This window comes from Micromonospora sp. RB23 (genome assembly GCF_053585025.1).
This window is the reverse complement of sequence record NZ_CM132111.1, coordinates 7,501-65,171: the sequence shown is the minus strand read 5'-3', so window position 1 is coordinate 65,171 and position 57,671 is coordinate 7,501. Positions and strand designations below refer to the sequence as shown.

The window sequence follows — 57,671 nt, the reverse complement described above, 5'->3', positions numbered from 1 at the left end:
GGGCCACCGCCGTAGACGGGTGACCTGTCGAAGTAGGGGCGGAACTCGTCGACCGCGTCCTGCGAGCGGGGACGGACGAAGACCTGACCGCCGAGGCCGACCACGGCCGGGCCCCGACCGTGTACGGCGCTCCGCTCCCGGTAGTACGCGATGAGCCGGCGGGTGTGCTCGGTCGGCCAGAAGATGTGGTTGGCGAAGAATCCGTCGCCGTACCGGGCCGCCTCCTCGGCGGTCTCCTCGCTGGTGACGGCCGCGTGCCACACGTACACAGGGGTGCCGTCGAGCGGTCGGGGCAGCGTGGTGTGCCCGTGCAGCGGCGTCCGGAAGCGACCGGACCAGTGCACGTCCCCGGTACGCCAGAGCCGGTGCAGCAGCGCGTAGTTCTCGGCGGCGAGCGCGTGCGAGTCGCCGATCTCCTTGCCGAACAGCGGATAGGCCGAGCGGGAGGCGCCCCGGCCCAGCATCACGTCGAGCCGCCCACCGGAGAGGTGCTGCACCGTCGCGTAGTCCTCGGCCAGCCGGACGGGGTCGTTCGTGGTGATCAGGGTGGTGGCCGTGGACAGCAGGAGCCGCGACGTCCGGGCCGCCACGTATCCGAGCAGCGCCACCGGCGACGAGGTCACGTACGCGCCGGAGTGGTGCTCGCCGACGGCGAACACGTCGAATCCGGCCGCCTCGGCGTGCTCGGCGATGACAGCGACGGCCCGCAGCCGATCGTGCTCGCTCACCGTCCGCCCCCGCACCGGGTCCGGGGTGAGGTCACCCACGCTGTACACGCCGAACTGCACCTGACCTCCCGCTGTACGCGCCGACGACCTCCACAGAACGGACCCCCGGGCCGCCCGGTTCACGGCCGCCTCGGTCGCGCGCAATTTCCTCCTGAACTCGTGAACCGGCGCGGTCGCCCACCCGTCTGGTGAACGGGAATCTTGGAGGTGACCGTGGCTGAGCCGTCCCGCGCCCCCACCGTGGTGATGCCCGAGCCGCAGGGTTCGGGGCCGGCAGCCGCGATCAGTTGGCGTCAGGAGTTCGTCCGCGCCTACGTGGAGCACGCCGGCGACCGCCCGGCCAGCGAGCGGCTCACCGTGCGCTGGCCCACGCTGGTCACCGTGTCCGCCCTGGTGTGCGTGGGCGCCCTGGTGGTCGGCATCTTCTGGAGCCTGGTCAAGCCGATGCCCGCCAAGCAGCCGGCCCAGGCCGCCCCACCCAACGGGGTGCTCGCCTCGGGCGCGCCCACCACCTGGAGCATGGTGGCCGGCTGGGACTGCGTCGCGGCGCAGGACCACGGATTCGAGGCGGCCGGACGCACCGCCGAGTGGCGCACGGTCGGCACCGGCGGCTGGAACGGCGACAACTGCCACGGCACGTACGCGACGGTGCCGCCCCCGGCCACGAAGCGCACGAAGGCCGGTGCCGAGTCGGTGACCTGGTGGTTCGCCCCGCCGAAGGGCATGAACACCTGCGCCGTCTCGGTGTACGTGCCCGGCGGCGACTACAACCCCGCGAACAGGGTCCGGTACGCCATGACGCCCGGCCGGGGTGGAACCCCGTACGCCAACTTCACCTTCGACCAGAAGGCGCACGCCGGCACGTGGGCGCCGGCCGGCACGTTTCCGGTGCACCAGAACAAGATCGCGATCGCTCTCGACCTGACCGGCAGCGCCGGGGCCAAGGGCAGCCGGATCGCGCTCGCTCAGATGAAGGTGGCCTGTGAGACCTGAGACCGAAGCCCTCGCCCCGATCATGGCGGCGGGCCGGGTGGAGCGCGTCTCCAACCGGGGTTGGGGTCGGCACCGCAGCATCGGGGCGGCGGTTCGTGCCGCCCGGGAGGACAGCGTCATCGTGGTGGCCCCGGGCGTCTACCGCGAACAGCTCGTCCTGGACCGACCGGTGACCATCCTCGTCGAGGAACAGGAGGGGACCGCCGAGCTGACGAGCACCGAGGGGCCGGCGCTCGTCGTCCGTGGCGGAGCGGCGACGGTACGCGGGCTGACCGTTTCCGGCACCCGTCCCGGCCAGGTCGCCGTCAGCGTGACCGGTGGTTCGCTGACCCTGGAGGCGGCCGTCGTCAGCGGCGGGACCGTCGAGGTGTCCGGTGGTGCGGCGGCGGTGCTCCGGCAGTGCGCGGTGCAGGACGTCGCCGTCGCGGGTGTCACGGCGGCGGACGGCGCGCGGCTCAACGCCGTCGACGTGCGGGTGGACCGGGTCGACGGCAACGGCGTCGTGCTGGCCGGGTCGGCGCGCGGCGAACTGGTGGACGTCCACCTCGACTCGGTCACCGGGGCCGGACTGGTCGTCGGGGGCAACGCCACTGCCGTACTCGATCGGTGTGAGCTGGGCCGGATCGGCGCCGTCGGCGTCGTGATCAGCGAGGAGGCCACGGCCCGGCTGACCGACTGTGTGGTGCAGGACGTCGCGGCCGACGGTGTGCGGGTGACCGGCAGCGCACCCTTCGACGCGGCTTGGTGGCCGGCGGTCAAACCCGGCATGCTGGCCGGCGCCCAGGTCGGTGATCCCGGCAACGGTGGGGTCACCCTCCAGCGGTGCCGGATCAGCCGCACCGAGGCGGCGGGACTGCTCCTCGAGGGCTCGCCCGAGGTCCGCGTCGACGACACCGACGTGGAGCGGGCCGGGTCGGCGGGCATCCTCGCGACCGGGCGGAGCCGGGTCGCGCTCCGCGACGTCCGCGTGGGCCACACCGGGCAGACCGCCCTCGCGGTCCGCGACGATGCCGAGGTACGCGGCTTCTCCGGCGCGCTCACGGATTCGGGCGCGAACGGCGTCTACGCGGCCGGCGGTCGGGTGCTGCTGCGCGACTGCGAGATCCGGGGCAGTGCTCTGACCGCGGTTCACCTGGTGGGCGCGACCGAGGCGACGCTCGTCGACTGCGTGGTGGCGGGTACGCCGGAGATCGGCGTCCGCGCCGGTGAGCGGGTTCTGCTGCACGTGCGGGGCGGGGTCGTCGAGGGCGCCGAGCACCACGCGGTGCACGTCGACGGCGCGGCCGACGCCGTGCTGCGCGACGTGACCGTCACCGGCGGCACGATCGGCGTGCACCTCGACACCCCGCACCGTCCGCTGGTGGAGGACTGCCGGATCAGCGCGGCCGTGCAGACCGGCATCGAGGTCGCCGCGGGCTGCGCCCCGACCCTGATGCGGACCAGGGTGGACGGTTGCGGCGCGGCCGGGGTGTTCCTCGGCGAGGAGTCCCGCGCGGTGCTGGAGGGCTGCGAGATCACCGAGGTCGGCGGCAGTGGGCTGGCCGTCTGGGCCGGGGCGGCACCCGTCGTCCGCGACCTGCGCCTGAGTCACTGCAAGAAGAACGGCCTCTACTTCGGGCCGGACGCGCACGGTCTCGTCGTCGACGCGGAGGTGTCGCACACCGCCTACCCGTCCGTGTACGTGGGCAGCGGCGCCGACCCGACGCTGCTGCGCTGCCACGTCCACGACGCCGACGAGGACGTGAGCCTGGCCGACGGCGCCCAGGCATCCTTCCAGGAGTGCTGGAGCACCGACGTCGGCAGCGCCACCTGGGGTTCCACCCCGGCCGAGCGGTCCGCCTCCGCCGTGCCGGCGTTGGCGACAGGTGGTCCGCGCCCGTCGGGCCCGAAAGCCAGCCCGGTCGCCTCGGAGGCGGACCTCGACGTACTGCTCGCCCAACTCGCGGCCCTGGTCGGTCTCACCGGCGTCAAGAAGGACGTCAAGACCATGGTCAAGCTGATGCAGATGGTCCAGCGGCGACGTGCGGCCGGGCTGTCGCCGCCGCCGATGTCCCGCCACCTGATCTTCGCCGGCAATCCGGGCACCGGAAAGACCACCGTCGCCCGCCTCTACGGCCAACTGCTGGCCGCCATGGGCATGCTCGCCAGCGGCCACCTCGTCGAGGTCGACCGCGGCCAACTGGTCGGCGAGTACGTCGGGCACACCGCGCCCAAGACGGAGGCCGCGTTCCGGCGCGCGTTCGGCGGCGTGCTCTTCATCGACGAGGCGTACGCGCTGGTGCCGGAGGGGCAGGGTTCCGACTTCGGCCAGGAGGCCATCTCCACGCTGGTCAAGCTCATGGAGGACCACCGCGCCGAGGTGGTGGTCATCGTGGCCGGCTACCCCGACCAGATGCGGCACTTCATCGCCGCCAACCCGGGTCTGTCGTCGCGGTTCTCGCGGACGTTGACGTTCGACGACTACAGCTCCGACGAACTGGTCGAGATCGTCGAGGCGCAGGCCGGCGAGCACGACTACCGGCTGTCACCGGATGCCCGGTCGGCGCTGCGGTCCTTCTTCGAGGCCACCGGGCGCGGTGAGGGCTTCGGCAACGGGCGGTTCGCCCGCAAGGTGTTCCAGCAGATGACCGAGCAGCACGCGGCCCGGGTGTTCGAGCTGATCAACCCGACCGACGAACACCTCAGCACCCTGGAGGCGGACGACCTTGCCGGCATCGACGTCGACTTCCGGGAGTGACCTGCGGTGACCAAGCTCGCCTTCCACCGCCCGGCGCGGGTCCTGCAACCCGAACTGCCGAACGACACCGTGGTCCTGCCCACCCCGCCCGAGCCGCCCACGGAGAACCCGTCCAACACAGCGTGGAGTCTCGTCCTGCCGTTGCTGTCCAGCGTCGGCATGGCCGCGTACATGGTCACGTTCGGGCGACCCGCGCTGATCATCATCGGCGTCCTCTTCTTCGTGACGTCCGTCGGCGCGGTCGTCGCCATGCGGATGCAGCAGCGCAGCGTTGCCGGTAAGACCACGCGACGACAGCGGCTGCGCTACCGCGGTCACCTCAAACTGTCGCGGGACCGGGCCCGGCAGGTGGCGGCCGCACAACGGACGGTGGCGGCGTTCGGCAATCCCGAGCCGGCCCGGCTGTGGTCGATCGCCACCACCCGGCAGCGGATCTGGGAACGCCGACAGCAGGATGACGACTTCCTGCGTACGCGACTCGGCTGCGGCTCGGTGCGGCTCGCCACGCCGTTGCAGATGGACGCCAAGATGGACCCGCTCGCCGACTACGACTGGGAGTCGGCGCAGGCCGCACGCACCCTCATCGACCAGATGGGCCGGGTGGAGCGCCAGCCGATGGTCGTCGACGTCGGCAACGCCGGGGTGATCAGCCTCGTCGGCGGCGCCGCCCGCACCGAACCACTGCTGCGCGCCCTGCTCTGCCAGGTGGCCGTGCTGCACGCTCCCGACGACGTCACCATCGCGGTCGAGACGTCCGGCTCCCCCCGGTGGGACTGGGCCAAGTGGCTGCCGCACACGTTCGAGCCGAAGGCCCGTGGTGAGGCGGGCACCGTCTCGCTTGTCGCGCCCGACCCGGAGCTGCTGGGTCCGTACCTGACCCAGGAGCTGGCCCAGCGGATCGAGGCGCAGACCGCGCGCCGGTCCCAACTGTCCATCGAACGCGCCAGCGCGCCCCGGCAGCGCCGGCTCGTGGTGGCGTTCACCGGATTCGCACCCGTCTCCGAGTGGGGACGCTCCGAGCTGATGAACGCGCTGCTGCTGGCGGCCGGGCCGGAGACCGGACTCACGCTCATCTTCCTGGCCGACCGGGACGCCGACGAGCCCGGTCGCGTCGACCTGCGGGTACGCGTCGACGACAACGGTCACCTGGCCGTCGAGGGTCGCACCGAGCTGGTCACCACGCCCGCGGTCGACTGTGTGCCGGACGCGGTGACCCCCGAGTTCGCCGAGCTGATCGCCCGCGCGCTGGCGCCGCTACGGCTGTCCGACGAGCGTGAACAGGTGCTGACCCGGGTCCGCTCGCTCACCGAGATGGTGCTCGGCGCCGACCCGGTGAGCGCGGACCTGACCGGCCGGTGGGTCGCCCCGGGGGATCCCCGGATGCTGCGGGCGCCGATCGGTACCGACGGCGACGGTCGGACCGTCGTGCTCGACATCAAGGAATCGGCACAGGGCGGATCGGGACCGCACGGCCTCATCGTGGGGGCGACCGGCTCCGGTAAGAGCGAGCTGCTGCGCACCCTGACCATGGGCCTGGCGCTGACCCACTCGCCGGAGCTGCTGAGCTTCGTACTCGTCGACTTCAAGGGCGGCGCCGCGTTCGCCCCGCTGGTCGGACTGCCACACGTCGCCGGCCTGATCACCAACCTGGCCGACGACGCCGCGATGATCGACCGGGTGCTCGCCGCGCTCATGGGCGAGCAGCAGCGACGTCAACGCATGCTGCGCGACGCGGGCAACGTGGACACCATCCGCGAGTACCAGATGCGCCGCGCCAGCGGTGTCACCGACCCGCAGGGCCGACCCCTGGAGCCCCTGCCCTACCTGCTCATCGTCGTGGACGAGTTCGGGGAACTGCTCGCCGGCCGCCCCGACTTCACCGAGCTGTTCGTCCAGATCGGCCGCGTCGGCCGGTCACTCGGCATGCATCTGCTGCTGGCCACCCAGCGACTGGAGGAGGGGCGGCTGCGCGGGCTCGACTCGCACCTGTCGTACCGGATCTGCCTGCGCACCTTCAGCGCCGCCGAGTCCCGGACGGTGATCGGGACGCCGGACGCGTACAAGCTGCCGCCGATCCCGGGCTCCGCGTACCTGAAGGTCGACGAGTCGATCTACCAGCGGCTGCGGGTGGCCCATGTCTCCTCGCCGTTCGTCAGCCCCGAGGAGCGGGACGCAGCCGCCGGCCGGAGCGGCCCGACGCTGACACCGTTCGGAATCCGTACGGCCTCCGAGGTCGTCGAGCGGGAACCCGACGAGAACCAGGTCAGCACCAGCGGCGGCCCCACCGAGTTGCAGATCATCGTCGAGCGGCTCAGTTCGCTGACCGCGCCCGCCCACCAGGTCTGGCTGCCGCCGCTGCCGCCCGCGCTCGCCCTCGACCACCTCGTCGGCCGTCCCGCCGACCAGCCGGACCGGGGATACAGCGCCCGCATGTGGCCGCTGACCGGCCAACTGTCGGTCGCGCTGGGCCTGCTCGACCTGCCGCTCAAGCAGGAACACGAGACCCTGCTCATGGACTTCGGCGGGGCACACGGTCACCTCGCCGTCGTCGGTGCCCCGCGCACCGGCCGGAGCACCCTGCTGCGCACGATCATGATGTCGACGATGCTCACCCACACCCCCGACGAGGCGCAGTTCTACTGCATCGACTTCGGCGGGGGCACCCTGCATCCGTTCGCGGCGGCACCGCACGTCGGTTCGGTCGCCGGACGCACCGACCTCGAACTGGTGAGCCGCACCCTCGCCGAGATGCGGTCGCTGATCGTCGAACGGGAGCGCCTGCTGCGCGAGCTGGGCGTCGACTCGATCGCGGACTTCCGGGAACGCCGCGCCGCCGGCGACCTCCCCGCCGGGGTGCGTGGGGCCGACATCTTCCTGCTCATCGACAACTGGGGCGCCCTGCGGACCGAGTTCGAAGGCGCCGAACAGATCGTCACCGAGATCGCCGCCCGCGGACTCGGCGCCGGCGTGCACCTCGTGCTCACCAGCGGTCGGTGGAACGACATCCGCCCGGCCCTGCGCGACAGCATCGGCACCCGCATCGAGCTGCGCCTCAACGATCCCACCGAATCCGAGGTCAACCGGCGGATGGCTGCCCGCGTGCCGTCCGGGACCGCCGGCCGGGGGCTGAGCGCTCCCGGGGCCTACTTCCAGATCGTGCTGCCGCGCGTCGACGGCCAGGACACCGCCGAGGGCCTACGTGAGGCCCAGGAGGAGACGATCGGGAAGATCACCGCCGGCTGGACCGGCCGGGTGGCGCCCCCGGTCAAGCTGTTGCCCCATCGTGTCGAGGTGCGCGAGCTGGCGACCGACCCCGCCACCGCCGCCGTCCCGATCGGCCTGGCCGAGGAGGATCTGGGTACGGTCACCCTCGACCTGCTGGGCGACAACCCTCACTTCCTCGTGTACGGCGACGCCGGGTCGGGCAAGACCACCCTGCTCAGGACGTGGCTCACCGGACTCACCGAGCGCTCCTCCCCGTACGACATGCGGGTGGTTCTCTTCGACTACCGGCACACCCTGCTCGACGTCGTACCCGAGGACTACCTCGGCGCGTACGCGGGCGACGCCACCACCGCCCAGGTGTACGTGCAGCAGGTGGTGGAGAAGCTCAAGGAGCGCGTACCCCCGCCGGGCATCAGCCAGGCCCAGCTCAAGGCCCGCGACTGGTGGGAGGGCACCGAGCTGTACGTCGTCGCCGACGACTACGACCTGCTCAGCGGCGCGTCCGGCCCGCTCAACCCGCTCGCCGCGTTCATACCGCAGGCCCGCGAGGTCGGCCTGCACATCGTGCTGGCCCGGCGGGTCGCCGGCATCTCCCGCACCATGGGCGACCCGCTCGCCGCCCGCATCCGCGACATGGGCACCGGCGGACTGATCCTCTCCGGCGACCACCGCGAAGGCGTGGTGCTCGGCGACGAACGGGCCGCCCAGCGTCCACCCGGCCGGGGCGTCCTGGTCGAGCGGGGCCGCCCCCGCCGGCTCATCCAGGTCGCCACGAGCGCCTGACAACCCGTACCCGAAAGGCGTTTTTGATGGCGAACGAGCAGAGCCGCATCACCGTCGTGGGACACCTGCGCCGGGTCGACATCGCGGTGCCGTCCACCGCTCCCATCGGGGAGTACGCGCCGCAGTTGGCCGAGCTGTGCGGGCAGGCCGAGCCGGACATGATGCCGGCGGCCTGGTCCCTGGCCGGCGTCGACGGGCAGGCGTACCCGCTCGACGCCAGCCTCCAGGACCTCGGCGTGGTCGACGGCCAGGTGCTGTACCTGCGCGACGTCACCCGGGAGCCCGGCGAGGCGCCCGTGGTCATGGACATCGACGAGGTCGTCGCCGACGAGGCGGCCGCCCAGCGCCGCACCCGGCCGAGCGGAGGCCCCGTGGTGCTCGCCTTCGGCCTCGCCTGGCTCGCCGCCGCCGCGGTCCTCATCGCTCGGGCAAGCGGACTGAGTGCCCCGTCCGTCACGGTCGTCGTCCTCGTCCTGGCCGCACTGACGCTGCTCGGGGTCGCGTGGGGGCTGCAACAGAAGCCCAGCACCATGCCCGAGAGGTTCGTGCACCTCGTGGTGCTCGGCGCCGTACCGTGCCTGGCCGTGGCCGGACTGCTCGTCGGTGGGGGCCTGGGCGGCACGGACTACCGCTGGATCGGGGCCATCGCCGGCGCGAACCTGGCCGCCCTGATGGGGCTGGCGCTCGTACCCGGCGTCGTCCTCGCCGCCGTCGAGGTCCAGCTGTTCGTGGCGGCCGTCGTCGCTCTGCTCCTCCTCGGCCTGGAGGCCGACCGTAACCAGGCCATGGCCCTCGTCGCCGCCGTGGCCGTGGCCATGCTCGCGGGCGGCCGTCGCACGTCGGCGATGCTCACGTCCTGGGGGGTACGCCGGCCCCGTGGACGCGACGCGGCTGCCGAGGCCACCACCCAGCTCGTACGGGAGTCGAACCGCTTCCTCGCCGTCGTGGTGGCCGGACCGACAGTCGCACTGGCTCTCGCCCTGCCTCCGCTCGCGGTCTCCGGCGAAGGGTTCGCCGTCGCCACGGCGATCGTCATCAGTGCGGCCCTGCTCGCCCGCGCCCGGCAGGCCGCTGTCACCAGTGAACTGCTCGCCACCGCCGGCGCGGGTCTCGTCGGGCTGTTCGCGTTGATCGTCGGCGTGAGTCGGGCCGGCGCTGCCGACGTACTCGTCGCGGGTCTGCTGCTCGTCGCCGGCCTGCTCGTCGTCGGTGTCGGGGTGGCCATGGCCTACCTGATTCCCCCGCAGGATGATCAGACCGGCGCGACGATGGTGCAGGCGCCGCGCAAACGCAGCCGCGCCGAGGTCGTCGGCGTCGTCACCGGGCTCGCCATCGCGCCCCTGACGCTTGGCGTACTGGGCGTGTTCGAGCACCTGGTAACGGTCGGCCGCTCGCTGTTCTGAGGTCAGGCCCTAAGCGGCGGGGTGGCGACGGGTACGGGTCAGGTGGCCCATCTCGATCGCCATCCGGGTCAGCTCGGCCTTGTTGCTCACGTTCAACTTGGCGCGGATCCGCTTCGCGTAGGTGTTGACCGTGGCCTGCGACAGGCCCATCCGGGTGGCGATCTGCGCGTGGGTGAAGCCCGACGCGATCCAGCGCAGCGTCTCCACCTCCCGCGGGGCAAGACCACTGCGATCCTCGTCGGTGCGGGTGTTCAGCTCCAGCTGAAACTGGCTGATCATGCGCGGGCACAGGTAGAAGCCCTGCTGTGCGGTCACCCGAATGGCCTCGCGCACGTCACGCTGCTCCGCCTGCCGACTGATGCAGCCGCGCGCTCCCGCCCGGATCGTCGCCAGCAGCGACGGGGAACCCTCCCACACGGAACTCACCAGCGGCGCCCCGATCGACGTCAGCTTGGCGACGTCGTCCAGCGTGGACGCGGTGATCTGCGGCAGGTCGAGCGCGACGACGTCGTACGACCCGCCCCGGTTGTACAGATCCCGCAGGGAGCCGACTGCCGCCGCCACCCGCAGCCCCGGGTCGTCCGAGGTCAGCTTCTCGATGCCGGCGCGGGCGATGGGTTGTGCGGCGACGATCGCGACTGAATACACGAGTACCTCCAGGCCTCAACCCGGGCGGACCGGGGTGAACGGCTCCTAGAACGTGTCGCCCAGGCCACCGGTTCACGGACGGTCGGATTTCCCGGGAGATCTCCCGCACGTCCCCGAACGGAGGATTTCGAGCGCTCCCATGCCCGCTCCTAGCCTCGGTGCGGACCGCCATCCGACGCCCCGACCAGGAGGCCGAGTGCTGACCGACAAGCTCTCCGACGGGTCGGTTGTCTCCTACGACGAGGACGGTCACGTCACCGCGCAGGAGCTGCCGGACGGCACGGTGTTCAGCGCGTTCACCGAGGACGGTCCGACGCACGTGGTGTTGCCCGACGGTGGTGGTGTCGCGTCGATCGCGTATGTCGGCGACGGCAGCACGTGGTCGTTCGACGACGGTTCGAGGGTGTCGTACGACGGTTCGGATCAGGTCGTCTCGCAGGTGTCGGCGGATGGCACGGTGTTCAGCGCCTTCACCGAGGACGGTCCGACGCACGTGGTGTTGCCCGACGGTGGTGTCGCGTCGATCGCCTATGCCGCCGATGGTGCCAGTACGTGGTCGTTCGCTGACGGTTCGAGGGTGTTGTACGACGGCTCGGACCATGTGACGTCGCAGGTGTCGGCCGATGGCACGGTGTTCAGCGCCTTCACCGACGACGGTCCGACGCACGTGGTGTTGTCTGATGGTGGTGTCGCGTCGATCAGTTATGGCGCGAAGGGCAGTGTCTGGTCGTTCGCCGACGGTTCGAGGGTGTTGTACGACGGCTCGGACCATGTGACGTCGCAGGTGTCGGCCGACGGCACGGTGTTCAGCGCGTTCACCGACGACGGTCCGACGCACGTGGTGTTGCCCGACGGTGGTGGTGTCGCGTCGATCGCGTATGTCGGCGACGGCAGCACGTGGTCGTTCGACGACGGTTCGAGGGTGTCGTACGACGGTTCGGATCAGGTCGTCTCGCAGGTGTCGGCGGATGGCACGGTGTTCAGCGCGTTCACCGACGACGGTCCGACGCACGTGGCGTTGCCAGATGGCGGTGTCGCATCGATTTCGTACGCCGCTGATGGTGGTAGCACGTGGTCGTACGCCGATGGCTCGAAGGTCGTGTACGACGCCGCGAATCATGTGATCTCGCAGGTGTCCGACGACGGCACGGTTTTCAGCGGCTTCGACGGTGAGGGGCGTCCGACGCACGCCACCGTGCCGCAGTCGGATGAGGTGACGATCACCTACGCCGCCGACGGTGGTAGTACGTGGTCGTTCGACGACGGTTCGAAGGTCGTGTACGACCGCTCGAGCCATGTGACGTCGCAGGTGTCGGTCGATGGCGCGGTGTTCGGTGCGTTCGACAGTCAGGGTCGGCCGACGCATGCGGATGTGCCGGGCTCGGGTGTCGCGTCGATCAGTTACGACGCCCGGGGCAGTGTCTGGTCGTACGCCGATGGCTCGAAGGTCGTGTACGACGCCGCGAATCATGTGATCTCGCAGGTGTCCGACGACGGCACGGTCTTCAGCGGCTTCGACGGTGAAGGGCGTCCGACGCACGCCACCGTGCCGCAGTCGGATGAGGTGACGATCACGTACGCCGCCGACGGTGGCAGTACGTGGTCGTTCGACGACGGCTCCAAGGTCGTGTACGACAGCTCGAACCATGTGATCTCACAGGTGTCGGTGGACGGCACCGTGTTGAGCGCCTTCACCGATGACGGTCCGACGCGTGCGGTGTTGCCTGATGGTGGTGCGGCGTCGATCAGTTATGGCGCGAACGGCGGCAGCGTCTGGTCGTACGCCGACGGTTCGAAGGTGTCGTACGACGTTTCGGATCAGGTCGTCTCGCAGGTGTCGGCCGATGGCACGGTGTTCAGCGCCTTCACCGACGAGGGTCCGACGCGTGCGGCGTTGCCTGATGGTGGCGCGGCGTCGATCAGTTATGGCGCGAAGGGCAGCAGTGTCTGGTCGTACGCCGACGGTTCGAAGGTGTCGTACGACGGCTCACACCGTGTGACCTCGCAGGTGTCGGCGGACGGCACGGTGTTCAGCGCCTTCACCGACGCCGGTCCGACGCATGCGGTGCTGCCCAGGGGCGGTGGTGTGGCGACGATCAGTTATGGCGCGAAGGGCAGCAGCGTCTGGTCATATGCCGACGGTTCGAAGGTGTCGTACAACAGTTCCGGTCACGTCACCTCGCAGGTGTCGGCCGACGGCACCGCGTTCAGCAGGTTCGACAGTCAGGGCCGTCCGACCCACGCCACCATGCCCGGCCCTGGTGACGTGACGATCAGTTACACCTCCAACGGTGCCAGCACCTGGTCGTACGCCGACGGAACCCGGGTCGAGCGGAACGCCGCGGGCGTGACGACCCGCGAGACCACGTCCGACGGCATCGTGTTCGACCGGTTCGACGCCGACGGTAGGGCGCTCCACGGCAGAGTGCCGGGGGCGGACGGCCAACCCCCACAGACGGTCACCATCGCCTACACGCCGAACGGCGACGCCACGTGGACGTACCACGATGCCGGTGGCGCAACGACGATGACGCTGACCCGGAGTGCCTCCGGTAAGCCGATCACCATGGTCCAGGACGGCTGGACGTTCCGGAGCTTCGACGGTGACGGCCGACCCACGGCGGGTCACGGGCCGGACGGGTCCGTCGCCATCAGGTACGGAGCGAACGGCACCAGCACCTGGACGTTCACCGACGCACACAACGGCCGCACCGTCATCGAGCGGAACGCCGCTGGTCAACCGACCACGATGATCTCCGACGGCTGGACGTACACCAGGTTCGACGGCGAAGGCCGTCCACTGGCCGGCCACAAGTCGGGCGAGAACGGGGGTGCCCGCGAGACGGTCACCATCACCTACGGCCACGACGACTCCAGCGTGTGGAAGTACGGTGACGGCACGGTCATCACGAGAGCCGGAAACGGCCAGGTGACCTCCCTGGTTGTCGACGGGTGGACGTACACCAAGTTCGACGATCAGGGCCGGCCGACCTACGGAACCAAGGACGGCAAGCACATCTCCATCTCGTACCAGGGTGACTGGACGGTGACGAGATACCCGGACGGCACGAAGATCGGAACGGACTCCCACGGTCGTCCGATCTACCAGATCAACCCGGACGGCAGCCGTTTCGAATACCGGGTGGAGATTCCGAAACTGCTCCAGGCGAAGAACACCGTGGCGGCCCAGGCCGGTCTCCTGGACGGACACCTTTCGAACCTGAAGACGCAGGCCGAAGGCATCTTCGAAGCGTGGCAGAGCCCCGCCGGTCGCCAGTACGAGGCGGTGGTCGGCCGGATCACCGCGATCAGCAACGACGTGCAGAGCGTCCTCCACGACTCGGTCGTCGCGCTCGGGCGTGCCTACGACCAGTACGTGGCTGCCGAGGGCGGCAATCTCAAGAACCTGACCCCGGTCAACTTCAACTCGGACGGGTCAGTCACACCCCGCTGAATACGAATACGGAAGGGCGGACAGAGTGCAAAGAGTTCAGGTAACCCCTCAGATGGTGACGGACGCGGCCGCCAGCTGCGATTCCACGAACTCCGAGATCGACGCGGAGCTTGCCTCGCTCAGGTCTTTCGTGGTCAATCTCCAGTCGCAGTGGCACGGGGTCGCCTCCGACCAGTTCAACGCGCTGATGACCGACTTCGACATCTACGGGAAGATGCTGCACAACGCATTGGCGGACATTGCCAGCGGCCTGCGCGGCAACGCCGTCAACTACGTCGACACGGAAATCTCCAACATCAACAGCTTGGTCGCCGTCAACGGCGACATCCCCGGTGCCCGGCTCTGACTCGACAGCTCTGACTCAACAGCAAGGAGTACGTCATGGGTGATCCCACGAGCAGCAGTCTCTGGGTGCCGTTGGAGTTGGAGACCGCCGGCGGGCAACTCAACGGCCGGGCGAACGAGATCGTCGGCCAGCTCGAAGCGCTCAAGAGCAAGCTGCTTCCGCTCTCGGAGACGTGGCAGGGCGACGCCAAGGAGTACTACGAGGGTCTTCAGGGCGAGTGGAACCTCGCCGCGGACGGGCTCTTCGGGCCGGAGGGAGTTCTCGGTCTCATCGCCTCCGCATTGAACCTCAGTTGGAACAACTACGCGGAGTGCGAGTGGACGAACCTCAGGACCTGGCGGCCGCAGGGCTGAGTGGGAACGGCGGGGTCGGGGCGGTGTCGGGAGATCCGCACCGCCCCGTCATCGCAGGTTCGGCCTCAGTCCGGGTCCGGGGCCCAGGAAGCACGGTCGGCTCCGGCGTACATCTGACCGGCGTCGTTGAGCTTGCCGATGAAGGTACCGACCAGATGGATGGCCGTTCCGCAGCCCTGGAGCAGTTGGTTCTGGGCATGCACGAGCTTCGCCGTCTCCTCCGGGTTGCCGTCCTTGGCGTCGGCGTAGGTGCCCTCCGGATACGAGAACACGTTGGTGTTGCTGTAGTCGCCCGCATTATCCTGATAGTTCTCGTGGTAGCGCGGAACCAGGTCCTCCGCGTTCTCGGCGAAGAAGATCCATGACTCCTGGCTGACCACCTCGTCGCGAAAAGCCTCGAACTGCGCGATCTGGTTCTGGGCCTCGTGCAGGAGCGTCTGCTCGGCGGAATGCACCGTGTCCAGGTGAACCGTGAAAGAGCCCATGAACGGCTGCCCGGGGTCGAGCGGGACACCCTTGTCGTCGACCAGGACGCCCTTGTCGTTTGTCGGACGACCGTACGTGTCCTTGAAGCCGCCGGCGCCGTCCGGAATGACAGCGGGCTGCGTCGGCGCGGCGCTCGCCGGGTCGGTGTAGTTGCCGTTGTCGCCGTTAATCGTCTTGGCGTCCGACCAGGTCTGGGTCAGATCGACGACATTCGCTCCCTCATTGGCCATACCCGACTCTTACGGGCGCATGACGAAACCGGCAACGTCCTCGTTGGGGTGACCCGTTGGTCCCAAACGGGGCCGTGCCGCTGGCCCACGCGGCTCACTAGCTTGGCTTCCAGTACCCGGAAAACCGAGGAGCAACGGTGACGGTCCCCTTCCCGTCGGACGCCCCGACGTCGTACGAGGACAGCGCCAAGGCGATCTACGTGCGGCCGGGCGTCATCTACCACACCGCACACGTCTCGATGAAGGCCGAGATCGCCGCGATCGTCGAGTGCTGGAACGTGATCGCCGATACGTGGAAGAACCTGAAGCTCAGTTGGGTCGGCGAATCGGCCGCCGCCGCGGACGCATTCAACGAGCGGCTCGACAGGGTGCAGGCCGAACTGTTCGGCGAGCCCGAGGGTGACGGCAAGGACGGCAAGCCGGGCATCTTCGGTCTGGTCCGGGTGGTGGCGGTGCAGGCGGCCAGCAACTACGACAACGCCGAGCACAGCGTCTTCCACATGTTCGACGCGCTGACCGAGGCACTGGAAACGACCGGCCAGGCGGACGACGGAAAGCGGCCGGAGAACTCGACGTACAACCCCATCCAGATCACGTACGGCGACGTCTGATCCGATCTCCGTGACCTACCCCGACATTCCTCCGAGTCATCCCGACCCCGAGAAGCTGCGTGCCCTCGCCCAGAAGTGGGACGAGCAGGCCGGACGCCTGGACAGCTACGGCGGGCTCGTGCGGTCCAGCGTGGACGGCATCCAGTGGGAGGGCCAGGCCCACAACGCCATGCGCCTGGCCGCCGACAAGGTGATCGAGCAGGTCGGCAAGGCCGCGCAGGGGGCCCGTGAGTGGGCGAACGCGCTCCGCGAGGTGGCCGGGAAGTGGGAGGAGTTTCTCCGGAAACAGAAGGTCGACGCGATCCTGCAGGCCCTGCTGGGCGTGTTCGGGGTCCTCCTGCTCGTGGTGTCGTTCGTCCTCGGCCCGATCCTCGCCGCGGTCGCCGACATCCTCATCGGGATGACGAGCCTGACCGGCCTGGCCCGGACGATCGCCACCCTCGTGCTCGACATCGCCCTGGGTGTCCTGACGTACGGCGGGCTGCAGCTCGGGTTCGACATGGCCGCCGGGGGAATCGCGCACGCCGCCGTGCCGGGAAGCGGACGTTTCAAGCCGGACGCCTGGGAGGCTCTCAGCGTCGGTCTGGCTGGCTTGATGGGTGGTCTCGGGTCCATCCGCGGCCTGCCGGGACTCGGGCGGGGTGGGCCCAAGGGCGGTGTGGGCAACGTCGTCGACGTGCCCGTCACGCCCTCGACCTCGAGAGGGGTCAGCAACGTCGGGGAGATCGGCGAGACCGCCAGACCGGGTGGCAGTTCGCCGCTGTCGGCGACACCGCACGTCGACGCTGCCGCCGGTGGCCCCAGGGCGGGAGTCCAGCGGGCAGCCGGTCCTCCGGAGGGAATCGCCGGTAACGGACCGCTGTCGAGCGCCCGGATCACCCCGGATGCGGGACGTTCGTTCGACGCGTCCGGTGGGGCGCTGGGTGCGCGGGGCAACGCCGCGTTCGAAAGAGTTCCCGGGGGCTCCGCGGATGGCGGCGTGCCGGGCGTTCCGCGCGCGCTGACCGGAGACGGCCCGGCGACAGTCGTCCGTAAGCCCCCGGCCGGGGATCAACCGGGACTCATGGGACCTCCCCGGGCCTCCCTGGACGGCCCTTCGGCGGTCGGGCCGATTGCGCCTCGGGGTGCTGTGGACGGTCCTCCGGCGGTGGGACAGGGCGGTCCCCGGGCGGCTGTGGATGGTCCTCCCACAGTGGGGTCGGGCGCGGCGCGGGTTGGTGTGGACGGGCCGGCGACGGCCAACCCCGGCAGCTTCCGGGCAGCGACGCCGGAGGCTTCATCGAGTGCCCGGATCGCCCCGGTCGCCGAGCGTCCGCTCGACGCGACGGGTGGCGCGTCGGGTGCGCGCGGCGGCGTCGTATCCGAGAGGACCCCGGGCGTCCCGCAGGCGACCGGAGAAGCGCCTACGACGGTGGTCCGCAATTCGGTGCGTCCTCCCTCGGGGGAGCAGGTCGCTCCGTCGGCGGGCCCTCGGGCTGTTCTAGACGGGCCGCCGACCGGTGGTTCAGGTGGTGCGCGGGTGGGTCAGATGGATGCCGCCGCCTCGCCACATGGGACTCAGCCAGGAGGTCCGGCACGGGAGGGTGCGGGGACGGCCAGGCAGGGAACGGGCAGGGTCGCCGAGCCGCCGCGTACGGCCGACGGAGAGGTGCCGACGTCCGTCGTCTCGTCGGGCGGTCGTACCCCGGGTCGATCTGGCGCGGCGGTGGATTCGCCGCCGCGCGACGCGGTCGTCGCCGGGCCGAGTGTCGGCGTCGGCCCGCACGCGGCCGGCGCGCCTCCCACGCTGCCGCGGGCGGCCTTGGGGCACGGCGAGCCACCCACCGCGATCACCGTCTCGGCGGCCGACGCGCTCAAGGTGCCGCGTGCCGATCCGTCGCTACCGGGCAAGTTGCCGGCGGTCTCGGCGCCGGTGCCCAAGCCGTCGCTTACCAGCGCGCGACCGGTGGGTTCCGAGTCGATCTCCGCTGCCGGTGTGGGTGCCCGCGAAACGCCCACGCCGTCCACGGCGGGCGGTGCCTCGCGGGCGGCGGATGGCGCGCCCGCGACCTCGGCCACGAGGTCGGCTACGCCGGGTGCCACCCCACGGTCGCCGGAGGCCGGCCGTCCGGTCGGTGCCGAGCCGGTCCGCAGCGCTGCGATCGATCGAGCCGAGGTCCGGTCCGACGCCGGTGGCGCCCGCCCGGCGCGCGGGGAGCTGGACACGGTCGCCCGCAACCTGTCCGACCGGCACGCGGACCTCGTCTCCGCCAAGGCCGTACGGGCCGAGCGGATACCCGATCCGAAGGAGGCCGCGGCGGCGCGGCGGATCACGACGGCGGCCGAAGCCCGCGCGCAGTTCTGGTCGTCGGTCCGTGAGGGCATGGCCGCGCAGTTCGGACCGCACGCCGGCCTACTGGCGGGCCAGAACACGCAGACACTGGAGCGCTTCGCCGCGTTCTTCGCGAGCGAAGCCGGTGTGGCCAAGGAACTGCCGGCGATCCGCACGATGATCGGCAGGGACTTCTCGGCGACGATCCAGGGTGAGATGGCCGGGGCGGTCAAGACGGTGGCCGCCGACATCGTCCGGCGCGCCGGCCTGCCCGCTTCCCGCTTCGACCCCCTGCTCGATCGCCTCGGCAGCACCAAGGGGGCGGAGTTCCGGCAGGCGATGGACGACTTCCGCAACGCCATCCGGGACCACCGGACCGAACAGGCGCGCGGTGGACGGTACGACGTCGCGAGCGACCGGCCGACGACTCTCGACCAGGCGCGGACGAAGTTCGACGCGGACGCGGCGGCGACCGCTGCCCGGGATGCCCGGGCCGCGGCCGGCGAGCGGAGCGATCCGCAGTTGACGCGTGCGGCGGACGACGCGGCCCAGGTCAGGCGGCAGGTCGAGACCGAGGCACGGAACTGGGCCGCCGACCGGGACAAGGAGTTCACCACCCTCAGCAAGAGCATCGGCAAACAGTTCGCCGATGAGCGGTACGCGACGGCCTACGTGCAGCGTGAGCACCGCGTCGAGTACCGGCCGGGCGACAACCCGACGAGGGCGCTCGACGACGCGGTCGGGCACATCAACCGGCGGTGGGAAGCGGCTGTCCGGAGCGCGTCCGCCGTCCAACGGTTCCGCCCGGACGCGGACGCGGCATTCAACGCCGAGGTCCAGGCCACGCGCAACATCGCGGGTCTGACCAAGGTGGCGGGGCCGCCCCGCCTCCGCTCCCTCGAGTCGCTGCCCGAGAAGGAGGCGGCCGAGTGGCGGGCGTCGTTCCGGAACGCGGTGGACGACGAGTTCGAGCGCGTCTGGCGGCCGGTCTACGAGGCGGGTCACGGGCCCGGCAGTGCCCGGTTCCAGGCCACCGAGAAGGTCTGGGAAGCTCGCTTCCGGGGTATGCGCGAGCAGTTGCGCGTCAACGGTTTCGCGTACCACGAGATCGAACGCCTGGCCGACGACATCGCCACGGCCAGGGCCGACCTCGTCATGCGCGGCGGCTCCCCCGACGATGTCATCCGAGCGCTTCAGAGGGTCCGCGAGAAGTACCACACCGAGATCGGTGAACTGGTGCGCGGGATCGACCGCCGAGGCCCGAACCTGGCCCGGTGGGACGACCTGACGGTCCAGATGCAGACCGAGGTACGCGAGGCTTTCCACCCCGGAGCGGTCCGCGACCGTCCACCTGCCGGATCCGAGCGGGTCGCCGGCGACGACCCGTTCACGGACCAACGGCCCGTGCCGGACGGCTCGCCGGCGTCCGCGCTGCACCCCGACCTCGTCGGCGTACGCGACCAGGCATTCCGGGACTTCGCCGGGCTGGACCCGCTGTCCCAGGCCAAGCTGCCGAAGAGCATGCTCGACCGGCTCGAGGCGACCTACGTCCACGAGCGGCTGACCGCGTACGACGCGATCATGCACACCGGTGAGACCCGCGTTCCCGCCCAGGTCCTGCATGATCTGCGGGTCGAGGCCCGGTCCACGGCCGGCGGACCGACACCGACGCGGCCCCGTAGCGCACCCGAGTCGTGGGCCGAGCATCGTCGGCAGATCAGCGAACTGCTGAACGGACGCGGACTGGCGGTCACCCCCACGTCGGGTGGTCTGGTCGTGCACGTCGACGCAGCCCAGGCCGTCGCGGACACCGCCGTCGTACGGGCCACCAGAGGGCTCGGTGAACTGCCCGACGGGCTCCGGATCGTGGCCGGTCCGGGCGTACGGCCCGAGGTGGACCTGGCCGGCCTGGGTCCACTGGCGCGGGACGGCGTGGTGCTGCACGCGCCGTTCCTCGACGACGCCGCGCTCGTGGGGGTGGCGCGGGACACCGGGTTGACGGTCGCCTTCCGGACCCGTCCGGCCCCCGGTGACGCGGTCGCGCATCCGGTGGACGGCACGGGTGTCGCCACGCTGCAACACCTCGCCGTCGAATGGCGTTCCGGGGTGCCGGCCGTGGACGCCCCGTTCGGGCTGACCCCCGGTGCCCGGCCCGGTGTGTACCGCCTCGACGAGGGTTGGACGCTCGAATCGCACGCGTGGGGCGTGTGGGCCCGGCCGCCGGAGGTGAGGGTCGGCGACGCGTTCGATATTCGGCTCGGCGAGGTCAGTGACGACGGGCGCGTGGTGGTGGGCGTGTCCGGAGTCGATGTCCCGGATGCGGTGATCGGGCAGATCCATCGCCTGGCGGAGCGGATGCCGGCGGGTGAAGGGTCCGGCATCACCTGGTTGAGTCGTCCCGGGGCCCGTGAGACCACAGCCCACCTGGTCGACGATCTTGCTGACTCGACCACGCTGGCCCGCACCCAGAAGTACGGGGACGCCTTCGATCTCGCCGAGACCCGACGGCTGGTGCGGGAGAAGGCCAACCGCGACTTCACGTCGGTCGAACCCACCGTGGACGGGTCCTCCTCCATAGCCGTGGACAAGCTGCGGCGGGCATACGAGGCGGACGCCGAGGCCCTCGTCACCAAGTACCTGGGCGGCCCGGACGGTTTGCACGGGCATGCCGACGTCGTGGGCTTCGCCCGCGGGTACGACGAACTCCGGTCGACGCTGCCGGCACGTTTCGACGCACAGGCGCGCTGGGAGGGACGGGCCGACGAGGTGCGCCGCTCCGTGGAGGAGGCGTTCCACCGTGACGCGCGGCTGGCTGACCGGGCCGAGCTGCTCAGGCGGAACACGAAGCCCACGCCCGACGGCGACGCGACCCCCACCGCGGAGGGGGCACCCGCAGGCGAGCACATCGAGGAGCTACCGGAACCCTCCTCCTCTCCGAAGGCCGGTCCGAGTCAGACGGGTGACCACATCACCGCGTTCTGGGAACGCTTCTCCCCGACGGCGGCCAAGGAGATCGACGACCTGGCCAAGGCTGCCCCGCAGGCGGATCGCGGTGCTGCCGTCGACGCCCGGATCACCGATCTGGCGCGGGATGCGCGCCGGTACGTCGACAACTATCTGACGGGCGACTCGACGTTGGCGAACGGGCTCTCGAAGAGCCGTGCGATCGGTGACGAGCTACGACCGGGTGGCAACGCCGTGGCGGACGAGGTCGTCGCCACCCTGTCCAGCCAGACCCGGCACGCCTTCGACCGGGTGTTCGGCCCGGACGGCGCGTTCGGCGTGGAGCGGTGGAAGCCGGGATCCACCTTCGCCGGGTCCACCGAGGCGCGGCAACTGGACGACATCTTCGCTCCGGAGCACGTGACGTCCGTCGAGAAGCGGGTGCGGAGCGCCTTCGAGTCGCTGCAACGCCACGATCCGAAAATCTTGACCTCGCCCGGCCTGTCCGTTCGCCTGACCGTCGCCCACCAGGCGTCGATACGGTTGGAGGAGGTCGCCGCCGCTCGGATGGAGGCGCGCACGGCCGCCGGGCTGCGGCCCGATCTGACCCCGGAGCAGTTGTCGCGGTTCCAGGACGACCTGATCGCCCGGGTCGACGACGGCCTGCACACCAGCGGGCCGCGCAGCGACGTCGACGTCGAGGGCGACGTCGAGGGTGCCGCGCCGCGCGGCGCGGCATCCGCCGAAGAGGCGAAGGCGCGGTTCGACGAGTTGACCGGCGACCGTCTCGCCACCGAGCTGGATCTGCTGGCCGAGCCGCACCTGGTGCGTTTCACCCGGGACTCCCTCAAGCTGCGTCTCGACGACGTGGCGGGCCCGCTCGACGGCGCGGGTCTCAACCGGATCGGCAGTCGGCTCGACGCCGACGTCCGGCGCGCGTACGACGAGGTCCATTCCCCGGGCCGCCCGCCGGAGGAGGCGAACGCGGCCTGGACGCGGAGGGTGGACGAGCTGCGCGCCGGCCTGCCGGACCGGGTGGCGGCCGAGCTCGACTCGTTGACCGTCCTCCGGAGCGCGGCGCAGGAGTTCCACGCCATCGAGAGTTCGGCGGCGCTCCGCTCCGCGAAACCTCTGGATCCCGACGTCGTCGCCGACCTCGCGACCGCGCATCGCGCCGAGTTCACGGCCGCCCGGGACAAGACCCTGCGGAGCACCTCGGAGCGGACGACCTGGCTCGCTGACGAACATGTCAACGGGGACCAGTACGGCAGCCACCTCACCAAACTGCGGCGGGACGCCTTCATCGCCGACCTGGAGTCGCGTCTCGACGCCGACCTGCGCGACGCGGTGGACAGCTTCGGCCTGCAGGGCGCCGATCGCGCCGCGCCCGAGGCTGTCGCCAAGGACATCCAACGCGCGTTCGCGAAGGAGATGCGCGACGCGCAACTCGCGGCGGCGCGTCGGCCGCCGGGCGTCGGCGACGACTTCACCAGTGTGTGGCAGCGGCGGTACGACAACCTCAGCGGTTCGGTCGACAGCCGAATGAAGGTCGCCATGATGGAGCGACGCGTCGAGGAGTTCGCGGACGAGTTCGTCAATTCATATGCCGGCGATCTGCCCAGGTCGGACGTGCGACGCCTCGGCGACGTGATCGCCGAGGACATCCGCTCGGCGCTGCAGGGCGGGACCCGGCACCTACCGGCCTCGCTCGGGGCAGCCGAACAGCGGGCGTTGGTGGAGGGGATCCGTCCGTCGGTGTTGGCCGTTGCCGAGCTGCGACTCAAGATCGACGGCGCCGGTGAGCCGCTCCACGAGCTGGCGCCGCAGATCGTGGAGTCGGTGACCACAAAGCTCCTGGGCCCGGAGGTGGTGCCAACCTCGGCGGAGACGATCTTCGCCAGGATGCGGGACCAGGCGACCGCGCGCGTCGACGACGCGATCGCGGAGGCGCTGGGTACACCGAACCCCTTCGTCACCGAGGTATCCCGGGCCGCAGCGGCCTCCGCGGTACGGGATCAGGTGCTCAGGAACCTGAACCAGGAGTACACGCTCGCCTTCGATCGGGCGCGCTTCGAGCGCCGTTTGGACGAGACGTTGCAGGGCATCGACCGGCGCATCGACGCACAGGCGTTGTATCAGGAGACCGAGCAACGGCTGCTCGTCGACCTCAAGCGAGATGTGCCGCAGGCGCTCGCCGGCCTGGACCGTAACGCGTCCAGCAAGGCGGCGTTGGCCGCGGCGGGAGAAGCCTTCACGAACGCGGTGACTGCCGAGTTCCACAAGTTGGCGGGCAGCGCCACGTTCAGCCCCAGCCAGGTCAAGCTCTGGAACGCGCAGTACGCCACGTCGATCGGGACGGCCAACAGCTGGGTGACCGCTCACCTCGTCGGTCAGCGACTCGAGCAGATCGTGCAACGGCACCTGAGGGGAGCGCCGGGCACGAACACCGAGGTCGAGGCGACCAGGCGGGGCAACATTCGGCAGCGGCTACAACAGGTGGTCACGGACGGTATCGCGCCGTACCTGAACCTGTCCGGGGACGTCCGCCCGCTGTCCGCCATGGGTGTCGAGGAACAGGCGATACTCGCCGACCAGATCGGCAGGCGGCTGGACGAGGTGGCCAGGTCCGAGAGTGTGTCCCCCCTTCGCGGCAGGGCCGTCAGGTCGCTGCGGGAGCATCCCGTGTCCGCCCGGTCCGGGGAGGGTCTGGCCGCTGAGCGTGTGGCGCTGAATCGTCAGATCGAGGAACGTCTGGACGATGTTTCGGCGGCGTACGAACCGGGTCCGGTGCTCGTCGAGGCCCGGCAGGCCCTCGCCGACCGGGCGCGGGGACACCTCGATGAGATGGCCAGCGCCGACCTGGCGTTCGACCGCGACCTGCTGGCCAAGCGGGTGGAGCAGACGCTGGCCGGGGCGAACGAGTTCGTGGCGTCGCGCTTGCGTCGTGCAGCGGTCCGGACCGAGCTTCCGTCCGTCGTGCGAAGCCGCGTCGAAGAGGCCCTCCGTGACCTCCCGCCTCAGTCGACAACTGCCGTCGACCAGTTCGTGGCGGAGGCCGAGCAGCAGTTCGACCGTGCTTATCCCGCGAACGGCCGGTACGGCGAAGCGGAAGCCGCGCAGTGGCAGAGCCATCTCGACGACATGTTCCGGCAGTTCGAATCCTGGTTGGTCGCCCACGCGGTCGCTGCCCGAGCCGTCGCGCGGGCCAGCACTCCCGAGCAGGCTGCTGCGGTGAGCCAGCGGCTGCGGCCGTACCTCGACCTGTCGTTGACGAGGCCGTTGCCGGTCTCGATGGGTCCCCGCGAACAGGAGATGCTCGGCCGGTCCCTGCTCGCCGACTCGACCGAGCAGGAGAGCGACGCGTTTGCCGAGGAGCTCCGCAGCACGCCGGTACCGACCCGACCGGGGAACGACTTCGCCACCCGCCGTGCCCAGCTCGAGAAGGGTCTGAACGAAGCGCTCACCGAGGCGCGGACCGCCATCAAGGAGCAGGCCCGACAAGGCGGTGGTGCGGCCCTTCCGATATTTCGGGAGGGTGGTCCGCTCGGCGTCAACCCGGGGCGTGCCGTTCGGCGGCACCTCGACAGTGCGATCGAGGCGCATCGGGAGGAGATCAAGCAGGTTCTGGCCGCCGTCGACGCCGAATTCCGGCGGAATTGGCGGGCCGAGCCGTCCTCCTCCGGTCAGGAGCACATCGCCGGGACGACGAGCGCGGTGACCTCCCGCGTGGCTCGGGCGTACGCGGTGGCCGAGTTGCAGCGCGATCTCGAGACGGACGTCGTCGGCCCTGCCGCCGCCGCGTTCCGCACCGCCGTACTCCAACAGGTCACCGCAAGCGTTCCCGTCGGGCAGGAGTTCGGCATCGCGGAGTACGACGGGTGGCAACGGGAGTACCGACGACTCATCGAACGCTCCCAGGCGTGGCAGACCGTCCGCGCGTTGGCGGACCGGGCCTACCAGCTCGCGGTTGGTCGGGGCGGGCAGAACAAGCGCTCGCGCCGGTTCGCCGGCGCGATCGACAAGGTCGTCAAGCCGTACCTCGATCTCGGCTCCAGCCGAAAGACCAGCCCGGCGCAGGCACTCGGCCTGCCCGAGCAGGAACGTCTGGTCGGCGAGCTTGCCAGGGTCATTCCGAGGCGGGCCGGTGAGAAGCTGATGGGGCTGGTGCGCCGCAACGCGGTGGCCTCGGACCCCGCGTGGGGACGGTCGTACTACCCCGTCGATTTCGCGCACGAGCGGATTCGGCTCGACAACCGGCTGCGGTCCGAGGCGCCCGGCACGGACGAGGCCAGCACGGCGTTCCGGGACGACCAGCTGCGCCGTTTCGACGCGGCCAACCAGGCGAACTGGAACTTCGACCGGGCGGCCTGGATGGTGGAACTCGACAAGCGAATCGCCACCAGGGACGACTGGATCAGGTCCTACGAGCACAGAGTCGCGGCGCGGACCGCGTTCGCCGACGGCCTCCGTCAGCATCTCGATGCCAGCCTCGAGAAGTTGCTCGGCCCGAAGAGCACGATGGAGGCAGACCTCGCGGAGCAGGCGAGCGCCGCGTCAGCGGTAGCGGCCGCTGCCGCGTTCCACCAGAAGGGCCTGGACGAGTTCGACGAAACCTACCCACTCGGGTCTCGCTTCACCGAAGACATGGGCGGTCTGCCGAAGCAGAGGCTCAGAAATCTGACCCTCGTAACCGATGGCTGGCTCACCCTCTGGCAGATCGGGAGCCGGATCGCCCTGGGCCTGCGCCGAACCGCCATCGTCACCCACGGCGTTCACGAGGCATACGAGGGGCCGGTGAGCCAGACGGTTCGTCGGTTGATGAATCAGGTCGAGGGCGCGCTGGGCGTACACCTCTCCCTGAGGCGCAGGCAGTACCGCCCGGCCGGGCTCAGGCCGCAGGAACAGGCCGCTTTCGCCGCGCACCTGGTCGAGCGTGTCAGGGCAGCCGATGCCGCGGCGGTCGGGATCGCTGGCGATGTGGGCGAGGCCGTGCGGCAGTGGCTTCTCTCCGATCCGGTAGCGGTGCCGGACGGTAACGGTCATGCGACCCAGCGAGCCCGGCTCCAGGCCGAATTGGGTCAGCTTCCCGGTGACACCGCCGCGGTGGCGGCGCATCAGGCGGACGTGCTGCGTGAATTCGACGAGGCCCACGCGCAGTGGTGGAAGCTCGAAACCGACGGCTGGCGGGATCATCTCGCCCAGCGGTTGACGAACGCGCCGGCCTGGATCAAGGCGTACTCCCGGTGGCAGCAGGCCCGAGCGGAGATCCAGACCGACCTGCGCGCGGATCTCGACAAGGCGAAGGCCCGGTGGCTCCTCCCCGAGGACGAAGCCACGGCGGCCGCCGACGAGTACCTCAAGGCGGTCACCGAGGATTTCGAACGACGTTATCCCTCGCCGACCCTGTTCGGGGCGGACGAGCAGACGTGGTGGCAGAACCGCGTCGGCGGCATCAGGTCTCGGCTGGATGCCTGGGTCGCTGTTCGGACCGTCGCCGCGCGGGCTCGGAACCTCGCCGCCGATGCTGCGGTGGTGGACAGGGCCGTGCGGCCGTACCTCGACGTCGCCACGATCGACAACCTGCCCGCCGTATTCGGTCCGGCCGAGCGTGACGCGCTCCTCAAGTGGATCGTTCCGCGTGTCATCGAGGGTGCTGACGATGCGGTCGTCGACTCGTTCCGCGACGAGGTCGTCCCAGCACAGGAGGGGGTGGGCTACGCGGCCGAGCGGGCGGCAGTGGACAGGAGCCTGTCCGAACTGCTGCCGAACCAGCAGGCGAAACCCACGGCGTCCGCGTCCCCGAGTGCCTCCTCGGACAAGCGGGCGGTGGTGAACGGGAGCCTGTGGGACCTGCTGTTCGGCGAGTCGGCGGCATCCGAGGCGGACGGGTCCGCGCGGAGCCAGCAACCGGGTTCCGAGGTGGACACCGCTGCCGCGGCGGCCGCTTCGGAGGCGTTCCGGGCCGCTGTGTTGGCTGACCTCGATGCCAGGTTCGCCGGCGACTGGAACTACGACCGGAAGCTCTGGCAGAAGGAGTACGACGACGCCGTCAAGGGGAGCGGACGTTGGCGCGCTGACTGGGCGGCGGGCTACGAGATGCGGAGGGAGGACCGCGACAAACTGGACCTCGCGCTCCACGAGAGGGCTGCCGACCAGGCCACCCGAGAGCTGGTCCTCGGTGCCTTCGATCGGCTCTACAACCTCCACGACGGTTCCGCGTCCGCCGTCGCTCGTGCCCGGCAACGCTGGCAGGCCCAACAGAACCGGATCCTCGACGGCCTGGACGAGTACGCGCGACGTACCGCGCTGACGACCAGGCTGACCGACGAGGTCGTCGCCGTGGTCGCCGACCGCAGCGCGCAGTGGCGGGAGGAAGCTGCCGCCGACTGGGAACTCGACCAGCTCACCGAACTCGGGCGACGTCTCGTGTCGGGGCTGGAAGACGCACGGCTCGCGGGAGTCCTTCCCGGGCTGCACTCCACCCACCCGGTCGCCGACCTCACCGGACACCTCGACCGGGAAGTCCGCGCCTGGGCCGCCCAGGGCGGGATCAGCGCGCGGGTGCGCACGCTCGCCGCCGGCCTGCGTGCCGTGCTGACCGACACGGTGCGCGATGCGTTGGACGAGCCCGAGCCGGCGCAGGCGACGCCCACTCCCGCCGTGGAGATGTTGACCCGGCCCGATCTCGCCGGCAGTTTCCGGCGGCGGGTGCTGGGGGTGATCGCCGGGCCGCTCCGTGAGGCGCACGTGGCGATGGAGCAGGACTTCATCCGCGAGGCAGAGGAGATCTTCAACCGGCCGGCCGGCAGCGTGTCGGAGGCGGTGGCACTTGCCGACCTCGACGATCTGATCCAGTTGTTCCGTGCGCAGGAGCCTCTGTACCAGCGAGTCGTCGCGATCCGACGCGAAGCCGGGGACGTGGCCGCGCTGCGGGAGCAGTTGAAGCACCAGGCCCCGAAGCTCGTCGATGGTCTGCTCGCTTCGTTCGAGCAGTCCGTCAGGCAATTGATCGGCTATGCCTGGACCAATGCCCATGCCCAGTTCGATCCGAAACGGCCCCACAAGCCCCGGGTCTCCGCCGCCGCCGACATCTTCGAGGACATGCACGCCAAGCTGGTCGCCGCCACCGACCAGCGGATAGCCGAGATCCACGAGGCGGAGAAGCAGCGGGTACGCGCCGACGAGCTGATCACGACGCAACTGCGCGACTTCGAGACCGAGCACGGCAACCTCGATCCGCAGGCGCGCATGATCGTTCGTTACGCCGCCCAGACCCTCGTGGTTCCGGCGCACCGTGACCTGGGCGCCGGCGCGGTGGAGGCGCTGGATGCGCAGTTCCGCCTTGCCGGCGCGTACAGCCGATTCGTGGCTCACCTGCCCGCCGCCACCCCGGAGGCCGTGCGACGGGACGGACTGGACGCGTACACCCGGCTGCTTGTCGGTGGCCCCGCCGACGCGGCGGACCAGCTCGAACGGCTGCTGGCGGCTCTCGTCGGCCGGGCCGGGCAACAGGCGGTCGGCGAGACGCCGGTAGCCGTGTCGACATCCGAGTCGGATCTGCCGGCCGAAGCGCGTGAGTCTGTGCCGGCGGTCGTCGAGCGTGGGCCGGCATCGACCGGTGACGGGCGTACGGCCACCCGTAACCAGAGGGCCGAACTCCGGAGGGAGGGGAGGCGGCGGGCGCGTGCGGACGAGCTGATTGATACATATCTGCGCATCTCCGAGGTCAAGCACGGTGAGCTGGACCCGCAGGCGCGGGAATTGGCGCACCAGGCCGCGCGCCCCCAGGTGATCGCGGCGGATCGGGTGCTCGGCACCGATGCGCTACAGACGTTGCGCAGACTGTCCGGCTTCGCCCACGAGTACAGCCGTTTCGTGGCCGACCTGCCGGATGGAGCGCCGGAGGAGGTGCGGCGCGAAGGACTGGAGGCGTACACCCGGCGGCTGACCGACCCCGCCGACTCGGCGGATCAGCTCGCGTGGGAGCTGGCGGTCCTCGTCGACCAGGCCCGACAGCCGATCCTCGACGAAGGGATGGCTGTCCGGGCGTCCGACCCGGACCGGCTGACCCGAGCGCTCCGGACGGTGCCGGCAGGCGAGGAGCGGACGGCACTCGAAGGCTTCCTCCGCGCTCGCGTGGACCAGACGAGCGCGGAGTTGGCCCATCGCGTCCGGATCGCGGCCACCGGTGCCCGCTTCGCGCCCGACCGGGTCGACGCTGCCCTCGACGAGTTCGGCGCCGATCTGGACCGGGCCGCCCTGGACTGGGCCGACAACGCGGCACTGCGGGCGTTGGCATCCAGGCCCGAAGGACGCGAGTTCCTACGACAGCCCAGTGTGGACACACTGGACACCATCCTGTCGTCCCTCGCCCGGGACGCCAGTCGAGACGCGCTGGCCACCCTGCCGTCGCTGCTGGCCGCGCTGCCCTCGATGGGCCCCGACACGGCGGTGGTGCGCAACCTTTTGATCAACGTCGCACAGTTCCTGGAGGGCGACGCCGACGCGTACGACATGGCCTTCAAGCGGGCCGCTTTCGTGCGGGTACGGTCCCGGGGCGCGCTCATGGAGTTCGTCATGGCGCTCCACGTCCTGAACCCCAGGATGGTCGAGCTGGGTAATCGGATCATGGACTGTTAGTCACCGACGGACGTCGGTTGTCCCTTACACGAGGACTACGGGACGCTCCCTGAACCGCTGCAACCTCGACGTATGGCGGACGATGGCATGGACGGCCTGCTGCGGCAGGCCCAGGAACTGCAGCACCAGATCGCCTCCGTCCGGGACCAGATGGCGGTCCTCGAGGTGACCGGCACCGCCGCCGGGGGTGCGGTCGCCGTCACGATGACCCCGACGGGCGAGGTCCGGAGCCTGCGCATCGACGACGAGGTCGTGGCCGCAGGGCGCGCGGAGGTCGAGGAGACGGTCCTGCTCGCCTTGCGCGACGCGGCGGCGCAGCTTCGCGAGCAGGCCACCGAGCGGATGGCGAGCCTTCAGGACGTGCTCCGTTCGGCAGTTCGCTTCTAGATCTCTTGCACAAGAACCGGCGCGCCCGAGGATTCTGAACCCGAGGCCCACCCCGTCCGTTCTGGGAGCACGACACGTCAAGTCCCGCATCGAGGGAGCTGTTATGCCCACAATGTCCGACTGCCTGCCTGGTGTGCTGGTATCTGTGCTCGGCAAGGGCTTCATCTACCAGCCGGCCTCGATCGACCCGCAGATCAACGCCGACCTGTTGGAGACCGCCAACGGGATGACCGTCTCCCCGGGCGTCACCTTCTTCGTGACCCGGGACTCGGCGCTCGACCCCGCGCTCCTGCGCTACCTGGACCAGTTGGACCCGCGAGCACGCGCCAGCTACACGGTCACGGTGCTGGACCCCGAGACGCTGTCCCCGGTCACCGACCCGGAGACGCTGCGGTCCATCGCGGCCGGCCTGGACCTGCCCGTGGCGACGGTCGCGCCGATCGCGGGCGCGGATGTCGTGCCGGTGGAGGCCGTGGGTCACGTGACCGCCCTGGAGGCCGCCGGCTACCGGGTCCTGCCGCCCAGCGCGGCGGCGCAGCGAGCGGCGCTGCTCGACGCCGTCAGCCTGCCCGGGACCCCGTCCAGCATTCGCGAGGGAATGGAGCGGCTCGCTGCCTGGCACGAGCGGGCCGCGCTCACCCGCACGCAGCTCGGACTCGGCGTCAGCCCCGGGGACCTCACGCACGCCGGGCCGGCGGCGCACGCCACGACGTACGCGCTCGGCGCGTACGCCGCGCGGTACGGGGGCACCGACGCCTTCGACCTGCTCACCTCGACCGAGCCGCCGACGGCCAACCGCGTGGCGAGCGCGATCGGCGGCACCCTCACACCGGTGCGACCGGCGGCGCTCCAGAGCCTGCTCCGGCGCAGCCCGGGCTCGGCGGCACTGGTCACCGGCACGGCGGTCGGTACCTCCACCGAGCAGGTGTTCTGGCTGACCTCGGACGAGAACGGCGCTCTCACCTGGCATGACCCGCGCGCGGTCGGTGCGACGCAGGTTTTCGACATCGACGGCGGGACCGACTGGCGTACCGCCGTCCTCGAACGCGACGACGCGCGCGCGATGCTGGTCGGTCCGGACGGCGTGCCGGTCGCCCTGCCCGAGGCCACCGGGCCGGTGGCGGTCCGTCCGCTCCACCACGAGGTGACGTACGTCGGCCCGTGGCCGCAGGAGAACCTGAGCCGGTACGGGCTGAACAGCGTCGACTTCGAGGGCATGCCCGTTATCGCGGTCGACGTGCGCGTGCAGTCCGGCGAGGGCCGTCCATTGGACAGGGAACAGTTCAACTCGATCAGGGCGAGCCTGGAGCGGTACTACCTGAACAACGTGCGGCCGACGATCGTGGGGACCCGTCAGCACGACGAGATCGAGCGGCTCGCCCGGACCTACGACGCGGCGGTCGTCCAGCAGGTGATGCAGGGTGGTATCGACGCCCGGTCCGGGTGGCAGGTCCTCCGCCCCGACGCCGCGCCGCGAACCTTCGACGGTGCGACGGTGACCCGGGACATGCTGGACGCCGCGGACCTGTCCGGCATGACGGCCCGTGCACCGTTGCCGCCCGTCCTGGTCGATTTCCTGACGCAGAACTCCTACCAGCAGGCGGCGGAGCACTTCGCCGATCATGCCGACCAGTTGCGGGATCCGGGTGTGCTCACGGCCGCGCGGGACCTGACCGCCAGGTTCCCGGAGGATCTGCGGCTTCGAGGGCTCGACCTGGCCCTGCGGGTGGCCGCGCGAGCGCCCGTCGTCGTCGGCGGGCAGCCGATCGAACCGACCCTGGTGTCGTTGTTCCACGACGGGCAGCCCTGGCCGGCGGGGCGGTCGCTCGACTCGCGCTTCGTCTTCGACTACCTGACCTCGTCCACCGGGTGGCTGGGTGAGCTGGAGACCGGTCCGGGCGCGCATCCCCCGAAGACGCACGGCACCCGGATGGCGTGGGACACCCTGTTGTTCCAGGGCATGCTCGACGGCGCCGTCGACGCGACCGACGCGGTCACGCTGGTCCGCGCCGTGGGGGAGTCGTACGAGGAACGGGCGACGCGGGCGGCGGCCGGCGCCAAGGAGTTCGCCCAGGCGCATGCCTCCATCTTCGAGGCGGTCAAGCTGCTGCTCGACCCGGACCGGGTGGCGGGCAGCGACGCCTGGCGTCGGGTGCTGTCCGTGGAGTGTCTGACCGGCGCGGACCGGGTGCCCTGGCACTTCCGGTTCAAGGAACTCCTGGCGAGCGACCGACTCAACGGGATGCCGGGAGTGGCCGACGAGATCAAGGAGTTGACGCACGAGATCCTGACCTGCCACTGACGGCCCGGGCCGGACGAGGAGGTCCGCGATGACGGATGTCGCCGAGGTGGCCTGCCCGGAGTTCGTCACCACCTGGGTGCGCTCCGGTCAGTGGCTCAGCCTCGGCGGTCCGGTGCCCGATTCGGTGTTGGCCGCCGCGCGGCTACCGGGTCTCCACCAGGTCCATGTCGATCCGGCCGCGTTCGGCACCGGGCTCGTCGCGGACGCCCTGCGAGGTCAGCCGCAGACGATCGTCGAGCGGATGGTGTACGTACCGCAGGTTCTCGAGCCCGGCCCGGAGGTCGCGGCCGACCACGCCGACCGGCTCGGTCTGCCGGTGCTCGTGCGGGCCCCCGACTCGCTGGCGTTGAGCGGACCGCGGGTCGTGCCGCTCCAGACGGCCGGCGGGACCGGGGCTGTCCTCGTACATCCCGCCGATCGCCTGAGCAGGGCGGCGTTCACCGCCGACGGTCGGGCCCTGACCCTGGCCCAGCTCGGGTCGATCGCGGACCGCGTGGCCGAGTCGACCGGCACCACCCAGGACGAGTTGGCACTGCTCGGTGTGCTTGCCGGCGCGCTCTATCCGACGGGCGTACGGCGCCTGCCCGGCCCAGCGCATCCGGTCACCGGGACGACCAACGACGTGGACGACTTCCGCGCCATCGAGCACTGGGGTCGGCCTCCCTCGTGGGAGGCGGTGGACGGGGCTCTTCGACGGTCGGGACCGGGCAGCACCGCGCTCGTCCTCGCCCTCGGCAGCGAGGGACGGCTCCGGGGACTGGCCGTCTACCGCTCGTCGGACGAGGGGAGCGTGTGGATAGACCCCCGGGCCGGTGGCGCGTCGCGACTTGTCCCCGACCCGGGCGGGGCGGGCGTCGTCGCGGAGCTGGGAAACCCGACGGAGTCGCGGGTTCTGCTCATCGGTCCGGGCGGCGAAACCATCGACAATCGGCAGCTCGTCCTGCCCCCCGCCGCCATCTCGACAGCGACGTCGTCCGAACGCGACTCTCTTCTCGGCACACCCGCCGTCAACACGGCCGGGCAGGCGGACGGCGTACCGGAGGCGACCGTCCAGAGTGCGCCCGAGGCGCCACAGACGGCGGGACCCGTCCTGTGGGACGAGGCGGTCGAGGCACACGGGGATCGCCTGGTCGACGTCATACCCGGTCCGGACCACTGGCCGGTGTCCTCGGGTAGCGGCCTGGCCGCCTACCTGCGGGAGCTGCGGGTCACCGGGAACGACGTACCCGCCGATCTGGGCGCGAGCGCCGCACGGGCGATCATCGGATGGATCCGCGACACGGTCGACGCGGCGACCACCGACCGCGCGCTGGCGACACTGCTCGGTGACCGCCCGGGGGCCGGCCCGAGCGGGCTGACCGTCGAGGTCGAGATCGGTCTGCGGCCGGCCCTGGCCGACGAGACGGCTCAGGAGCGCGAGGTGCGCGAGGCGCGGGAGGCGGACTTCGGCGACTGGCTGACAGCGCAGGTGTACCGGCATCTCAACGTCGGGTTGGCCCGTTGGGCGCAGCGGGAGGGCAACGGGCGGATGCTGCCGCAGGTCCGGGTGCGGCACTCGGTGGTGGACAGCGAGGCCACGGAATTCGTCCGGCTGCGGGGCCGCACCCACGACCCGGTACCGGACGAACCCCACCGGTTGACCGGGCAGTTCGCCCACATCCTGCGGGGACGCGCCATCGACGTGGCCCTGGACCCGTCCTCGGGTCAACCGACCGCGCAGGCCACGACGGCCATCGACGTGCTCGCCCAGGAGGTCGCCGACCAGGCTGTGCTCCGGCACCTGATCGTCGACGAGTTCCGTGGGCAGCAGATCACGAAGTTGGCTCCGGAGGAGACGTCCGGCCCGTACGTCGAGCTGACGGCCACGTACGACGGGATCGACGGAACCCTGGACGACGCGGAGGAGGCCATCGTCTACGTGGGCGATTCGTTCGAGCGGAGCCTCCGTGGGGCGATCGACGAGCGGATCGCGGCCCTGACGGGCGTCCGCGCGGACCCGACGCAGGCGCGGGAGATCTTCTCCCGGGTGCGGATCGGTGTGGAGTCACAGCCGGTGTCGCATGGGGCGGCCCCGGGCGCGCAGCTCGGCTACGTGATCCCGCCGTCCTCCACACGTGTCGACGATCTGGCCGGGCCGAAGCTGGAGTACCTGAGCCGGTGGCGTCTGAGCCCGCTCTCCTCCGAGCAGGACGGGTGGTGGCGTGCGGACGATCCGGTTCCGGACGTGGACGACGTCGTGGCGGCGTTGCCGGCGTCGGCCTTCCGGACGATCGACGCGGAGGTCGTGGACATCGGCGACCGGTCCGGCGACCCACGGATGTTCCGCTGGAGCGGCGCCGACGTCAGGTACGACGTGGCCCGGATCGAGATCCAGGACGGGACGGCGTCCGGTCGGCGTTCGTCGCCGCCCCACCTTCGGGTCTTCCGCGTGCGGCTGCACCTCGCCGGGGAGGGAAGCGTCACCGCCACGGACATCGAGGCTTACCAGGCCCACGCGCGGGCCGCGATCCGCCAGGAGGTCAACGGGCGCTTCCGTCTGCCCGGCGGGGACCAGTTCCACCTCGACGTGCAGTTCACCGGCGACGCGGCGAACGCCCACCACGTGATCAGGGTGCCGGAGCACGCCGCCATGGATGCGGGCACCTGGCCCCGGAGCCATCTGAGTGAGCCCGTCCAGTACGTCCGGGACTCGGTCCTGCACGAGATGCTGCACCTGTTGGGGTTGCCGGACGAGTACGTGCAGAACGGCGGCGCGTCCGGTGCCGCCTCGGTCCTGCGGCGCGACACGCGCGCGGCGGACGATATTCGAGGTCCACGTCGACCGGACCTGCCACCCGCGCTGATGCAGGACGTCACCCGGGTGGGCGGCGACCACATCATCGCGCCGCGCTATCTGTGGGAGATCGCGTTCGTCCAGGAGAGTCATGCCGCCGCGTCGCTCACCGTCGTGCGCCGCGGCGGCGCGACCATCGAGGTCACTCCCCTGGTCACGGTCGGCCCGGCAGCCCTGCTGCAACACATGTTCGCCGAACATCCCGCCACCACCACCGCCAGGTTGGCCGACAACCTACGGTACGAGCACGACGTCACCGCCGCCCTGCTGGGAGCGAACCCGGATCGGGTCGAGGGCTACACGTACGTCATGCTCCCCACCACGGTGGCCGAGCGTCTCGTCGCGGGTGAACGGTTCCCCCTGCGGGGGCAGAGCGACGATTTCGAGTTCGAGGACCTTCCGGACGGATACACCGTGGTGATCGTCCGATCGACCGCCCTGTTGCTGGACAGCTCCGAAGGGGAGTTGAGGTTCGTCCTGCCGGCCCCGGACGCGCCGATCGTCCTGCGCCAGTCGTGGCCGAACGGCGGTGGCTACTTCGAGCAGGCGCAACCGTTCGACCTCGCGGCGGACCAGGTCGCCGGGCCCGGGGTGACGGTCGACCTGTCGGACCTGGTGGAGCCGGCGACCTCCGCCCGCTCGCCCCTGCGCCGTCCACCGGCCCAGCACCGGGTACTCCGTAAACCGGAGCCCACGGTGACGCGACCGCGTGGCGGGGTTCCTCGGCACGTACCGGACCGCCGGATGGACCAGCCGACCCTCACGTCGCTGACCCCGACGCGCCGCCGGAGGCCGGTCCCGCAGCAGGTGACACCGTCGAGCGAGTTGTCCGAGGATCCTCGCGCGGTGTTCGGCCGGGTCGCGGCCATGCCGACGAGCGTCCGGAGCGAGTACCGCAGGTGGGCGGACGATGTCATCGATGGCCGGCGGTCCGCCGCCGGGGTCCCGAAGCTCACTCCCGTCCGTCGCGCCGAACTCGGTGACCGGGTAGTCGACCTGCTGCGCAACAACGATCATCGGCAGCAGTACGAGGCGGAACGGGTGGCCGGCGACTTCGTCGACCGGTTCCTGCTCGACGGGCCACCGCCCCTGCCCACCCCGCTGTTCGGGCGTGATCTCGAAGCCGGGTTCACCTTCGCTCCGGGCGCGACGGACCTGTCCTGGCCCGATCATGCCGAGCTGGACGCCTTCGTCAGGTCGGTCGTGGCCGAGACGTCCCGACGCGTCGAGGACGGACTGCCACCGCTGCGCCTCCATGCGGCCGTGGGGCCGGCCCGGGTACCCGGGCTCGTCGACCGCCTCGTGGAAAGGGTGCCCGGCCTGGATCGAGGGCTCGGCCGGCGCGCGTCCGAAGCTCGTTCGCAGCGGCTCACCGAGACACTGACGGAGCTGCTGAAGGCGCACGACCGGACGAACGACGGCGTGGTCCTCAGCCAGGACGCCGTTCGGGTGGTCACCACCGCTGCGCCCCGCGAGCACGGGCCGAGCCACGACCGGGTCCGGATCTGGGTGGGCGCGCCGGCCGGTGAGCAGGCGCCGGCCGTCGATGTCGTGCCGCCGGAGCAGGTGCCCACCGTCGTACCGAGCCGGTGGGAATCGACGACTCCCGACGAGGACGCCGCGACGCCGGAGATCAGCGACAGCCCCGCCATGAAGGCGTACCGGGAGTTCCGGGCTTCCGGCCTGCCGCAGCTGTCGGGCGACGGGGTCGCGGTGCCGGTCGCGGACGAACTCGCCTGGAAGGTCGCGCCCGGCGCGCTCCGCGGCCCGGCGGCGGACGTTCTGGAACGGGTGGGGCTCCGCGCGCTGGTACCCGCCAACGACGGCTACCTCGCGGCCGTCATCGCCACCCTCACCCACCGTCGCCTGCCGGGAGGTGTCGAACTCGCCGAACAACCGCCCGAAATGTTCCACGTGGCCATCGCCGGCATGCTGGAGGCGGAGCTGTCGACTGCCGGCACCCCCGGCCCCCGGCTCGGCCTGGACAGCGCCGACGCCACTCGCCGGCAGGTGCTCGACTGGATCGCCGAGGGCCTGCCCCCGAGCCGCGTGCCGGAGGCGATCCGTGCCGCCCTGCGTCTCGAGGACTCGACGTCGGGGCGGATCCGGGCGGTGGTCACGCTCATGGCCAACCTGATCGAGCGCCCGATCGACGTGCTCCTGCCCGACGGCGTGGTGCACCGGACCGGTGACCAGGACCCGGCTCGGGACGCTCTGCTGCTGGTCGCGACCGATGACGGCCAACTGCTGGCGACCGTACCCCGCGATGGTGTGCCGGCCCTGCTGCCGGCCGGCGGCGACCGGATCCTGGTCGCGACGGAGTTCGGCGCGGCCGGCAGCATGCCGAGCGACGTGGCGACGTTCGACGGCTTGCAGATGTTTCTGCGGCACCTTGCCGGCGCGGAGGATCTGCCGCTCCCGACGTCCGAGCAACTCGCCGCGTCGCTGCGCGGCGCCGCCGACCCCGCTGGTGACGGCCTCGCGGAGGTGTTGCGCCAGGCTCTTGCCGCCGCGGGCGAGCGGGCGGCGGGAACCACCGCCGACCCGACCGGACTGACCGTGTTGCCACCGGGTTCGACGTCGGTCAACCGGCTCACCGACTTCCAGATCGCCCGGCTCGAAGAGGCGCGCCTGGGCGCGGTCTGGACCGCGTCCGGCCCGGACTCCGTCTTCGAGGCCCTGCGCCTGTCGGCGCGCCATGGCGCACAACGGATATCGGGTCTCGCCGAGCTGCCCGCGCCGGCGCTGCGCCACACCATCGCCGCGTTGCTGCTCGCCGATCTGGCCGCTTCGGGCGGAGTCGCCGCCCCGCTGCTCGGCTTCGCATCGGAGATACCAGCGGCGAACCGGGAGTCGGTACTGCGCTGGATCTCGCGGCTCGCCACTCCCGGAGCGCCCCTGCCCCGTCAGACGCCGAGGCGGATCGCCCAGGTGCTCGCGCAGGCGTTCGCCGTGCGGGTGGAACTGATCCACCCCACCCACGTCGAGACCGTGCCGGCCACCGGGTCCGCCGAGGACGCCGCCGCGCCACCGCTGCGTCTGCTTGTCACCCCCGACGGGCACGTGATGCCGGCGGTGCCGGTGGCCGACCGGCACGACGCGATCCGCCGACCGGCCGACGCCCCCGACCTCCTCGACGACGCCACGGCCGAGAACGGCTCGTTGGCGGCCGGGGGTAGCCAGGTGCGGGCGCCCGAGCCCGGGTCGATCGTCCACACGATCGGCATACCGCACCAGACCCTTCCGTACCTCGACGAAGCAGCCGCGAACATCATCGCGGCGGCGCACGTCAGGGGCGTGACGATGTCACCGGACGAGCAGGCGATGCTGCCCTCCCGGCTGCTCGGCAACTACCGGGAACTCGTCGGGGGCGGCCACCTCGTCCAGGTCGGTCCGGTCGAGATGCTGGTCCGACTCGACCCCACCGACGCCGTCCTCGCTCCGAGCCCCGCCGACCGGCGCTACGTGGCCGACGAGGTCGACGACTGGGACGCGGAGGGCACGGACGGCACGCACCTGGCGGATCCGGAGGCCAGGAAGAAGCTCTTCCACGCGATGCAGACGACCAGCAGTGGCTTCAACACGGGCGGGGGTTCGCTGTCCCACTCGGGTCAGGCCGGCGCGTTGCGTGGCGCGCTCGGGCTCGGCGTGGGGTTGGGCCTCGGTCCGGGTCTGGTCGAGGTGGCCCGGGCCGGGGTGACGATCTCCGGTACGGCCAACCGGGTCGACCGTACGACGGTGGGTGTGCAGGACGCCGAGTCCGGCCGGGTGCAGGACGACCGGATCGACTCGACGCTGGTGTCGTACACGCCGAACTGGTCGGTGCGGGTACGGTCCGGCGACTCGACCGGTTGGACCGACGCGCCGACGACCTGGTCGAGCGCGCAGGAACACCCGGACGACCAGGAGCGCCTGGAGGTCTGGGTCCCCGATCACTACCTACAGGCGGGGGAGCCCCAGGTCCAGGCCATCCGTCCGACCGACGACGAGGCGCTCGCCGCCGACTTCGACCGGCGGACGAGCCAGCTCCCGGACACGTACTTCGCGACCGGCCTGACCGGCCTGCCCGAGCTGTACGACCGGATCGTCGCCGAGTTGCGGACCAACGGGCTGTCCCTCGACACGGACGGCCCGGAGCGTCGCGAGTTGCGCCAGGCGCTGTGGAAGTTGAGCTTCAACCTGGACACGGCGGTCAACAACCGGCAGCTCGCATCGGTCACCGACGATCAGGAAGAGCAGCGGCGGCGGGTCCAGACAAATGCCGGCGGTTATCCGATCACCCTGCACGACCGGGCCGGTCACGCGGTGGCGGTGGTGGTCGTGCAGACCGAGCGGGACACGGAAACCGCCGTCGAAAGGGTCGGCGCCACCAGCGACAAGGCGCACATCGAGCGGGTCAGCACGGCCATCGGCGCGCACGGCGGAAGCTTCAGTCTGACCAACGAGAGCGAACTACGGACCAGCGGCGAGCTGAACTTCATGCCGCTGCCCGGTCTGGTGCTGGGACCGAGCGTCGGTGTCGGCTGGACCTGGAGCAACAGTGACTCGGTCAGCGGCGGCCACACCGGCATCTGGGTGCACGTGTCGCGGTACGCCGGCCGCACCGCCGGCTACCGGGTGGGGCTGCGGCACCGGGCCGTCGTGCACGTCGCGAACAAGGCCAGGAGCGCGCCCACGACCACCGGCGACGTACGCGGGGAGGCGCTGGTCCGGCTCCCGGAGCCGGCGGCGTTCGCGCACGGCTTCCCGGTCGACGCCACGGCGCTCCGTCAGCCCCCGGGCCCGGACGTGTCGACCGTCGAGTACGCCCCCGGCCTGGTCGAGGACGGCAGCACGCCGGCCAGCGCGCTGGAGAACGTGGCCCTGCCCCGGCATGTCGCTCAGGGGCGGGGTATCGGCATGGGCCTGGCGACTGTCGACGACCGGGTCGCGGAGGAGCTTCGGGGACAGGTGCTGTCGGAGCTGGCCCGAACCGGATTCGTCCCGCCGCGGCGGTTTCCGTTCGCCACGCAACCGACGCTCGGTACGAACGCCCACATCGGCAGCGACAGCCGCCTGGCCAATCTGGCGCTGATCGACAAATTCGTCTCCAGCAACGGCTTCTCCGCCTTCTACGACCAACTCCACCAGGACGGCCTCTCCTTCACGCTGCGCGGCGACCCGCGTGGACACCGGCGGCGCGCGGCCCGGGTGACGATCACGGCGGTCCAGGATCCGGCGGAGCTGAGCAGGACGGACGAGCGGGGCAACTCGACGCTGCTGCAACGCCGGACCGGCGAGTACCACCTCGTGAACCTCGCCATCGGGAGCAGTTCGGGGTCGTACACCGTCGGTGGTCGGCGGGCGGTGGCCCTGAGCGCGCGGTTCGCGGCCGGCGTGAAGCTGATGCAGACCTGGGGTGTGAGTGCCGAGTACGGCTACGCGCAGGGCGCGACGCAAACCGCGGGCCAGACGCTCAGCGAGCCTCAGTTGCTGGAGTATCCGGGGGACGTCGACGAGTTCCGGCTACCGAGCCGCTTCCAGGTGACCGTCGACTACGAGCACAAGCCGCGCCGGGAGGCGCCCACCTGGCAGAGCCAGCCGGTCGACGGCGAGGCGACCGTGCTGCTCGTGCCCTCGATCAACAACGCGCGGCTCGACGACCAGGAGCCCATGGACCGGCCCACCGACGTGAGTGTGCTGGACCAGGCGGTGATCTACTACGCGGACACCACGGGATTGCGCGACGCCGCGCGTCGGCTTCAGCCCCACCTCACCGGCCCCGGGCAGCCGGGCGACGAGGAAGTGTCGATCTTCACGAGCACGGCCAACGTGCGGTCGTACCTCAAGGAGGTCCTGCACGACGAGTACCAGACCGAGAACCTCTTCCGCTCCGGTCTCCTGCGCCACAAGCAGGGGAGTCTCGGCGTGCACGGCACGCTCGGGCCCAGTGAGTTCGTCGGCGCCACCAGCGACCAGTTCACCTCCGGGTTGATCAAGCTGTACCTGTCCCAGGCGTCGCACGGGCACAGCAGTGGCCACGGCATCAAGGTCTCGGTGGATGAGCGGACCCGGGCGGGCACCACCGCCGCCAACCTCTCCGCGGTCCAGAGCCAGCTCTCGGCGTGGGTCCGGTACGGCAGCAACACGTCGAAGTCGTCATCCCGTACGGGTGGGGTGGAGATGCTCGACCTGGACTTCCACAACGTGTACGCCTTCCTCGCCCCGGTCGACTTCACCGTCACCGGGGCGTACGAGGCGCACGCGAAGTTCCTGCCCACGTCGGTGCGGCGACCGCAGTCGGAGCCCGTGACCGGTCGACAGATGATCTATCTGCTTCCGGAGCACGAGGCGCTGAAGCGGTACGGCGAGGACGCCGTGCCGATCGGCCACACACAACTCATGGACGCGCTGCGTCGCTGGAAGGACGGTGCCGGGGACGCCGAGCAGAAGCTGGAGCTGAACCACCGGGACGTTCGGGCCGTCATCGAGCGGATGGAACGCGAGTCGCGGACACGGCCCGACTACCCGTACCGCCAAGAGCTGAAGGACCTTCGGGCCCACCTGACCGATCGCGGCCACGACGCGCTCAGCGCACGCCTGGCCACCCTCGGCTTCGACAGCGTCGCCGAGTTGACCATTCCCGACCACCTGCTGCCGAACGGACCGACCTCCCTGGGGCACAGCGGCGTGCACTCGCTGACGTTCCGAGACGGGACGGAGCACGATGCGCGTCCCTTCGACATCGTGCACAGGGCGATCGACGCCGCCGTCCCGGGTCTGCTCGGGGCGCGCCGGTCCCAGTGGGCCCCGAACACGGCGGACCGTAAGCCGGTCGAGGTGTGGTGGCGGCGTCTCGTCGGCGAGAAGCCGGTCATGGGACGTCTCGCCGGTGGCCTCGACTACCTGGAGACCATGTTCGCGGGCACGCGCCTGAAGTCGATGAGCGACGACCTGTTGCAGGGCGTCCAGTTCTACCTGGTCAACAAGGTCGCGGGCGGCCTGACCGAGGTGGTGGAGGTCGCGCTGCGTCTGACGGTGGACACGGCTCCGCAGATCCACGACTTCGTTCCCGAATCCGGCAACGAGAGGTACGGCCACGCGTACACCGCGCAGAGTTCCGGCACGTCGGAGGGTCTCTCTGGTGGAGTGGGGGTGCTTCAGCCGTCCTTCGCCGGTGCCGGGAGCACCGGAAGCACCAGCGGCGGCCTCGGCCTCACCGCCTCCGGGGGACAGCAGACCGGTGTCGTCCAGGCGCACCAGAGCACCGAGGAACAGACCATCTACGACTGGGGCGGGCACTACCTGACCCGTTCCGACGTCTCCCTCAGTGTCGAGGTCAAGCGGCTCGACATGCCGAACCGGCCGCTGTCCAACCTGCTCGTGCACGGCGTCCGACCCTTCACCGGGCAGTCGGCCTCGGTGCGGCGCGAGCACCGGGGCGAACTGGCGCTGAAGCTGCCGCGCAGTGTCGCCGAGGCTCGCCGGCTGCCCCGCACCCTCGACACGTCCGACCTGCGTGCCCTACCGGAACTGCCCCCCGGGGCGTACATCCACAGCGTCTTCCTCGAGGACGGCCTGGCCGCGGGCTGGGGTCTGCTCGGTCGGATGTTCGGCCCCGAGGCGAACGACGTCACGTTCCGGTCGTCCGTCACGCTGCCCACGCTCTTCTCGCGGAGCCATCTCAGCAACTTCCTGCGCAAGGCGGTCGCCGGTCGGCGACACCATCTCGCCGAGGACATCTTCCTGCCCGGTCACTCCCGTACGCGCGCCAGCCTCTACCTCGTCGGCGACCTGCACCACCTTGAGGTGTTGGAGCAGCTCGAAGGCACCGGCACCGGCCGGTACGCGAAGGACCAGGCGGGTACGAACGTCTTCGCGAGCAGGAACGAGATGCGACCCGAGCTGTCGGCGAGGTTCAACCAGGACCAGGCGCTCGGTGTCGCCGATCCCGCTCATCCGACCGAGCCGTGGGGAACGCACACCGGTGGCGCCAACACCAGTGCCGCCCGCGTCGCTCCGAAGGGCGACGGCAGCGGGCAGACGGTGAACTACCGGACCGAGCAGCACGTCAAGCAACAGGGCCGGCTGTACCGGGTGCGCATGCGGTTCAAGGGTCGGCTGGAGGCCGAACGTTTCGAGAAGGGCTCGTCCAAGCCGAGCGGCAGCTTCGTCAGCGACCGGTTCACCGGGCCGGTGTACGCCGAACTGTTCGAGCACGAGATAGCCGATCTCACGGCGCGTATGCGTGACGTGCCGGAGCCGACGACCGATCCGCAGCGGTGGCCCCGACCGGACGACCACACGCCGCGCCACGACCTCGACCAGCTCGCCAGCGCGTGGGGACGGGCCGGTCACGACCAACTGACCCTCGCCGAGCGCATCTCCGGCCACATCCGGGATCACGCCCGCACCAACCAGGTGGTGTTGTCCTCCTCGGCCGCCCGTCGTGCCTACCACCGCTACCTGCTCGTCGAGGAGTGGGCGATCAAGCAGCTCGGCGAGGGCGACCCGGAGGCCGACCGGCTCCGCCGGGACGTCGCGGGCCGCTACGAGCTGATGTGGAAGATCAACGAGGGTACGCCGACACCCGCGTTCGTCGACGAGCTGACGACGCGTACCACCAGGCTGACCGAGTTGGTACGGGCGCGGAAACCCGCTCTGGCGCCCCCCGTCGGATTCACCCCGGACGCCTACGATCCGTTCCGCACCGCCCGACTGGTCGCGCACAACCTGCGCCGCTACGTACAGCTCGACCTGACCGACGCGGACGGCACACTGACCTCCCACCGGATCGACCCGGGCGGACACCTCGCCCCCGACGGCGAGCGCCCCCCGTTGGTCCCAGTCGAAGGCGGTGCGGTCGACACCGGCATGGCACCGCAGGCGAGCGTGCCGTCGCTGGTCGTGGACACCGGGCCGGCGACTGAAGAACCACTGAACGACCCCGTGGTGCTGCCGCCCGGCAGCCGGGCGGAACTCGACGCGGGCCAGCTCTACTGGGTCGGCCCACAACCCACGGCGATCAGGGGCGACCGGATCCGCTCGGCGGCCGGGCAGGTGGACGGGCCGGTCGTGCACCTCGGCAGCGTCCGGCCGGGTCTGAAGCCGCTGGACGCGGACGTGCGCGATGTCGGCCGCCTGGTGCAGCAGTTGGCTCTGAAGAGGCAGCAACCAGTCCTGGTGACGACGGCCCAGCTGACCCCGGCGTTGAAGACCATGTCCCGGACGTACGGCTTCAGCATCGTCCATCTCGTTCCGCGGGCCGCAGCGGTCGCCGGCGGGCTGGCGTCGTTACCGTCGGCCGTACTGGCGCAACAGTCCGCGCTGGCACCGGTCTGGCAGGTGGTCGGCGGCAACGGCGACGTCGAGGATCTGGGCGAGTCGTTGCGGGCAGCCGGGCTGCTCCGGGCGGGCGAGCTGGCCCGACCGAGTGGTGACTCGACCAGCAGGGCGGTGGGCAAGCTCCTGCTCGCGCCGACCAGGGACGCGAAACTGGCGGTGTTCACCGCCTTTCGAGGGGAGTTGGCCGGTGAGCGGGCACGCGACGACCTGCGGAAGATCGTCGAGCGGGTGGACGGCGACCCGTGGTTCCGGAAGTTCACGCCGCTGCTGGGTGAGCTCGGTGAGTCGGGCAGGGCCGAGTTCGTGCTCGACTTCCAGGAGTTGGAGAGTCCGGTCGAGCGCAACCGCCTGCTGATCGGTGCGGCGGGCCGCGAGATCGACCGTGACCTGCGCGTCGGCCTCATCCAGGACTCGGGTCATCAGGTCGCCGGAGCGGCCACCGCTCTGCACGCGGTCGACCTCATGTTCGCCGACGGGTTGCAGGCTGCCGTCACATGGGTCCGGGACCACTCCGCCGACCTGCGCAACGAGGAGAAGCAGAACTGGGTCGACGCCATGCGCGAGGTCGCCGGTGGGCAGGAGGACCGCGCGGCGGATCTTCTGCGGTTGTCCCAGGAGGTGTTCAACTGCTGACCGGTCGCCCCTCCGGTGACCGCCCGGTTGCGCAAGGCGAGTCAAGTGGATGTCAAGACGGCCTGTTTATGGTCGTCCGGCGATCTACAGGAGAGTCCGTATGACAACAATCGCTGTCGTCGCCGCCGGGTCGGTGGTGCGGCAGGGCGTCTGTCGTCTGCTCGCCGAGGCGTCGTCGGGGTTCACGCCGTGTGGCTTCACGTCCCTGGCGGAGATGCCTGCCGAACTGGACCCGGACGTGGTGGTGATCGACTGGCCGCACCGTGCCGTCGACGCGCTCGCCCGCCTGCTGCCGGCAGACTCCCGTGCCGTACTGCTCTGCGACCCGGCCGACCCACCGGACCTGGCTCAGGCGATAGCCGCGGGCGCGCGGGGCTTCCTGACCCGTGACACGGAGGTCGACGATCTGCTTCTCGCCGTCGACGCCGTGCGGCACGGCGGGATACACCTGACCGCCGACATGCTCGGCATGCTGACCGGGGACGCCGAACGTCACCACCTCGCGCTCGGCGAACGTGAGATCGAGTTGCTGCACTGGGTGACGAGGGGCCTGACCAACGAGCAGATCGGTGGGCGTATGAGCCTGACGAAGTCCACCGTCACCTCGTACGTCAGGCAGGTGCGGAGCAAGTTGAACGCCGCCAACAAGACCGACCTGACGCGACGCGCGATCGAACTCGGGTACGTCGTACCGCGCTGACCGGGAGGTGCCGTCGTGAACCAGCCCGAGGACCACGCGTGAGTACCCTCGATGTGGCGGTGGTGTCACCGTCCGACGTCGCCCGGGCCGGGCTCGTCCGGCTGGTGTCCAACCTGCCGGGCCTGCAGGTGAGCCTCGAACTCGCCTCCGTCGCGCGGCTCGTCGCCCTCCCGTCCGGTCCTCCCCTGGCCATCGTCGACATCACCGGGCTCCGGCGCGCTCCCGTGCACGACCACCTCTGGTCGGTGCTGCCGCGACAGACCCGGGTGGTGCTGGTGTGCCGACCGGACGTGCGGCTGTCGCTGCCGGACGCGATCAGGGCCGGCGTGCGCGCGATGATCCTCGCCGACGAAGCCGAGCGGGACCTGCGGATGGCCACCGAGACCGCGGCTCTGGACAGTGTCTACATCGGCCCTGGGCTGGTCGAGGCCGTCTGCGGTCCGCTCAACCCCGGCCCGGTTCATCTGGCCGAGCGGGAGATCAAGGCGTTGCGGCTGGTTGCCAGCGGGTTGAGCAACGTGATGATCAGCGAGCGGATGGGCGTGACCGAGTCGACCGTCGGCACGTACCTGAAGCGCATCCGGGCGAAGCTGAACGCCGCCAACAAGGCCGAACTCACCCGCCGGGCGATCGAACTGGGGTACGTCTCCCCGCACCGGTGAACAGCCGACAACACAGCGGGCCCGGCAGGATGCCGGGCCCGCTGTGCGGGTGGTGTCAGCGTTGCAGGGTGAGCAGGCCCGGTCGGTAGGGCAGCAGGCCGTAGTCGACGCCGTTGGAGGAGGGCGATCGGCCTTGGTAGAGCAGTTGGAGGTTGCAGGGGTCGACGGTGAAGGTCTGGTCGGCGCTGGTGCGGATCAGCTCGCCGTGGCTGATGTCGTTGGTCCAGGTGGCGCCGCTGTTGGCCTTGCCGGCGAAGGGGTTGCTTTCGGTGGCGGCCTGGGGGGTCCAGGTGCCGTTGAGGCTGGTGGCGGTGAAGGAGCGGAAGTAGCGGCCCTGGCTGCCGATGGCCTCGACGATCATGAGGTAGCGGTTCTGGCCGCGGAGTTTGTACACCTGGGGTGCTTCGAAGAGGTTGTTGGTGGTGTCACTCATGATCGTGGTGTAGCTGGAGCCGAAGCTGGCGGGGAAGTTCCCGATGGGCATGCTGGCGCGGTAGATCTTGCCGTTGTCGCCGGCGAAGAAGAGGTACATGTTCTGGTCGTCGGCGATGAGGGTCTGGTCGATGGGGCCGGTGCCGGAGCCGGTGATGCTGCCGGTGAACAGGGTTTGCGCGGCGGACCAGCCGTTGGCGTTGGTGGGGTCGCTGGAGGTGCGGTAGGAGAACGCGGTGCCGCCCCACTGGTAGGCCAGGACCCAGATGTTCTTGGGCGCGAAGTAGAACAGGGTGGGTGCGACGGTGCCGCTGTTCATGGTGTTCTGGCTGGCCGAGGCCATGTCCGACCAGTTGGTGAACAGCCCGAAGTTCATCGAACCCCACCGGGTGCCGAAGTCATGGGTCGTGGCGTACACGAGTTGCCGACCGTTGTAGGGGGCGACGGTGAAGTCCTTGAGGGACACCCAGCCGGACTTCGGCTGCGCCAACGCCCCGGTCGACGACCACCGGTACGACGACGGCAGGTTGCACGTGGTCGGAGGCGGGGTGGTGGGCGGCGGGGTGGTCGGAGGCGGAGTGGTGGGCGGCGGGGTCGTGGGCGGCGGCGGCGTCGTGGGCGGCGGGGTCGTGGGCGGCGGGGTGGTGGGCGGCGGGGTGGTGGGCGTCGTGCCACCGTTGCAGGTCACCCCGTTCAGGGCGAAGCTCGTCGGCGCCGGGTTGCTGCCCGTCCAGGAGCCGTTGAATCCGAACGACGCCGTGCCGTTGGTCGCGATCGAGCCGTTGTAGCTCACGTTCCGCGCGGTCACCGCCGCCCCGCTCTGCGTCAGGGTGGTGTTCCACGACTGCGTGATCGTCTGCCCGGCGCTGTACGACCAGGTCAACGTCCAGCTGCTCACCGGATCGCCGAGGTTCGTGATCGTCACGTTGGCGCCGAAGCCACCCGGCCAGTCGGACGACACGGCGTAGTTCACCGAGCAGCCCGCCGCTGCCGCGCCCGCCGGCAGCGCCACGGCGACCGTCGCCGACGCCAGTAAGGCGACACCGGCTGAGACGACCCCGATATTGGTCGGTCTGAATATGGTCATCGAGCACCCTCCTGACGGGACGGCGGCCTCCACATTCGTGGGAGTCATTGTTAGGTGAGCGTTAACAGCCGCGTCCGGTATGTTACGGGAGCGCTCCCAAACCATCAACCTCGATGTCTCAGCGATTAACTGACGGCGTCGCCAGCGCTCCGATCAGGGCTTTCGCGGCGGATCTCCCCTGCCGGCCGGGTGGAGTAGACGCGCGGGCCGCTGCGGTTTGGTGTGTCGGTGGGTCGGTCGAGGGTGGGTCATCGCTGTTATCGATAACATCCGGTCGTCCGGTCACTCCGTGCCCCAGCAGGACGAACACCGCGGCGAGGTCAGAGCCAGAGCACGATCCCGGTCAGCTCGTTGAGCACGGCTGCCACGCCCGCCCGGATGGCCGCCGCGCAGCGCTCGGGCGTGAACGAGGCCGCGTCGTACGTCGAGGACATGCCGAGCCCTTCGCCACGGAACGACGCGCCCGCCCAGTCGACGGCGGTGACGTTGTGGGTGGGCTCGGCCAACTCGGCGCCCACGACCAGGAACTTCTCGTCCAGGTGGTTCGGCGTGACCAACGCCAGCGGGTCGATCAGCTCGTTGCCCGCGCTGACGATGAGGTCCGCGTTCGTCCCGATCGCCGTGCTGATGCCCGCGACGGCGTCGTGCGGGTCGCCGACGACGACCGTGCGCAGATCGAGGTGCTCGTCGTCCGCCCAACTCCGTACCGCCGCCACGAGCGCCTTGGTGGGCGCGTCCTCACCTGCGGTCAACAGCACCACCCGGTAGTCCTTCGACGGGTGCACGTCCACCCACGAGCCGGGTTTCGGCGTGATGGTCGCCTCCGGTGCGGGCGTCGTGGCGGTGTCGACGAATCCCGGACCGAGCGTGCCGACCGCGCTCGGCGTGGGGCGCGGTTGGGACCAGTCGTCGCCGGAGCCGCAGCCGGCGAGGAGTGCGGTGGTCGTGGCCAGCAGGGCGACGGCCCGAAGCGGGGGGCGCAAAGTGATCGTCCTTCTCCGATGAGGGCGGGCAGGTGCGGGTACGCCTCGTATTCCTATCCCAGATCCGGCGGGCCGCGATCCGCGAGCGGCCGCCCCGGCTATTTGTTCTCCATCGGTTCGTCGGCGGGCGGGCTCGTGTTCACCCACGAGGTGCAGCGTGCACTGGCCAACCGAGGGGAACCGCATGCTCAGGCACATTCGCCGTACCGTCGTCGTCGCCGTTGTCGCATTCGCGGCGACGGTGCTTCCGTTTCTCGGCGGGGGAGCGGCCCTCGCGCACGGTTTCTCGTCGACCGTGTACGCAAAAATCTCCGCCGGAGACGAGGGTCACATCCGCACCGAATTGGGGCTCGAATACGACCTCCTGGTGGTGTCGGCCGCCGACTCCGGCGACGATGACCCGCTCTTTCGGGTGGGGACCGCCGCCTTCGAGGCGGGTGACTCGAACGCTCAGGCGGCCGCGCTGAAGGCCCACGCTCCGACGGTCCTGCGCTACGTCGCCGACCGCCTCTCGGTGACCGCCAAGGACGCGCCGTGCCGGCCGACCCAGGTGCGCGACGCCACGGTCGGCGCCCGTGACGGTGTGCCGTACGCGAACCTGCTGCTCGACTGGACCTGCCCCGAGCGGGTCGCCGAGCACGAGGTGCGCAGCGGTCTCTTCCCGGACGACGAGGCGTACGTCAAGGGCACCAAGACGATCGTCACCTACCAGATCGACGGCCGGTCGGGCAGTGCCGCGCTCGACGCCGCCAACCCGTCCTTCTCGACGGCCCAGACCGCCTACCAGCGGTTCGGTGAGTTCTTCCTGCTCGGGGCCGAGCACCTGCTGTCCGGCGTCGACCACATCCTGTTCCTGCTGGCGCTGATCGCGGGGTCGCGGCGTCTGCGGGAGATCGTGCTCGCGGCCACCAGCTTCACCCTGGCGCACTCGGTGACGTTCCTGCTCGCCGCCCTCGGCCTGGTCGACGTGCCGGCGAGCCTCGTGGAGCCGGTCATCGCGCTGTCGATCGCCGTGGTGGCCGGCTGGCACCTGTGGGGGATCTGGCGGCGCGGTGACCACGCGACGGACCTGGAGACGGCCGGACGCGGTCACCTCAGCCTGGACCGCCGGGGGTGGGTCCGCCTCGGTGTCGTCTTCTGTTTCGGCCTCGTGCACGGGTTGGGTTTCGCGGGCGCGCTCGGCATCGACGAGGCGTGGTCCTGGACGTTGCTGTGGTCGCTGCTGGTGTTCAACGTGGGTATCGAAGTCGTCCAGTTGGCGATTATCGCCGCCGTCTTCCCGCTGTTGTTCGTGCTGCGCCGTCGTGCGCCGAAAGCGGGTCTGTGGGCGACCGGTGCGGTTTCCGCAGGGGTGTCCATCATGGGGCTGATCTGGTTTGTTCAGCGCGTCGCAGGGTCCTGAGTACGGCTAACCAGTTCGTGAAGTGCAGCCGCTCGCAAGATCACGTTAATGATCGGTTCACCGGTCGGCGAAAAGTTTGGATCCGCTTCCCCACGCTCGGGGAAAGCAATCCATTTCTCTATTCGAAAAGGGAACAATGTCGATGACATTGAGCACCTCGACACGGGCCGCAGGGCTCGTGCGGCGACGCGTCGTCGCCGGGGTCGTGGCCGGATTCCTGGGAGTGGGCGCGGCCCTCGGCAGCGGTGTGCTGACCGCCGCCAGCGCCGCTGACCCCACCACCGTGTCCGGCATCGTCCTCGGCGTCGGCGCGAACGAGACCCAGCGCATCGTGTCCTGGTACTCCTCGACCGACACCGCCCAGAAGATCCAGCTCGCCCCGACCGCCGAGATCGTCAACGGGGAGTTCCCGGCCAGCGCGATCAGCTTCGACGCCGTCGGCGCCGCGAACACCTCCACGACCGGCTACAACCGTCACGCCACGATCAGCAACCTGCGGGAGAACACGGCGTACTCGTACCGGGTCGGCGCCGAGGGCAGCTGGTCGCCCACGTACGCCTTCCGGACGCGGGACTTCGAGGGCGACTTCGACTTCCTGTTCTTCGGCGACCCGCAGATCGGCGCGTCCGGCGACGTCGCGCGGGACCAGGCCGGGTGGGCGGAGACCCTGAAGGTCGCCACCGCGGCGAACCCGAACACCGAGCTGCTGGTCTCCGGCGGTGACCACGTCGAGTCCGCGAACGACGAGGCTCAGTGGAGCGCGTACCTCTCCCCGGACCAGCTTCGGCAGTACCCGACGGCCGCCACCATCGGTAACCACGACGTCGGCGGCAAGTCCTGGGAGCAGCACCACTTCACCCCGAACACGGACCGCTCGGCCCAGTACTACAACGGCGACCAGTCGACCCGGTCCGGCGGTGACTTCTGGTACATCTACAAGGACGTGCTGTTCATCGACCTGAACAGCAACAGCTACGTCAACCCGGCGGACGGCTCCCCGGGCGGCGACGCGGCACACGTCGCGTACGTCTCGGACATCGTGAAGAAGCACGGCTCCGAGGCGAAGTGGAAGGTGCTGGTCTATCACCACTCCATCTACTCGGCCGCGAGCCACTCCACCGACGCGGACAACAAGAACCGGCGCAAGGACTTCACGACCGCCTTCTCCGATCTCGGCATCGACATGGTGCTGCAGGGCCACGACCACGTGTACACCCGCAGCTACTCGATCAAGAACGGTCAGAAGGAGAACCCGGCCGAGAAGCCGGCTGCTGCCGACGTCTTCCCCGGCCCGGGCGGCGTCATCTACGTGACGGCGAACTCGGCCTCCGGCTCGAAGTACTACGACATCAAGAAGCCGGACGGCTCCGGCACCGGCGTCGAGGGACTCGGCCCGGACCCGCTGAACCCGAGCAACTACTGGTTCAACTCGGTGGAGAACCAGGAGCACGTCCGCAGCTACGTCAAGGTGCAGGTCAAGGCCGACAAGCTGGTGCTCCAGAACGTCCGCAGCGGCACCTGCGCGGCCCCGAACGCGGCCGTCGAGAAGGGGCTGTCGTGCAGCAACACCGCCGAGGGGCAGCCGGTCGGCTCGATCGTCGACAACACCACCATCCACCCGTACCACGGTGACGGTCAGGCCATTCAGGTCAACGTGCCCAACCCGGCGCCGGGTGAGTTCGGCTGGACCATCGACGGCTACAACGGCCTGGTCGACCTCGGCACCGCGCAGGAGCGCAACGGCAGCTACTTCGAGGCGACCGGCAAGATCAACCCGATCCTCGTGTCGGACAGCCGTCGCTCGCTCGCCCCGTGGTCGATCTCGGCAAGCGTCGGCGACTTCTCCGACGCCGACAAGACGTTCTCCGGCTCGTACCTGGGCTGGACCCCGTACGTCCTCGACGCCGGCGCGGGCGCGGCGGCCGGCGCTCCGGTCCTCTCGTCCCTCGACGACCAGGGCAAGGGCCTCTCGGTCTCCAGCGGTCTGGGCGCCGCCGAGCAGGGCCACCCGCGCGGCGGGGCCAAGCTCGGCGCTGACCTGGACCTGAAGATCCCGGACAGCATCGCGAAGGGCAGCTACCGCACCACCCTCACGATCACTGCCCTGAGCAGCTGATCGAGCCTGTTCCACCGGGCGGGGTAGGCACCTTTCGGGGCCTACCCCGCCGCCGGCTCCTCCACTACCAAGATCACTTCAAGGACCTGAGATGCGACCGTCCGTAACGCGCTGGAAGACACTCCTACGTACGACCGTGCTGTCCCTGCTCGCCGCCGTAGCGGCGGCCGGCGTCGGCGGCGGTCCCGCCCTGGCGGCCGACGGCAACGTCGCCTGGACGGTCCGGACGGCCTCCAACAGCTACGGCGAAGCCCGGTCCAGCTACAGCTACAACGTCAATTCCGGCGGAACCGTCGAGGACGCCATGATGGTGGCCAACCGCGGCCCGGCGCCCCTGACCCTCGCCGTGTACGCCGCCGACGGCTTCACCACCGACGCGGGGAAGCTCGACCTGCTCACCAGGGACAAGAAGTCCACGGCCGTCGGCGCCTGGGTCACGCCGAGCGCCGGCAACGTCGTGATCCAACCCGGGAAGACCGCGCAGGTGCCCTTCACGATCGCCGTTCCGGCCAACGCCACGCCCGGCGACCACGTCGGCGGCATCCTGACCGCGCTCACCCAGACCGACCAGGCCGAGGGCATCAACGTGGACCGTCGCCTCGGCATCCGGATCACGTTGCGGGTGGGCGGCGAGCTGAAGCCGGCCCTCGCCATCGAGAACCTCCACGTCACGTACGACGCATCGTCCAGCCCGGTCGGCAAGGGCGACGCCACCGTCTCCTACACGATCCACAACACCGGTAACGCCGCCCTCTCCGGGAAGCAGTCGGTGTCGGTGTCGGGCCCGTTCGGCGTCCTGCGCGCGCGGGCCGGTGACATCGCCGCGCCGCCGCAGTTGCTCCCCGGCGAGAGCTGGGACGTGACGGTGCCGGTACCCGGTGTCGCACCCGCCGTCCGGCTCGCGGCGACCGCCACCGTCACTCCGCTGCTCACCGACGCGTCGGGCTCCACCACCCCGCTCACGCCCGTCGAGTCGACGGCACACGGCTGGGCCCTGCCGTGGACGCTGGTGCTCACGCTCGTCGTGCTGATCGCCGCCGTCGTCGGCGCGTACCTGTACCGCCGCCGCGCGCGGACGCGGCGCAAGGCGCGCGAGGACGCCCGGGTGCGGGACGCCGTCGAGCAGGCACTCCGTGGCCCGCGGCCGCAGACGTCCTGACCACCAGGCGCGGATGGCCGCGCGTCGCAGGACGCGTCGCGCGGCAGGCCGTGAGCCGGAGGAGGCAACCGGCCCGGTCGCCCTTGCGGGTGAACGGCACTCGGCACCGGCTCGGATTCGTCCCCGAGCCGGCATGCTGCGACGGTGACGCCGGCCGGAGAGGAAGCCCCCATGGTTGACGCGGACGTGCCAGAGCGGATGCAGGCCGCGGCCTTCGACGAGTTCGGCGGGCCGGAGGTGATCACCCTGCGGAAGCTCCCCGTTCCCGAGGTCGCCGCCGACGAGGTGCTGATCAAGGTCCTGAGCGCGGGCGTCGGGGTGTGGGACGCGTACGAACGGCAGGGCGTGTTCGTGCCCGAGGGTTCGTCCCTCCCGATCGTCCCGGGCTCCGACGGCGCGGGAACCATCATCGCGGCCGGCGACAAGGTGACCGGCGTCGCGGTCGGTGACCAGGTCTACGTCTCCGCCACCACCCGGCCCAAGGGCGGCTTCTACGCCGAGTACGCGGTCGTCAAGGCCGAGTACGTCGCGAAGCTGCCCGACGGCGTACCCGCCGAGCACGCCGGCGCCATGTCCACCGACGCGCTGACCGCGCTGGCCGGCCTGGACACCCTCAGCCTGTCGGCCGGCGCCTGGCTCCTGATCTTCGGTGCGAGCGGCGGTCAGGGCCACCTGGCCGTGCAGTTGGCCAAGCGGCAGGGCCTTAACGTGATCGCGGTGGCCTCCGGTGCGGACGGCGTCGCGCTGGTGACCCGGCTCGGCGCCGACGTGTCCCTGGACGGCCACGGCGACCTCGCCGAGGTCCTCACGAGGATCCGGGACGCGGCCCCCGAGGGAGTGGCCGGCATCCTGGCGATGGCCGGCGGCGAGACGCTGGACCGGTTGACCGAGACGCTGTCCGACGGCGGGGTCGTGGCGTACGCCCACGGGGTGCAGCCGGAGCCGAGCGAGCGCCCCGGCATGACGGTTCGCGCGTACGACGGCGTGTCCAACCCCGGGCAGTTGCGGCGTCTCAACGAACTCGTCGAGGCCGGCCCGTTCGTGGTGCACGTGGCGGAGAAGTTCCCGCTGGGCAAGGTGCGGGAGGCGCACCGGCGTCTGACGACGTCGTACGCCGGCAAGCTGCTGCTGACGGTCGCCTGAGGGTCAGGCGGCGCGCTGCTGCGGCACGCGTACCGACGCCATGCCGGCCGCCGTCGCGGCCTGGATGCCCAGGTCGGTGTCCTCGAAGACCAGGCACGACTCCGGGGGTACGCCGAGCTGCCGGGCCGCGAGCAGGAACGCCTCCGGGTCGGGCTTGGCCCGCGTGTAGTCCTCGGCGCAGACCAGCACGTCGAAGCGGTCCAGCAGGTCGAGGGCCTCCAGGGCTCCGGTGACCGCGGCCCGGGTGCTGCCGGAGACGACGGCGAACGGCACCCGCCGGTGCGCCTCGTGGATGTGTGCCACCACCTCGGGCACGGCGCCGACCTGCGGCAACAGCTCCTGGTAGATGCGCTCGTAGTTCTCCACGACGGTCGCCACCGGCATCGCCAGACCGTGACGCTCGTTCAAGGCGACGATGATGTCGGCGGTCGGCCGGCCACCCCAGGCGTAGAAGAGGTCCTCGGGGAACTCGCAACCCCACTCGTCGAGGGCCCGCTGCCAGGCCACGTAGTGCAGCGGCATCGAGTCGACGATGGTGCCGTCGCAGTCGAACAGGTACGCGGCGAACTCACCGGGCGGCAGAGGCAGGGTCACCGGGGAAGGGTACAGCGGCCGGCCAGCGCCGACTCCGGACCGTCAGGGACGCGTGGGTCGCGCCGGGTCGACCCGTTCGTCACGCCGGTCGAACCGCCGTTCGTACCAGGTGACCGCGATCAGGAAGAGGGTCAGCATGCCGAGCGCGGCCAACGGCGCGAGGGCACGACCGACCGGCAGCAGGGCCAACGGCAGCAACGCCGCGACGACCTGCGCCGGGTACACCGCGCGCACGGTCAGCCGGCGGAGAGTCAACCGGCTGAGCAGGTAGAGGGCGACACCCGCGTAGAGGGCGCCCGCCGCCTCCCAGCCCAGCGGCCCGGTGTCGGTCGAATCCTCGGAGAGCCGAGCGATCACCTCCTCGATCCCGAGCGCGAAGTAGATGGCGCCGACGATCAGCGGGGAGTGCCCGATGCCGTACGCGTCGCCGGCCACGTCGGCCCGTCGGTCGTCCGGCACATCGCTGACGGCCCTGCGCGCGGCGGCCGCGAGCCGGTCGAAGTAGAGCCACCACAGGCAGACCGTGCTGACGAGACCGAGCAGCGCCGCGGCCACCGCCGCACCGACGGGCGCCATCGTCCGTGGCCCCGCGCCGGCGGAGATCAGCGACTCACCGAGGGCGATGATGAGCACCAGGCCGTAGCGCTCGGTGAAGTGGTCCACGCTGCGCAGTTGCCACGGGTGGAAGGCGGACGCGAGTCGCGCGCCTCCGATGTCCACCAGCAGCGCGGCCGTCCAGAGCAGCGTCTGGGCCGTCCCGCCGAGCAGCGCCCCGCCGACCAGCGGAAACCACGCCAGCACCACCGGCAGGCTGAAGGAGCCCAGCGTCGAGCGCAGCGACGGAATCGTCACGCTCACCCAGGCGAGGATCACGAGCTGCACCGCACGGACGACCACGTACGCGAGCGCGAGGGTCAGCGGCGCGTCGACGAGCCCGGGACCCTGCCGCCAGGCGTCCGGCAACACCAGGGCGGCCACGAAGATCGCCGCCATCGCGACCAGGGTCGCTCCGCGGACCAGGCCGAGGTCCGCGCGGACGAGGTTGCCCACCCAGGTGTACGGCCCCCAGGAGTAGAGCAGCAGCAGGAGCAGGAGCAGTCCCTGGGCAAGGGTGAGCGGCGCGCTGGACGGCTGCGCCATGAACGCGATGACCCGGGTGAGCGCGAAGACGAAGACCAGGTCGAAGAAGATCTCGAACATCGTCGTCCGGTGCGTGGCACCCACCACGACCGGACGAATACCCCTCATCCTGGCATTCTGCGCCCTCGGTGGGCCGTCTCGGGTCTCCCCGTCACAACGGGAAGACCCGAGACGCCCGCGTCAGGCCGGCGCGTCCGTCCGCCGGCGGGTCCGCTCGGCCCGCCGGCGCACCTGTTGGTACGTCCCGGTCAGCCCCATCGCCCGCCGTACCTCGGTCAGGGTCTGGCGCACCTCCTGCCGGGTGCGCTCGGTCCCCTCGACGATCAGCCGGTCGACGAGCCCCCGGTCGGCCTCGATCGCCGCCCGCCGTTCCCGGATCGGTGCCAGGAACGTCTCCAACGCCTCGACCAGCCGCTCCTTGACCTCCACGTCACCGACCTGTCCGGCCCGGTAACGCCGGGTCAGGTCGGCCACCTCCGCACGGTCCGGGTTGAACACCTCGTGGTACGCGAAGACCGGGTTGCCCTCCACCGTTCCCGGCACGTCGGCCCGTACCCGGTTCGGGTCGGTGTACATCCCGCGGACCTTGCGGCGCACCGTGGCCGTGTCGTCGGACAGCGCGATGGTGTTTCCCCGGCTCTTGCTCATCTTGGCGATGCCGTCGGTGCCCACCAGGCTGGGGTTGTCGGCCGGGATCAGCTCGGGCACCGGGAAGACCGGCCCGTACAGGTGGTTGAACCGCCGTGCGATCTCCCGGGTCACCTCGACGTGTGCGGCGTTGTCCCGGCCGACCGGAACCACCTCGCCCTTGACGCAGAGGATGTCGGCGGCCTGGAGCACCGGATAACCCAGCAACCCGTACGGCATCTCCTCCTTGCCGGCG

General features: G+C 70.7%; 26 protein-coding genes (2 of these 26 only partly in view). 18 read left to right on the top strand and 8 right to left on the bottom strand.

The window, feature by feature from the left end:
* Positions 1-788, bottom strand: partial view of a CE1758 family FMN-dependent luciferase-like monooxygenase gene (locus ACTFTM_RS00155; RefSeq protein WP_449563870.1) — the 5' portion only. 238 nt of this gene lie to the left of the window's left edge; 788 of the gene's 1,026 nt are visible here — the first part of the coding sequence; the start codon lies at positions 786-788; the stop codon falls past the left edge of the window.
* A 153-nt stretch (positions 789-941) separates the two neighbouring features.
* On the opposite strand from ACTFTM_RS00155, the gene ACTFTM_RS00150 reads away from it, so the two are divergent.
* From ACTFTM_RS00150 to ACTFTM_RS00135, 4 genes are read left to right on the top strand one after another with little or no spacing between them, the layout of a single operon-like run.
* Positions 942-1,721, top strand: a complete 780-nt coding sequence (locus ACTFTM_RS00150) for a hypothetical protein (protein ID WP_449563869.1) — start codon at positions 942-944, stop codon at positions 1,719-1,721.
* The gene (locus ACTFTM_RS00145) at positions 1,711-4,458 is read left to right on the top strand and encodes a right-handed parallel beta-helix repeat-containing protein (RefSeq protein ID WP_449563868.1); all 2,748 of its coding nucleotides are present in this window, start codon (positions 1,711-1,713) and stop codon (positions 4,456-4,458) included. Before ACTFTM_RS00150 ends, ACTFTM_RS00145 begins: the two co-directional genes overlap by 11 nt.
* Before the next feature lie 6 nt (positions 4,459-4,464).
* Positions 4,465-8,466 (top strand): type VII secretion protein EccCb, encoded by a 4,002-nt coding sequence (gene eccCb, locus ACTFTM_RS00140; RefSeq protein ID WP_449563867.1) that lies wholly within the window; start codon positions 4,465-4,467, stop codon positions 8,464-8,466.
* 26 nt (positions 8,467-8,492) lie between these two features.
* On the top strand, positions 8,493-9,869 hold the full coding sequence (locus ACTFTM_RS00135) for an EsaB/YukD family protein (protein ID WP_449563866.1): 1,377 nt from the start codon (positions 8,493-8,495) through the stop codon (positions 9,867-9,869).
* A gap of 9 nt (positions 9,870-9,878) precedes the next feature.
* Here the strand turns inward: ACTFTM_RS00135 and ACTFTM_RS00130 are convergent, their stop codons facing one another.
* On the bottom strand, positions 9,879-10,517 hold the full coding sequence (locus ACTFTM_RS00130; RefSeq protein ID WP_449563865.1) for a LuxR C-terminal-related transcriptional regulator: 639 nt from the start codon (positions 10,515-10,517) through the stop codon (positions 9,879-9,881).
* A gap of 52 nt (positions 10,518-10,569) precedes the next feature.
* Here ACTFTM_RS00130 and ACTFTM_RS00125 point away from each other — a divergent pair, with 52 nt between their 5' ends.
* The 3 genes from ACTFTM_RS00125 to ACTFTM_RS00115 are packed head-to-tail and all read left to right on the top strand — an operon-like array spanning position 10,570 to position 14,670.
* The gene (locus tag ACTFTM_RS00125) at positions 10,570-13,971 is read left to right on the top strand and encodes a hypothetical protein (RefSeq protein WP_449563864.1); all 3,402 of its coding nucleotides are present in this window, start codon (positions 10,570-10,572) and stop codon (positions 13,969-13,971) included.
* A gap of 25 nt (positions 13,972-13,996) precedes the next feature.
* Complete coding sequence (locus tag ACTFTM_RS00120) at positions 13,997-14,317, top strand: WXG100 family type VII secretion target (protein ID WP_449563863.1); 321 nt, start codon at positions 13,997-13,999, stop codon at positions 14,315-14,317.
* A 35-nt stretch (positions 14,318-14,352) separates the two neighbouring features.
* The gene (locus tag ACTFTM_RS00115; protein WP_449563862.1) at positions 14,353-14,670 is read left to right on the top strand and encodes a WXG100 family type VII secretion target; all 318 of its coding nucleotides are present in this window, start codon (positions 14,353-14,355) and stop codon (positions 14,668-14,670) included.
* A gap of 65 nt (positions 14,671-14,735) precedes the next feature.
* Here the strand turns inward: ACTFTM_RS00115 and ACTFTM_RS00110 are convergent, their stop codons facing one another.
* Entirely contained in the window at positions 14,736-15,386 is a 651-nt protein-coding gene (locus tag ACTFTM_RS00110; RefSeq protein WP_449563861.1) for a hypothetical protein, read from the bottom strand.
* Positions 15,387-15,523: 137 nt separating this feature from the next.
* Here ACTFTM_RS00110 and ACTFTM_RS00105 point away from each other — a divergent pair, with 137 nt between their 5' ends.
* The 7 genes from ACTFTM_RS00105 to ACTFTM_RS00075 all read left to right on the top strand — a co-directional run bounded on the left by ACTFTM_RS00105 (position 15,524) and on the right by ACTFTM_RS00075 (position 46,732).
* Positions 15,524-15,997 (top strand): hypothetical protein, encoded by a 474-nt coding sequence (locus ACTFTM_RS00105; RefSeq protein WP_449563860.1) that lies wholly within the window; start codon positions 15,524-15,526, stop codon positions 15,995-15,997.
* 10 nt (positions 15,998-16,007) lie between these two features.
* A complete protein-coding gene (locus ACTFTM_RS00100) occupies positions 16,008-29,891 on the top strand; it encodes a hypothetical protein (RefSeq protein ID WP_449563859.1) in 13,884 nt (4,627 codons plus the stop codon).
* Positions 29,892-29,963: 72 nt separating this feature from the next.
* Positions 29,964-30,278: a YbaB/EbfC family nucleoid-associated protein gene (locus ACTFTM_RS00095; protein ID WP_449563858.1), complete on the top strand. Its 315-nt coding sequence runs from the start codon at positions 29,964-29,966 to the stop codon at positions 30,276-30,278.
* A gap of 133 nt (positions 30,279-30,411) precedes the next feature.
* A complete protein-coding gene (locus ACTFTM_RS00090; RefSeq protein WP_449563857.1) occupies positions 30,412-32,580 on the top strand; it encodes a hypothetical protein in 2,169 nt (722 codons plus the stop codon).
* 28 nt (positions 32,581-32,608) lie between these two features.
* On the top strand, positions 32,609-45,370 hold the full coding sequence (locus ACTFTM_RS00085; RefSeq protein WP_449563856.1) for a hypothetical protein: 12,762 nt from the start codon (positions 32,609-32,611) through the stop codon (positions 45,368-45,370).
* 100 nt (positions 45,371-45,470) lie between these two features.
* On the top strand, positions 45,471-46,070 hold the full coding sequence (locus ACTFTM_RS00080) for a LuxR C-terminal-related transcriptional regulator (protein WP_449563855.1): 600 nt from the start codon (positions 45,471-45,473) through the stop codon (positions 46,068-46,070).
* Positions 46,071-46,108: 38 nt separating this feature from the next.
* Entirely contained in the window at positions 46,109-46,732 is a 624-nt protein-coding gene (locus ACTFTM_RS00075; RefSeq protein ID WP_449563854.1) for a response regulator transcription factor, read from the top strand.
* A gap of 55 nt (positions 46,733-46,787) precedes the next feature.
* Here the strand turns inward: ACTFTM_RS00075 and ACTFTM_RS00070 are convergent, their stop codons facing one another.
* Together ACTFTM_RS00070 and ACTFTM_RS00065 are read right to left on the bottom strand one after the other, a co-directional pair.
* Positions 46,788-48,251 (bottom strand): non-reducing end alpha-L-arabinofuranosidase family hydrolase, encoded by a 1,464-nt coding sequence (locus tag ACTFTM_RS00070; protein ID WP_449563853.1) that lies wholly within the window; start codon positions 48,249-48,251, stop codon positions 46,788-46,790.
* A gap of 320 nt (positions 48,252-48,571) precedes the next feature.
* Complete coding sequence (locus tag ACTFTM_RS00065; protein ID WP_449563852.1) at positions 48,572-49,234, bottom strand: hypothetical protein; 663 nt, start codon at positions 49,232-49,234, stop codon at positions 48,572-48,574.
* 184 nt (positions 49,235-49,418) lie between these two features.
* Between ACTFTM_RS00065 and ACTFTM_RS00060 the strand changes: the two genes are divergently transcribed.
* The 4 genes from ACTFTM_RS00060 to ACTFTM_RS00045 all read left to right on the top strand — a co-directional run bounded on the left by ACTFTM_RS00060 (position 49,419) and on the right by ACTFTM_RS00045 (position 55,054).
* Positions 49,419-50,636, top strand: coding sequence for a HupE/UreJ family protein (locus ACTFTM_RS00060; RefSeq protein ID WP_449563851.1), 1,218 nt, complete (start codon positions 49,419-49,421; stop codon positions 50,634-50,636).
* 142 nt (positions 50,637-50,778) lie between these two features.
* On the top strand, positions 50,779-52,752 hold the full coding sequence (locus ACTFTM_RS00055; protein ID WP_449563850.1) for a fibronectin type III domain-containing protein: 1,974 nt from the start codon (positions 50,779-50,781) through the stop codon (positions 52,750-52,752).
* 91 nt (positions 52,753-52,843) lie between these two features.
* Complete coding sequence (locus tag ACTFTM_RS00050; RefSeq protein ID WP_449563849.1) at positions 52,844-53,911, top strand: WxL protein peptidoglycan domain-containing protein; 1,068 nt, start codon at positions 52,844-52,846, stop codon at positions 53,909-53,911.
* A gap of 171 nt (positions 53,912-54,082) precedes the next feature.
* Positions 54,083-55,054, top strand: a complete 972-nt coding sequence (locus ACTFTM_RS00045) for a quinone oxidoreductase family protein (protein ID WP_449563848.1) — start codon at positions 54,083-54,085, stop codon at positions 55,052-55,054.
* A 3-nt stretch (positions 55,055-55,057) separates the two neighbouring features.
* On the opposite strand, the gene ACTFTM_RS00040 is transcribed toward ACTFTM_RS00045, so the two are convergent.
* The 3 genes from ACTFTM_RS00040 to trpS all read right to left on the bottom strand — a co-directional run.
* Positions 55,058-55,648 (bottom strand): HAD family hydrolase, encoded by a 591-nt coding sequence (locus tag ACTFTM_RS00040; RefSeq protein ID WP_449563847.1) that lies wholly within the window; start codon positions 55,646-55,648, stop codon positions 55,058-55,060.
* Positions 55,649-55,690: 42 nt separating this feature from the next.
* Positions 55,691-56,896, bottom strand: coding sequence for a low temperature requirement protein A (locus ACTFTM_RS00035; protein WP_449563846.1), 1,206 nt, complete (start codon positions 56,894-56,896; stop codon positions 55,691-55,693).
* Positions 56,897-56,968: 72 nt separating this feature from the next.
* Positions 56,969-57,671, bottom strand: partial view of a tryptophan--tRNA ligase gene (gene trpS, locus ACTFTM_RS00030; protein WP_449563845.1) — the 3' portion only. Its footprint extends 356 nt past the window's final position; only the last 703 of its 1,059 coding nucleotides appear in the window; its start codon lies off the right edge, out of view; the stop codon is at positions 56,969-56,971.

Bases quoted from the DNA above. Each gene is read 5' to 3' on its own strand.
- ACTFTM_RS00135 (WP_449563866.1), top strand. From the start codon at position 8,493: ATGGCGAACGAGCAGAGCCGCATCACCGTCGTGGGACACCTGCGCCGG.
- ACTFTM_RS00115 (WP_449563862.1), top strand. From the start codon at position 14,353: ATGGGTGATCCCACGAGCAGCAGTCTCTGGGTGCCGTTGGAGTTGGAG.
- ACTFTM_RS00110 (WP_449563861.1), bottom strand. From the start codon at position 15,386: ATGGCCAATGAGGGAGCGAATGTCGTCGATCTGACCCAGACCTGGTCG.
- ACTFTM_RS00095 (WP_449563858.1), top strand. From the start codon at position 29,964: ATGGCGGACGATGGCATGGACGGCCTGCTGCGGCAGGCCCAGGAACTG.
- ACTFTM_RS00085 (WP_449563856.1), top strand. From the start codon at position 32,609: ATGACGGATGTCGCCGAGGTGGCCTGCCCGGAGTTCGTCACCACCTGG.
- ACTFTM_RS00080 (WP_449563855.1), top strand. From the start codon at position 45,471: ATGACAACAATCGCTGTCGTCGCCGCCGGGTCGGTGGTGCGGCAGGGC.
- ACTFTM_RS00070 (WP_449563853.1), bottom strand. From the start codon at position 48,251: ATGACCATATTCAGACCGACCAATATCGGGGTCGTCTCAGCCGGTGTC.
- ACTFTM_RS00060 (WP_449563851.1), top strand. From the start codon at position 49,419: ATGCTCAGGCACATTCGCCGTACCGTCGTCGTCGCCGTTGTCGCATTC.
- ACTFTM_RS00055 (WP_449563850.1), top strand. From the start codon at position 50,779: ATGACATTGAGCACCTCGACACGGGCCGCAGGGCTCGTGCGGCGACGC.
- ACTFTM_RS00050 (WP_449563849.1), top strand. From the start codon at position 52,844: ATGCGACCGTCCGTAACGCGCTGGAAGACACTCCTACGTACGACCGTG.
- ACTFTM_RS00045 (WP_449563848.1), top strand. From the start codon at position 54,083: ATGGTTGACGCGGACGTGCCAGAGCGGATGCAGGCCGCGGCCTTCGAC.
- ACTFTM_RS00035 (WP_449563846.1), bottom strand. From the start codon at position 56,896: ATGAGGGGTATTCGTCCGGTCGTGGTGGGTGCCACGCACCGGACGACG.